Origin of the sequence: Nitrincola alkalisediminis (assembly GCF_009821115.1) — a bacterium.
In the GTDB taxonomy this organism is placed as follows: Bacteria; Pseudomonadota; Gammaproteobacteria; order Pseudomonadales; family Balneatricaceae; genus Nitrincola; species Nitrincola alkalisediminis.
The window spans coordinates 288,358-346,028 of sequence record NZ_VYTY01000001.1; the positions used below are offsets into that span (position 1 = coordinate 288,358).

50 protein-coding genes, 2 pseudogenes and 1 riboswitch (2 of these 53 only partly in view) are annotated in these 57,671 nt (G+C 48.3%); of the genes and pseudogenes, 29 read left to right on the forward strand and 23 right to left on the reverse strand.

Translation table 11 applies throughout. The features are described 5' to 3' along the window. Positions 1 to 2,929 carry the 5' portion of an exodeoxyribonuclease V subunit gamma gene (recC, locus tag F5971_RS01330; protein WP_223116228.1) on the reverse strand. The gene continues 497 nt to the left of window position 1, outside the view, so only the first 2,929 of its 3,426 coding nucleotides appear in the window; it begins with the start codon at positions 2,927 to 2,929; its stop codon lies off the left edge, out of view. Between the two features lie 207 nt (positions 2,930 to 3,136). Between recC and F5971_RS01335 the strand changes: the two genes are divergently transcribed. From F5971_RS01335 to F5971_RS01365, 7 genes are all read left to right on the forward strand, one after another. Next, on the forward strand, positions 3,137 to 3,436 hold the full coding sequence (locus tag F5971_RS01335; RefSeq protein WP_036506665.1) for an Rdx family protein: 300 nt from the start codon (positions 3,137 to 3,139) through the stop codon (positions 3,434 to 3,436). A gap of 138 nt (positions 3,437 to 3,574) precedes the next feature. Then, on the forward strand, positions 3,575 to 4,846 hold the full coding sequence (locus F5971_RS01340) for an ABC transporter substrate-binding protein (RefSeq protein ID WP_051513846.1): 1,272 nt from the start codon (positions 3,575 to 3,577) through the stop codon (positions 4,844 to 4,846). Between the two features lie 93 nt (positions 4,847 to 4,939). Further along, complete coding sequence (locus F5971_RS01345; RefSeq protein ID WP_036507297.1) at positions 4,940 to 5,863, forward strand: carbohydrate ABC transporter permease; 924 nt, start codon at positions 4,940 to 4,942, stop codon at positions 5,861 to 5,863. A 1-nt stretch (position 5,864) separates the two neighbouring features. Continuing rightward, on the forward strand, positions 5,865 to 6,707 hold the full coding sequence (locus tag F5971_RS01350) for a carbohydrate ABC transporter permease (RefSeq protein ID WP_036506667.1): 843 nt from the start codon (positions 5,865 to 5,867) through the stop codon (positions 6,705 to 6,707). 14 nt (positions 6,708 to 6,721) lie between these two features. Beyond that, positions 6,722 to 8,341, forward strand: coding sequence for an alpha-glucosidase (locus F5971_RS01355; RefSeq protein ID WP_193493587.1), 1,620 nt, complete (start codon positions 6,722 to 6,724; stop codon positions 8,339 to 8,341). 44 nt (positions 8,342 to 8,385) lie between these two features. Beyond that, on the forward strand, positions 8,386 to 9,468 hold the full coding sequence (locus F5971_RS01360; protein WP_036506669.1) for an ABC transporter ATP-binding protein: 1,083 nt from the start codon (positions 8,386 to 8,388) through the stop codon (positions 9,466 to 9,468). Positions 9,469 to 9,500: 32 nt separating this feature from the next. After that, positions 9,501 to 10,565, forward strand: coding sequence for a LacI family DNA-binding transcriptional regulator (locus F5971_RS01365; RefSeq protein ID WP_193493589.1), 1,065 nt, complete (start codon positions 9,501 to 9,503; stop codon positions 10,563 to 10,565). Here F5971_RS01365 and F5971_RS01370 read toward each other — a convergent pair whose 3' ends face one another. From F5971_RS01370 to cbiB, 12 genes are all read right to left on the reverse strand, one after another. Then, positions 10,566 to 12,143, reverse strand: coding sequence for a diguanylate cyclase (locus F5971_RS01370; protein ID WP_036506673.1), 1,578 nt, complete (start codon positions 12,141 to 12,143; stop codon positions 10,566 to 10,568). It lies immediately after the preceding gene. A gap of 109 nt (positions 12,144 to 12,252) precedes the next feature. After that, positions 12,253 to 13,719 (reverse strand): cobyric acid synthase, encoded by a 1,467-nt coding sequence (locus F5971_RS01375; RefSeq protein ID WP_193493591.1) that lies wholly within the window; start codon positions 13,717 to 13,719, stop codon positions 12,253 to 12,255. Continuing rightward, on the reverse strand, positions 13,719 to 14,330 hold the full coding sequence (gene cobO / locus F5971_RS01380) for a cob(I)yrinic acid a,c-diamide adenosyltransferase (protein WP_036506679.1): 612 nt from the start codon (positions 14,328 to 14,330) through the stop codon (positions 13,719 to 13,721). The genes F5971_RS01375 and cobO overlap by 1 nt, the downstream gene beginning before the upstream one ends. Positions 14,331 to 14,351: 21 nt before the next feature. After that, positions 14,352 to 15,665 (reverse strand): cobyrinic acid a,c-diamide synthase CobB, encoded by a 1,314-nt coding sequence (locus tag F5971_RS01385; RefSeq protein WP_036506681.1) that lies wholly within the window; start codon positions 15,663 to 15,665, stop codon positions 14,352 to 14,354. A 3-nt stretch (positions 15,666 to 15,668) separates the two neighbouring features. Continuing rightward, positions 15,669 to 16,436, reverse strand: coding sequence for an ABC transporter ATP-binding protein (locus F5971_RS01390; RefSeq protein WP_036506684.1), 768 nt, complete (start codon positions 16,434 to 16,436; stop codon positions 15,669 to 15,671). Continuing rightward, a complete protein-coding gene (locus F5971_RS01395; protein WP_081763663.1) occupies positions 16,436 to 17,452 on the reverse strand; it encodes a FecCD family ABC transporter permease in 1,017 nt (338 codons plus the stop codon). Before F5971_RS01395 ends, F5971_RS01390 begins: the two co-directional genes overlap by 1 nt. Beyond that, entirely contained in the window at positions 17,427 to 18,326 is a 900-nt protein-coding gene (locus F5971_RS01400) for a cobalamin-binding protein (RefSeq protein ID WP_081763664.1), read from the reverse strand. Before F5971_RS01400 ends, F5971_RS01395 begins: the two co-directional genes overlap by 26 nt. An 18-nt stretch (positions 18,327 to 18,344) precedes the next feature. Continuing rightward, positions 18,345 to 20,162: a TonB-dependent receptor domain-containing protein gene (locus F5971_RS01405; RefSeq protein ID WP_193493593.1), complete on the reverse strand. Its 1,818-nt coding sequence runs from the start codon at positions 20,160 to 20,162 to the stop codon at positions 18,345 to 18,347. 116 nt (positions 20,163 to 20,278) lie between these two features. Further along, a riboswitch (cobalamin riboswitch) is annotated at positions 20,279 to 20,514 on the reverse strand. A gap of 120 nt (positions 20,515 to 20,634) precedes the next feature. Then, entirely contained in the window at positions 20,635 to 21,072 is a 438-nt protein-coding gene (locus F5971_RS01410; RefSeq protein WP_246187738.1) for a bifunctional adenosylcobinamide kinase/adenosylcobinamide-phosphate guanylyltransferase, read from the reverse strand. 1 nt (position 21,073) lies between these two features. Next, positions 21,074 to 21,607 carry a bifunctional adenosylcobinamide kinase/adenosylcobinamide-phosphate guanylyltransferase gene (locus F5971_RS01415; RefSeq protein WP_036506687.1) on the reverse strand — a complete coding sequence of 178 codons (534 nt, stop codon included), beginning with the start codon at positions 21,605 to 21,607 and terminating at the stop codon, positions 21,074 to 21,076. Next, positions 21,601 to 22,704, reverse strand: coding sequence for a threonine-phosphate decarboxylase CobD (gene cobD / locus F5971_RS01420; RefSeq protein ID WP_193493595.1), 1,104 nt, complete (start codon positions 22,702 to 22,704; stop codon positions 21,601 to 21,603). The genes F5971_RS01415 and cobD overlap by 7 nt, the downstream gene beginning before the upstream one ends. Then, positions 22,701 to 23,681 carry an adenosylcobinamide-phosphate synthase CbiB gene (cbiB, locus tag F5971_RS01425; RefSeq protein WP_193493597.1) on the reverse strand — a complete coding sequence of 327 codons (981 nt, stop codon included), beginning with the start codon at positions 23,679 to 23,681 and terminating at the stop codon, positions 22,701 to 22,703. Before cbiB ends, cobD begins: the two co-directional genes overlap by 4 nt. A gap of 176 nt (positions 23,682 to 23,857) precedes the next feature. Between cbiB and cobT the strand changes: the two genes are divergently transcribed. From cobT to F5971_RS01440, 3 genes are read left to right on the forward strand one after another with little or no spacing between them, the layout of a single operon-like run. Beyond that, positions 23,858 to 24,904: a nicotinate-nucleotide--dimethylbenzimidazole phosphoribosyltransferase gene (gene cobT / locus F5971_RS01430; protein ID WP_193494037.1), complete on the forward strand. Its 1,047-nt coding sequence runs from the start codon at positions 23,858 to 23,860 to the stop codon at positions 24,902 to 24,904. Then, positions 24,901 to 25,665, forward strand: a complete 765-nt coding sequence (cobS, locus tag F5971_RS01435; protein ID WP_193493599.1) for an adenosylcobinamide-GDP ribazoletransferase — start codon at positions 24,901 to 24,903, stop codon at positions 25,663 to 25,665. The genes cobT and cobS overlap by 4 nt, the downstream gene beginning before the upstream one ends. A gap of 2 nt (positions 25,666 to 25,667) precedes the next feature. After that, on the forward strand, positions 25,668 to 26,171 hold the full coding sequence (locus F5971_RS01440; RefSeq protein ID WP_193493601.1) for a histidine phosphatase family protein: 504 nt from the start codon (positions 25,668 to 25,670) through the stop codon (positions 26,169 to 26,171). Between the two features lie 23 nt (positions 26,172 to 26,194). Here the strand turns inward: F5971_RS01440 and F5971_RS01445 are convergent, their stop codons facing one another. Continuing rightward, entirely contained in the window at positions 26,195 to 26,656 is a 462-nt protein-coding gene (locus tag F5971_RS01445) for an Lrp/AsnC family transcriptional regulator (RefSeq protein WP_193493603.1), read from the reverse strand. Between the two features lie 140 nt (positions 26,657 to 26,796). Here F5971_RS01445 and F5971_RS01450 point away from each other — a divergent pair, with 140 nt between their 5' ends. Together F5971_RS01450 and F5971_RS01455 are read left to right on the forward strand one after the other, a co-directional pair. Continuing rightward, complete coding sequence (locus F5971_RS01450; protein WP_193493609.1) at positions 26,797 to 27,837, forward strand: zinc-dependent alcohol dehydrogenase family protein; 1,041 nt, start codon at positions 26,797 to 26,799, stop codon at positions 27,835 to 27,837. 200 nt (positions 27,838 to 28,037) lie between these two features. Continuing rightward, complete coding sequence (locus F5971_RS01455; protein ID WP_036506721.1) at positions 28,038 to 28,403, forward strand: RidA family protein; 366 nt, start codon at positions 28,038 to 28,040, stop codon at positions 28,401 to 28,403. Between the two features lie 25 nt (positions 28,404 to 28,428). Here the strand turns inward: F5971_RS01455 and F5971_RS01460 are convergent, their stop codons facing one another. The 3 genes from F5971_RS01460 to F5971_RS01470 form a co-directional block, all read right to left on the reverse strand. Continuing rightward, the gene (locus F5971_RS01460) at positions 28,429 to 29,676 is read right to left on the reverse strand and encodes a DEAD/DEAH box helicase (RefSeq protein WP_193493610.1); all 1,248 of its coding nucleotides are present in this window, start codon (positions 29,674 to 29,676) and stop codon (positions 28,429 to 28,431) included. A 115-nt stretch (positions 29,677 to 29,791) separates the two neighbouring features. Next, on the reverse strand, positions 29,792 to 30,997 hold the full coding sequence (locus F5971_RS01465) for a ribose-phosphate diphosphokinase (protein WP_193493611.1): 1,206 nt from the start codon (positions 30,995 to 30,997) through the stop codon (positions 29,792 to 29,794). 65 nt (positions 30,998 to 31,062) lie between these two features. Continuing rightward, positions 31,063 to 31,950, reverse strand: a complete 888-nt coding sequence (locus F5971_RS01470) for a LysR family transcriptional regulator ArgP (protein ID WP_036506723.1) — start codon at positions 31,948 to 31,950, stop codon at positions 31,063 to 31,065. A 97-nt stretch (positions 31,951 to 32,047) separates the two neighbouring features. Here F5971_RS01470 and F5971_RS01475 point away from each other — a divergent pair, with 97 nt between their 5' ends. Further along, positions 32,048 to 32,656, forward strand: a complete 609-nt coding sequence (locus F5971_RS01475) for a LysE/ArgO family amino acid transporter (RefSeq protein ID WP_036506726.1) — start codon at positions 32,048 to 32,050, stop codon at positions 32,654 to 32,656. Positions 32,657 to 32,762: 106 nt separating this feature from the next. Here the strand turns inward: F5971_RS01475 and F5971_RS01480 are convergent, their stop codons facing one another. The 4 genes from F5971_RS01480 to F5971_RS01495 all read right to left on the reverse strand — a co-directional run bounded on the left by F5971_RS01480 (position 32,763) and on the right by F5971_RS01495 (position 37,414). After that, positions 32,763 to 33,533 carry a MetQ/NlpA family ABC transporter substrate-binding protein gene (locus F5971_RS01480; RefSeq protein WP_036506729.1) on the reverse strand — a complete coding sequence of 257 codons (771 nt, stop codon included), beginning with the start codon at positions 33,531 to 33,533 and terminating at the stop codon, positions 32,763 to 32,765. Positions 33,534 to 33,570: 37 nt separating this feature from the next. Beyond that, entirely contained in the window at positions 33,571 to 34,236 is a 666-nt protein-coding gene (locus F5971_RS01485) for a methionine ABC transporter permease (RefSeq protein WP_193493612.1), read from the reverse strand. Further along, a complete protein-coding gene (locus tag F5971_RS01490; RefSeq protein WP_036506732.1) occupies positions 34,233 to 35,243 on the reverse strand; it encodes a methionine ABC transporter ATP-binding protein in 1,011 nt (336 codons plus the stop codon). Before F5971_RS01490 ends, F5971_RS01485 begins: the two co-directional genes overlap by 4 nt. A gap of 83 nt (positions 35,244 to 35,326) precedes the next feature. After that, positions 35,327 to 37,414 carry a sensor domain-containing diguanylate cyclase gene (locus F5971_RS01495; RefSeq protein ID WP_193493620.1) on the reverse strand — a complete coding sequence of 696 codons (2,088 nt, stop codon included), beginning with the start codon at positions 37,412 to 37,414 and terminating at the stop codon, positions 35,327 to 35,329. A 318-nt stretch (positions 37,415 to 37,732) separates the two neighbouring features. Between F5971_RS01495 and F5971_RS01500 the strand changes: the two genes are divergently transcribed. The 5 genes from F5971_RS01500 (at position 37,733) to F5971_RS01520 (ending at position 42,825) form a co-directional block, all read left to right on the forward strand. Further along, a complete protein-coding gene (locus F5971_RS01500; protein WP_193493622.1) occupies positions 37,733 to 38,926 on the forward strand; it encodes a BaiN/RdsA family NAD(P)/FAD-dependent oxidoreductase in 1,194 nt (397 codons plus the stop codon). A 117-nt stretch (positions 38,927 to 39,043) separates the two neighbouring features. Continuing rightward, a complete protein-coding gene (locus F5971_RS01505; RefSeq protein WP_036506737.1) occupies positions 39,044 to 39,811 on the forward strand; it encodes an ABC transporter ATP-binding protein in 768 nt (255 codons plus the stop codon). A 22-nt stretch (positions 39,812 to 39,833) separates the two neighbouring features. Continuing rightward, positions 39,834 to 40,538 carry an ABC transporter ATP-binding protein gene (locus F5971_RS01510; RefSeq protein WP_036506739.1) on the forward strand — a complete coding sequence of 235 codons (705 nt, stop codon included), beginning with the start codon at positions 39,834 to 39,836 and terminating at the stop codon, positions 40,536 to 40,538. Between the two features lie 17 nt (positions 40,539 to 40,555). Next, positions 40,556 to 41,554, forward strand: a complete 999-nt coding sequence (locus tag F5971_RS01515) for a branched-chain amino acid ABC transporter permease (RefSeq protein ID WP_036506742.1) — start codon at positions 40,556 to 40,558, stop codon at positions 41,552 to 41,554. Beyond that, entirely contained in the window at positions 41,554 to 42,825 is a 1,272-nt protein-coding gene (locus F5971_RS01520) for a branched-chain amino acid ABC transporter permease (RefSeq protein WP_246187739.1), read from the forward strand. The genes F5971_RS01515 and F5971_RS01520 overlap by 1 nt, the downstream gene beginning before the upstream one ends. 52 nt (positions 42,826 to 42,877) lie before the next feature. Here the strand turns inward: F5971_RS01520 and F5971_RS01525 are convergent, their stop codons facing one another. After that, positions 42,878 to 44,080 carry an ABC transporter substrate-binding protein gene (locus F5971_RS01525; RefSeq protein WP_193493624.1) on the reverse strand — a complete coding sequence of 401 codons (1,203 nt, stop codon included), beginning with the start codon at positions 44,078 to 44,080 and terminating at the stop codon, positions 42,878 to 42,880. Positions 44,081 to 44,309: 229 nt separating this feature from the next. Here F5971_RS01525 and F5971_RS18745 point away from each other — a divergent pair. The 4 genes and pseudogenes from F5971_RS18745 to F5971_RS01540 form a co-directional block, all read left to right on the forward strand. Then, positions 44,310 to 45,074: pseudogene (locus F5971_RS18745) on the forward strand (PAS domain-containing protein); the annotation flags it as partial. Between the two features lie 177 nt (positions 45,075 to 45,251). Next, positions 45,252 to 45,611 (forward strand): annotated as a pseudogene (locus tag F5971_RS18750) (methyl-accepting chemotaxis protein); the annotation flags it as partial. A gap of 102 nt (positions 45,612 to 45,713) precedes the next feature. Continuing rightward, positions 45,714 to 46,919 (forward strand): CynX/NimT family MFS transporter, encoded by a 1,206-nt coding sequence (locus tag F5971_RS01535; protein ID WP_051513858.1) that lies wholly within the window; start codon positions 45,714 to 45,716, stop codon positions 46,917 to 46,919. Positions 46,920 to 46,936: 17 nt separating this feature from the next. Next, positions 46,937 to 47,542: a MarC family protein gene (locus tag F5971_RS01540; RefSeq protein ID WP_051513864.1), complete on the forward strand. Its 606-nt coding sequence runs from the start codon at positions 46,937 to 46,939 to the stop codon at positions 47,540 to 47,542. On the opposite strand, the gene F5971_RS01545 is transcribed toward F5971_RS01540, so the two are convergent. Beyond that, positions 47,539 to 48,573: an adenosine deaminase gene (locus tag F5971_RS01545; RefSeq protein WP_193493628.1), complete on the reverse strand. Its 1,035-nt coding sequence runs from the start codon at positions 48,571 to 48,573 to the stop codon at positions 47,539 to 47,541. The two genes, F5971_RS01540 and F5971_RS01545, sit on opposite strands and share 4 nt — an antisense overlap. Before the next feature lie 304 nt (positions 48,574 to 48,877). Between F5971_RS01545 and F5971_RS01550 the strand changes: the two genes are divergently transcribed. From F5971_RS01550 to cas7c, 7 genes are all read left to right on the forward strand, one after another. After that, positions 48,878 to 50,290, forward strand: a complete 1,413-nt coding sequence (locus tag F5971_RS01550) for a methyl-accepting chemotaxis protein (RefSeq protein ID WP_193493630.1) — start codon at positions 48,878 to 48,880, stop codon at positions 50,288 to 50,290. A 167-nt stretch (positions 50,291 to 50,457) separates the two neighbouring features. Then, the gene (locus F5971_RS01555) at positions 50,458 to 51,306 is read left to right on the forward strand and encodes a sulfurtransferase (protein ID WP_193493632.1); all 849 of its coding nucleotides are present in this window, start codon (positions 50,458 to 50,460) and stop codon (positions 51,304 to 51,306) included. 128 nt (positions 51,307 to 51,434) lie between these two features. Continuing rightward, positions 51,435 to 52,259 carry a WYL domain-containing protein gene (locus tag F5971_RS01560; protein WP_246187740.1) on the forward strand — a complete coding sequence of 275 codons (825 nt, stop codon included), beginning with the start codon at positions 51,435 to 51,437 and terminating at the stop codon, positions 52,257 to 52,259. 142 nt (positions 52,260 to 52,401) lie between these two features. After that, positions 52,402 to 54,672, forward strand: coding sequence for a CRISPR-associated helicase Cas3' (cas3, locus tag F5971_RS01565; RefSeq protein ID WP_193493636.1), 2,271 nt, complete (start codon positions 52,402 to 52,404; stop codon positions 54,670 to 54,672). 8 nt (positions 54,673 to 54,680) lie between these two features. Further along, complete coding sequence (gene cas5c, locus F5971_RS01570; protein ID WP_193493638.1) at positions 54,681 to 55,343, forward strand: type I-C CRISPR-associated protein Cas5c; 663 nt, start codon at positions 54,681 to 54,683, stop codon at positions 55,341 to 55,343. Then, positions 55,340 to 57,127, forward strand: coding sequence for a type I-C CRISPR-associated protein Cas8c/Csd1 (cas8c, locus tag F5971_RS01575; RefSeq protein ID WP_193493640.1), 1,788 nt, complete (start codon positions 55,340 to 55,342; stop codon positions 57,125 to 57,127). Before cas5c ends, cas8c begins: the two co-directional genes overlap by 4 nt. Beyond that, positions 57,124 to 57,671 carry the 5' portion of a type I-C CRISPR-associated protein Cas7/Csd2 gene (gene cas7c / locus F5971_RS01580; protein WP_193493642.1) on the forward strand. The gene runs 325 nt beyond the window's last position, so the window shows 548 of its 873 coding nt (coding positions 1-548); it begins with the start codon at positions 57,124 to 57,126; its stop codon lies beyond the right edge, outside the window. Before cas8c ends, cas7c begins: the two co-directional genes overlap by 4 nt.

Here is a 57,671-nt window from a genome sequence, read left to right on the forward strand (position 1 = left end):
GAATATCCAGTAGAACGTCGTCTAAAACGATCATGCCCTGCTCAAGTAACACGGCCTCAGAATGCGAGGTAGCGTAGGGAAAGTCTGCCGCACGCTCTTGATACACACCCAGAGGGTTGATTAATGGAGCAATCAGTTCATCAGCATAAAGATGCCCAAAGGGCGCTAATGGCAGCTGACCTCGGCGTTGTTGTTTTAGAACCGCCTGCTGTAATTTCTGGCCTACATTGAGTTCGGGCTCCGTTTGCAACTGATGTAAGATCGACTCAAGCAGTTGTTGCCGTTGTGCCCAAGCGTCAAGCCCCGAAATCGCGAAGGCCTCGTGGTCTTCTCCGGTTGGGTCAGGATCATTGAACACAACCCCTAAACGTTCTGCAAAAAATGCTTGTGCAGGGACTTTCAGTAACTGCCCCAAATGTGCGAGTGAAATTGGCGGCGGTGCATCCGTGCTTAAGGGAGGCAGTTCAAACATGTCAGATGCTGCGATAGAAGGGGCTAGGTGAATCTCTTGCCACTCCTTCGCATAGGTTTTGTGGGGCGAATCTTCCGAAAAATACGCCTGACTAAACGGTTGCAAAGGGTATTCAAAGGTGATCTGTTTCAGCTGTTCGGCGCTTGAAACGTTAAGGATGTGGTCACGGAGTTGCCCAATGAGAACTGAAGGGGGGCGTTCTGTGTTGTCCCTGATATTGCGTCCAACCCAACTGATATAGAGTCCGTCCCGCGCGGAGAGTAGCGCTTCAAGAAATAAATAGCGGTCATCCTCTCGGCGCGAGCGATCACCTGCACGGTAATCCAATGGCATTAAATCAAAGTCAGGTTGCATGACCTGGCGTGGGTAGTCGCTTTCATTCATGCCGAGTAAGCAGATATGACGAAAAGGCACGGCCCTCATTGGCATCAGCGTTGCGAAATTGACAGCACCGGCCATGAAGCGTTGATTCAGTCCTGTTTGATCTATCTGTCCTAAAATCGTGTCTCGGACCATGTGCAAAGGTAAAGGGTCCGAAAAGGCGGCATGTTCACAGTGCTCTTGCCAAGTTTGAAGACCTAACTCGATGCGTGTCAGCAATAGCTCATCACGGCTGTCTTGTGCAATAAAAAAGTCTTGGCACAGTGTGCGCAAGAGCGATACCCATTCTGAGGGGGCTAAGGGCGCTTGCAGTTTAAGCCAATAGTGATCCAGTGTTTCAATAAAACGGACCAGAGCACCTGCCAGCGTGGCGCTTAAGCCGCCAACTTCTGCATACGGTTCGATGCCCTGCCAAGCCTCTTCTTGACCGAGGGTGTACCCGAGCAGCATGCGTTTTAATCCAAAACGCCAGGTGTTTTGCTCTTGATCGGGTGGCAGACCAAAGCTCTCGCGATGGGTTGCATCCAATCCCCAGCGAATCCCTGAGTCCTCAATCCAATGGTGCAGCAAAGGCTTGTCTAAAGCGGTAATGGCAAATTTGGCCTGTAGGGCAGGGACATCTAAAAGATCGAGGATTTCACTGACACTGAAGCGCGAACCCGGAAGGTTCAGCAAACTCTCCAGTGCAATTAATAGGGGCGCTTGGTGTCGTTGTCCTTGATCTGACAGGGTAAAAGGGATGTAACGCGTATCGTCAAAGCCGATGCGTCCAAAAACCGCACGAATATGAGGTGCGTACTGATTGATATCCGGTACCATGACCAAAATATCACGGGGACGAAGGTCCGGATGTTGAGCAAAGAGCCCTAATACATAATCTTGTAAAATCTCAACCTCACGTTGCGCGCTGTGGGCAATGTGGAAGGTTAGGCTTTGGTCCGATGAGTCAATTGGGCGTGTGCGTGCTTTGCTTTCATCAAGGCTGCGCAAGGATAAAATATCGCTTTGCAATTGCTTCAGCAGCGAGTCCTCACCCGGTTCTTCAAATAAGTCGATGGAGAGCTTTTGTTGCTGGAAGTGTTCTTCGTAGCTGTCTTTTTGGTCAAACTCATCTAACAGCCGAATGTAATCGCGTCCTTGTTTGCCCCAAGATCCGAGCAAGGGATTGGCATGAAGATAAAGATGTTCATCGGAGATATCCGTTTGCCATTTAAGAGGATGGCGTTTAAAGCGTTCGGTAAACAAACGACGAGATTGAACCGGATCAATAATATCCCCCCAGAAATACTGACAGGGATTAGAGACACAGAGTAACACTTGAGTCACCTGTGAGACGCGCTCCAGAACTTGCACGGTTTGTTTGGGTAATGACGAGATGCCAAACACCACTACACGTTTAGGAAGGTTTAGTGACATTTCGGGAGTGATTGAGGTTTTCAAAAAACGTTGATGCACTTGTGCACGGCTGGTATGGCGGTCCACCTCTGACATATCCGCAATGATCTGTCGCCAAAGTTCCGCTTGCCAGAGTTGACCCTCAGGCAGTGGGATCTTGTCGCCCTTTTGTGTCATGCAATCAACATGCTTTGACCAGTCCTCTAACCAATCAGCACGATACACCTGATACTGGTCATAAAGATCGGCAAGGCGCTGTGCCAATTGAAAGCGTTTACGTTGCTGATGATCATCCTTTAAAAAGCGTGATAGTGGTTGGAACTCAGGTCGATCCATCAATGAAGGCAGCAATCTTAGCAAGCGCCAGGTTAAGGGGTGTTTATCATAGGCCGAGTTGATGGGGAGATCGCCCAATACCGAACGATAGACTTGCCAGACATAACTCGCGGGCAAGCTAATGTTTAAGGCGGTTGCGATGTCACAGCCTCCACCGACGTCCGCTTCGTCTTCGGCCAGTGCGAGTTTTAACCATTGCGCTATCCCATTGCTCTGCACCAGCAACACTTCATTTTCCAGCGGGGGCAAAGGGTGGCGTTTTAACCATTCAACGGTTAACTCACGTAAAGCTTCCAGGCGGTTGCTTTGCACAATCATAAAACCTGTTTCAATCTCTGCTGCCATTGAGTCTTGCCTGTTTTGCGAGTGACAAAGATCCTAAGTGTAACAGTTGATTATCCGAAAGTGAGGGGATGTGTTGTTGATATTCGTCAAATCAAAAGGAGAATAAAGTGGCGTTCAATCGAGACACGGATGTAGGGTTCAGTTAAGCTTTCATTCGTCCTATACCTTATCGGCCAAGTGATTGGTGTGATTTTAAAGAGAGTCATCATGAGCGATCTTAATTCCAGCGTGACAGAAAAACCGAGCATTACGATTCGTTATTGCACCCAGTGTCAGTGGTTGTTACGAGCGGCTTGGTTAGCACAAGAGCTGCTGTCAACCTTTAGTGATGATTTGGCGTCCGTTACACTGGAGCCTGCGACAGGCGGGGTGTTTGAGATTACCTGTCAAGGACAACGCTTATGGGAGCGCAAAGCGGATGGTGGCTTTCCAGAAGCAAAAGTCCTTAAGCAGCGTGTGCGTGATTTAGTGTGGCCAAGCCGCGATTTAGGCCATAACGATCGCTAAGTTCGTATTGCAGTGCAAAAAAATTAAGTCAAAATTAAGCCGGGTTTACAGTTGAAGTCATCCTGATTTGGATTAATATGCAGTCATAACTTAAACGATTAAGTTAATGTTCCTATAAAAACAATAAAAGGTATAGGTATGCATATTAATAAAGCATCAGGGCTTGGAATCACTGTATTTGCAGCTGGCTTACTCGCCGGCGCCGTTCACGCTGCGACCTTGACGATCTCTTGTGGAGCTGTAGGGTCTGAGTTACAACTCTGTGAAGAAGGCACAAAGCTGTGGAGCGAAAAAACAGGCCATAAAGTTGAGTTGGTTTCAACACCCAACTCGTCCACAGAGCGTTTGTCTTTGTACCAGCAACTCTTGTCGGCTCGATCAAAGGATATCGATGTATTTCAGATCGATGTCGTTTGGCCTGGCTTACTGGCGCCGCATTTGTTGGATTTAAAACCGCATTTTGAAGCGCTTGAATCCCAGCATTTTGAATCCCTCATTACCAATAATACCGTTGACGGTCGTTTGGTGGCCATGCCATGGTTTACCGATGCGGGTGTATTGTATTACCGCTCCGATCTTTTGGAAAAATACCAGTTAGAGGTACCGAGCACTTGGGAAGAACTCACCCAGACAGCCCAGCATGTTCAGGAACAAGAGCGCGCCGCGGGGCAGGCACAATTTTGGGGATTTGTATGGCAGGGACGTGCATATGAAGGGCTCACCTGTGATGCACTTGAGTGGATCTACAGCTATAACGGCGGCACGATTGTTGATGCAGATGGAAAGGTCACCATCAACAATCCAGGCGCTATATCCGCATTGGAAATGGCTGCTAGCTGGGTGAATACCATTTCACCACCGGGCGTTTTAAGCTATGCCGAAGAAGAATCTCGTGGGGTGTTTCAGTCAGGTAATGCATTGTTTATGCGCAACTGGCCCTATGCTTGGTCTTTAGGCCAATCTGACGGAAGTCCTATCCGTGGCAAAATCGGCGTAACGGCGTTACCGAAGGGCGGTGAAGACGGGCGTCCTGCGGGAACGCTAGGGGGATGGCAGTTAGCCGTTTCTCAATACTCTGAAAATGCCGAGCTGGCCGTGGATCTCGTGCGCTTTTTGACCAGTTATGATGAGCAAAAGCGTCGAGCCTTGATCGGCTCCTACAACCCAACACTGCCTGCGCTGTACGAAGATACCGAGGTACTTGATCTCGTTCCATTCTTTGGCGAGTTGTATGAAACCTTCCTCAATGGTGTACCGCGTCCGTCCTCAGTGACTGGAAACAGTTACGGACGTGTGAGTAATGCCACCTTTAATGCTGTTCACAGTGTTTTATCCGGCTCGCAAAGTGCTGAAAAAGCTGTGCAAGAGTTAGAAAGTCAACTCAACCGTATGAGTCGTCGCGGCTGGTAAGCGGGGTCGGTGATCGGGCAGGGTGCTTGATCACCGATAGATCGACAAGAGCGGAGTCAACAGATGTCTACTAAATCCGATATAGCGCAATCAATGCCAGCGTCCAACCGCTTGTCTTTATTGACACAGCGCAAGCGCATGGCCTGGTTGTTTCTGTCACCGATGATGTTAGTTCTACTGGCCGTGGCGGGCTGGCCCCTACTCAGAACCATCGGTTTTAGTTTTACCGATGCCAATCTGGGTAATTTACATGATTACCAGTTTATTGGTTTTGAGAACTACTTGGTGTACGAGGCAGGAGAGTGGTACGGCGTTTTAGCCGATCCCCTTTGGTGGCGAGCAGTGAAAAACACCTTGTTTTTTACCCTGGTGTCCGTCTCTGCCGAAACGTTTTTAGGCATTATTGTTGCGCTCACGCTCAATGCCCAGTTTAAAGGACGTGCCTTGGTACGAGCCGCCATTCTGATTCCTTGGGCGATCCCAACCATAGTATCAGCTCGGATGTGGGGTTGGATGCTGCATGATCAGTTTGGGATTTTAAATGATATTTTCATGACGCTGGGCTTTATTGCGGAGCCAGTGGCTTGGACCGCCGATGCGAATTTGTCGATGTGGGCGGTCATCATGGTGGATGTTTGGAAAACCACGCCTTTTATGGCCTTGCTGACGCTCGCGGCTTTGCAAATGCTGCCGTCAGATTGTTATGAAGCAGCCAAGGTGGATGGCATCCATCCCGTGCGTGTGTTCTTTAAAGTGACTTTGCCATTGATTGCACCTGCCTTGATGGTGGCCGTGATCTTTAGGGTTTTGGATGCATTGCGTGTGTTCGATTTGATTTTCGTGCTCACCTCCAACAGTGCCGATACCATGTCCATGTCGGTCTATGCGCGCCAACAATTGGTTGAGTTTCAGGATGTTGGTTATGGCTCTGCTGCCTCAACACTGCTCTTTTTTGTCATCGCCCTTTGCACGCTTGCGTACCTTTATTTAGGCAAAAAACGCATGGAGAGCTACTAATATGTTGACTAAATCACTCTCTAAACTCCTCTTGCGCGTTGCATTCTGGATGTTGATTCTAGCCATTATCGTGTTTTCAACCTTTCCATTTTACTACGCGATTTTGACGTCCTTGAAAACCAGCGAGCAGTTGTTTTCCATCGATTATATTTTAACGAGTGTTCATTTTGGCAATTATCAAACGGTGCTGAATCAGGCGTCGTTTATTCGAAGCCTAGGGAATTCGTTGTTCGTTTCGACGCTCACCGTCGTCATCTCCTTGTTGTTTGGCTTGACTGCGGCCTACGCCTTAGGACGTGTTGAGTTTAGAGGGCGCGGAGCGGTGTTACTGATGGTGCTAGGGGTGTCCATGTTCCCTCAGGTTGCTGTTTTATCTGGGTTATTTGAGGTAATACGTTGGCTTAATCTATACAACAATCCACTTGCGCTTGTGTTTTCTTACACCATTTTCACCTTGCCCTTTACTGTTTGGGTTTTGACCACCTTTATGCGTCAACTGCCGAAAGAGTTGGAGGAGGCGGCAATAGTGGATGGTGCATCGCCAATCGTGACCCTGTTTCAAGTGTTCATGCCGTTGATGTGGCCTGCCATGGTGACAACCGGTTTATTGGCATTCATTGCGGCTTGGAATGAGTTTCTATTTGCACTGACCTTCACGCTGACCGATGACCAACGCACCGTGCCTGTCGCCATTGCGTTGATCAGTGGTGGGTCTGCGTATGAATTGCCCTGGGGCATTATTATGGCGGCGTCCGTCGTGGTGACGGTGCCATTGGTAATTTTAGTCCTTATTTTTCAACGACGTATTGTATCTGGTTTGACAGCTGGTGCTGTTAAAGGCTAATCCGAGGAGAAACTATGAATGTGTTGACCAATCAAGAGTGGTGGAAGGGTGGAGTCATCTACCAGATTTACCCTCGGAGTTTTATGGATTCAAATGGGGATGGGATTGGTGATTTGCCAGGCATTACTTCCAAGCTGGAGTACGTCGCGTCATTAGGTGTGGATGGGATTTGGCTGTCACCCTTTTTTACATCACCGATGAAAGACTTTGGGTATGATGTTTCAGACTATCGTAATGTTGATCCCATGTTTGGCTCGCTTGACGACTTTAAAGCACTGATTGAGAAGGCGCATGCCTTAGGTCTAAGGGTAACGATAGATCAAGTGATTAGCCACACCTCTGATGTGCACCCTTGGTTTACCGAGAGCCGACAAAATAAGGACAATGCGAAAGCTGATTGGTATGTATGGGCAGATCCTAAGCCCGATGGCACTCCACCCAACAACTGGCTGTCGATTTTTGGCGGCAGTGCTTGGACGTTTGAGAGTCGTCGTCAGCAGTATTATTTGCATAACTTTTTGACAAGTCAGCCGGATTTAAACTTTCATAATCCCGATGTGCAGCAGGCGCAGTTAGACAATATGCGTTTTTGGCTGGAGTTGGGGGTGGATGGTTTCCGATTGGATACAGTGAATTTTTACTTTCATGATCAACAGTTAAGGGATAATCCACCCTTGCCAGCGGGAGCGGCTAAAACCTACGGTGCGCCAGCCACTAACCCGTACACTTGGCAGCAGCATGTCTATGATTTAAGCCAGCCAGAAAATTTGGCTTTTCTTAAAGAGTTAAGAGCCTTATTGGATGAATACCCAGGCACTACAACTGTTGGGGAAATTGGCGATGATCATCCCTTGGAGCGGATGGCAGAGTATTGCTCAGGTGGCGATAAGCTGCACATGGCCTATACCTTTGATTTGCTCAATAAGCCCAATTCGGCAGAGCATATTCGCAGTGTGATTCAGAACTTTAATGCGATGGCACAAGAGGCTTGGCCTTGCTGGGCGTTATCGAACCATGATGTCGTGCGCAGCGCAACGCGTTGGGGGGAGAACGAAGGCTCTGGTTATCCTCGGGTGGCGTTAGCAATGCTGATGTCTCTGCGTGGCAGTGTGTGTTTATATCAAGGTGAGGAGCTTGGCCTTCCCGAAGCCGAGGTTCCTTTTGAGCGAATTCAAGATCCGTATGGGTTACCTTTTTGGCCAGAGTTTAAAGGGCGCGATGGCTGTCGCACGCCGATGGTTTGGACCTCTGGGGAACAAGGCGGCTTTTCCAGCAAGGAGCCTTGGTTGCCAGTCGACCTTGCTCATTTGCCCTATGCTGTTGCAGAACAGGATGCAGACACGTCATCGATGTTAAATGCTGTGCGTCGCTTTATTCATTGGCGTCAACAACAACCTGCCTTGAAACGTGGTGCGCTTGAGTTGTTGGATGCGCCGAGCGGTCTCTTAAGCTGGATTCGGAATGACGAATCTCAAACGCTTTTAGCCGTCTTTAATATGACAGGGCAAACACAGCATTATCCGTTACCCTGTGATGTGACGGCTGTGCTAGAGGGACATGGTTTTGAGGCCTTATTACAAGACCAAGTGCTAGAGCTTCCGCCGTATCAGGCTTTTTTCGCTGAAATTGATTGAGTTGACAGAAATGCCGAAGGGATACCTTCGGTGAGTGAGGTTTCATGGCCAGTGTAACACTAAAAAAAATAAGTAAGACCTACCATTCGGTGAATGTACTCAGAGACATCGATTTAGACATCAAGGAAGGTGAGTTTGTTGTCTTTGTTGGCCCCTCCGGCTGTGGTAAATCGACCTTGCTGAGAATGATTGCCGGGTTAGAGGAAATCAGTGACGGTGATTTACTGATCGGAAGCGAGCGAGTGAATCACCTGTCACCTAAGGAACGCGGTGTCGGCATGGTTTTTCAGTCCTACGCACTCTATCCGCATATGACTGTGGCCGAGAATATTGCCTTTGGTTTGAAGCTCGCTAAGCAAGATAAGGGCACGATAGACGATAAAGTTAAGAAAACCGCCGATATATTACAGTTAGGGCCCTTGTTGCAGCGTAAACCGAAGGAAATGTCCGGTGGTCAGCGTCAACGTGTCGCGATTGGGCGTGCCATGGCGCGTGAGCCTAAAATCATGTTGTTTGATGAACCCTTGTCCAATCTGGATGCGTCCTTGCGCATTCAAATGCGCAGCGAGATTGCCAAGCTTCATGACCGCTTAAAGTCGACAATGATCTACGTGACCCATGATCAAGTCGAAGCAATGACATTGGCCGATAAAATTGTCGTGCTAAATGCTGGAGGCATCGAGCAGGTGGGGTCGCCCTTCGATTTGTATGAAAACCCGGCCACTTTGTTTGTTGCGGGTTTTATTGGCTCCCCCAATATGAATGTGATTAAGTGTCATCTTCACCAACCGGGTGAATCGATAACGGCCTTGGACATTCCAGAGCTGGGTACACTGGACGTTAAGATCAACAGCCAAACCGCCCAGATCGGCGAAAAAGTTGTGCTGGGTGTACGTCCAGAGCATTTGGAAATTCAAGCATCGGAGACGGGTCTTGAGATTGTCAACGTCGAATATCTCGGCAATGAATCGTTTGTATATCTGCAAATTGGCAAGGAAGAGGTGCCGCTAGTGGCGAGAGTCTCTGCCTATACGACGTATAAGGTTGGTGATAAAGTGCAGGTCTCTATCGCCCCAAACGCGGCACATTTGTTTGATGATAAAGGACGGGCATTTAAGCGAACCTAACGGATGTGGGTACAGGCAGTGAAGTGGTTTAGATGATCGAATATAAAAAAAAGCTGACAATCAAAGATATGGCGAAAGCGTTGAATGTGTCCACGGCGACCATTTCCAATGCATTTAATCGGCCTGATCAACTCTCTGAGTCTTTGCGTCTACGTATCATTGAGGACTGTCAGCGTTTAGGGTATGAAGGACCGAATGCGGCCGCACGCAGTTTGCGTACCGGGGTTAGTGGTATCGTGGGTGTGCTGCTTGCAGATAGCCTGAGCTATTGCATCTCAGACCCTGTTGCGAGTCAATTTTTGGCAGGACTTGCGGATGTCCTCGATCAACGCCAATGCAATATGCTGTTGCTACCCGGACAGGATGAGTCGACATCCTACAAATCAAGACAAATGGAGTCCATGGTGGATGGGTATATCGTCTATGGTGGGCTGCATCCGTCTAAACGTTTTCAGAGGCTACTGCAACAATCCAAACCGATTATAGCGGTGGACGTGGATACGACGGATTTTATCACGGTGAATATCGATAATCAGGACGGAGCTTACCGTTCTGCCTGTTTGGCACTTGATCATCGTCCCCAAAAAGTTGCGATTATTTCGTTACGCTTAACACCTGTCTCGACTGTGTCTTGGGCAACCTGTGATGCATGCTATGCCAGTCCAGCCTCGGTGTCTCGATCGCGTTGGCTTGGTTATATGCAGGCATTGCAAGAATATAACTATCCACTGGAACAATTAAGCGTGGTGGATGTGCCTGTGAATACCCATCGGAATGCCTGTCTGGCGGCCTTTATGTTGCTGAATCAAGACGAACGCCCTGATGTCATTATCTGCATGAGTGACCGAATGGCGCTGGGTGCCTTGCAGGTGGCATTGCAGCAACAAATATCGGTTCCCAATGATCTTAAAATTGTTGGATTTGATGGTATTGCCGAGAGCCAATTTACGCATCCTACTTTAACTACCGTCCAGCAATATAATGAACTCAAAGGGCAAATGGCGGGGAATATGTTCTTGGGACTCGCACCCAGGCAGAATGTGATTCTACCCACCGATATGCTGATGGGTGAAACCTGCCCGAGAGTCGTGCCTTAATTAGCCTTTTTCATGGTTAATATACCTAACCCCAATTTGATTTCGGCCCTGCTGCTTAGCGGTGTAAAGTGTTTGATCAGCAAGTGAGTAAAGTCGTGTGAGCCCGGACTCTATTGAAAGTTGGTTGGGGTGTTTGACAATGACAGCGCCGATGCTAATGGTTAATACCTTAAGCGCGTCGGGACGGCTTGTGTGAGGAATGTTTAAGTCCTCAAATCCCTGTCGAAAGGCTTCAAGATGCGGTAAAAAATCATCATGAGATGAGCGAAGAATTACAACAAACTCCTCACCGCCAATGCGCGCATAAAAGTCATCTTCGCGACAAAAATGTTGAGAAAATAAAGCCCCTAGCTGTTTCAGGGCAACATCCCCCGCTTGATGACCTTGACTGTCATTAAACTGTTTAAAATAGTCAATGTCCAAAATGGCGAAGCAGAAGGTTGTATTGTGACGTTTGGCATGTTTCCACGCAGTGGGCGCGAATGTGTCGTAGGCACGGCGGTTCGGAATGGCGGTGAGTGCATCCTTAGTCGAGAGTTCAAGCAGTGCTAATTTTTGCTGCTGAACCAAATCAACGGCGAGATTAAACACAGACCTGAATTTTTCGAACTCATTAATACGAAATCGTTCAGTAAGAGGGGTTAAGTTTTGCTCCGATACCATTTGCTCAATTGCTTGAATGTGCTTCTTCATGGGGCGGTGAACAATCCGTTCCAACAGCGCCATGAGTAGGAGAGCTACCAACCCTGTGATGGCAAAAACGAATGGAAAGCCATCCAGTAAATTGGGGGAGTGTATAGGTGTATGGGTAATGTGAATGGTTACCATCGGCGTGTTGGTATCATCGCGAATAATTCGATCACGTTCAGTTTGAAAGCCTTCCTCAAGTGTAACTGGCGCTAAGTTGGGGATGGTATTCGCAAATGCGAGTTCGTCTTCGGTGGTGGGGGTAGTGAAGTTGAGCTTGAGTCGAGTAATCGATTCGATAAATTCAATTTCACTCTCTGACAAGAGTTGAATAAACATAAGATAGCCAGCGGGATCTTTCTCGCTCAAGGAGTCAGTGACATTGGCTATCGCGTAGATAGCAGGCCCGGATCGAGTGAGCAACCAGCCACCAAGAACGTCACTATCGACTTGATTAAAGCGATGGGTAATTAACGCCCAGTCAATATTTGATATCTGACTGAGATCGACCAATGTTTCGTTGGAAAGATCATAGCCTTGACTGTAATGAACATGGACGTCATTTGTTAAATACACAACGCCCAAGAGTTTGTTGGTGATAAACGAACTTGGCGTAAAATTACTTTGAACAAAACGCTCAAATTGAGTAGGTTCGGTCAGGAACTGGTAGCTATCGTCCCAATGAGCCCAGTCCAGCGTAATGCTGGCAAGTGTTGCTTTTTTCAGGCGTAAGATTTTTGACAGGCTATTTAATTCTTGGAGCTGAAGTTGTTCTGCGATCTCTATTTCTTTTGGATGCTCAATATAAAAACGATACAAGCCCAATACACTGATCAGAAATAATGCGAACACAACTGAGGTGAGAGCAATATAGCCTTTGATGCTTTTCAAATGAATACGAGCCTTTCGTGCATAAATACCTTTAATGAATATAGGTATTTGTGATGTATTTATTAGTTATCACTATAGCACGAGAGGTCAATTTTTCACTAGATTGTCTCTAAAGCAACTTCAAATGGCGCAATAACGCACGTGTGTCGAGGTGGCTCTCGATCATATCGGCGAGTCGATCTAACGAGGCTTCGCGGTGATGGGTGTAATTGGTGGTTGTTTGAGGAGCTGCTAGGCCAAAATAGGTGAGCAATGTGTTTAAGGCTTCTGCCTGTTCAAAGATTCCGTGCATATAGGTGCCGAGTATCAGTCCATCGTCACTTATTGCGCCGTCAGGTCCACCGTCTGAATGAGTCAACGGCCTAGAAAGCGCGTGACCTTCACTCCTGCCCATGTGGATTTCATATCCGCTAAAAGTGGAGGTTTTTCCTGTTCCATTTAGGTCATGCATCTGTCCGCGTTGTTTGCGCAGTACTTTTTGAGCCTCTAAGTGTGTGGTAAAAGGCAATAGATTCAGGCCGTGGCTGCTACCGGGTTGCCCCTCAAGACCCTCTGGATCATGGATGCTAGACCCTAACATTTGAAAGCCACCGCAGATCCCCATGACTTTGCCGCCATAACGCAGATGCTTTTGCAGGTGCTCAGGCCAGTTGTGTTCGATTAGCCAAGCTAAATCCTGGCGAGTATTTTTGGTACCGGGCAGAATAATGACATCGGCAGCAGGGATAGGCTCGTCTTTACCGACAAAGATCAATTCAACTTGGGGGTGTAAGCGCAGAGGATCGAAGTCATTATGATTGCTCATTCTGGGCAAGCGTGGAACCACAATTTTAAGCGCGCCTGCCTGGTGCTCTCCTGCATGAGCGACACTGTCTTCTGCATCAAGAAGCAGGCCTTGCAAGTAAGGTAACACGCCGTAAACAGGCTTTTGGCTATATTGCTGCAGCCAGTCGGTTCCCGATGTTAAGAGTTGAGGGTCTCCGCGAAAGCGATTAATGATAAACCCTTGGGTGCGTGCTTGTTCAGACGGCGAAAGCAAGGCGAGGGTACCCACCAGCTGTGCAAAAACACCGCCTCGATCAATATCGCCGACTAAAATCACCGGACAGTCGATGGCTTCAGCAAACCCCATATTGGCAATATCACCTGCGCGAAGATTAATTTCGGCAGGGCTGCCAGCACCTTCAGCAATCACAATATCGTGCCGTTGAGTTAATGCCTCCCAAGCCGCGAGCACGACGTCTTTGGCCGTACGTTTAAAGGCGTGATAATCCATCGCGTCCATATTGCCATAGACCTGTCCTCGTAAAATAACCTGGGCTCCTCGATCACTCTGTGGCTTTAGCAACACGGGGTTCATATCGCTGTGTGGTACGAGACCGCAGGCCAAGGCTTGCAGTGCAGTGGAGCGTCCGATTTCACCACCATCACAGGTAACGGCACTGTTTAATGCCATGTTCTGCGGCTTAAATGGGGCAACATTGACGCCTTGACGTGCCAACCAGCGACACAACGCGGCCACCACCGTGCTCTTGCCTGCATCAGACGTAGTGCCTTGGATCATCAAAGTGGTCATCAGAGTTCGATGCCTTTTTGTGCTTTGATCCCTTGGTCTTTAAAGGCATGCTTCACTACGGTCATCTCTGTTACGGTATCGGCAAGTTCGATCAAAGCCGTAGGCGCGTTGCGACCTGTGACAATCACATGCTGGTGGCTGGGGCGATTGTGTATATCGTCGAGCACCTGCTCAAGATCCAAATAGTTATAACGCAGGGCAATGTTCAGCTCATCCAGTAGAATAAATTCATAGGTTGGATCACGTAGCATCGACTGAGTGATTGTCCAGGCGGCTTCTGCGGCGGCAATGTCGCGCTCCAGACTTTTCGTTTCCCAAGTATAGCCTTCGCCCATTACGTGATAGTCAACGCCAACCTGTTGACGAAAAAACGCCTCTTCGCCTGTTTGAAAAGCGCCTTTAATAAATTGAACAACACCGGTTTTCATGCCGTGGCCTAGCGCTCTGGCCAGCATGCCAAAACCTGAGCTGCTTTTGCCTTTTCCGGGGCCTGTGAGCACCAACAGCAGACCCTGTTCATTTTGGGCATTGGCAATGCGGGCTCGCATCAATTCTTGTTTTCGCGCCATGCGTTTGGCATGACGTTCGGGATCTCGTAATAAAGTGGTCATGAAGGCATCTCCCAATGTAGACTAAAAACACGTCTGTTGAGTAAAGATATCGGCAACCAGCGCGGGCGCCGATGGAAAGTAGCCGTGAAAGTAACTGGCGATTAATGAGCCCTGTCGATAGACGGGTTCTGCTTCAGTCCCCGCTTGAATACGAGCTCGGCACACGGGCTGTAAGTGTGTGTCAAAGATTGAGTGGTGATAGGTGTGACCCCGCAGCTCGCCTAGTGAAGTTTGCACCGATTGCAAGCCAATGGCTTGTAGTTTGGGTTGCATTAACGCTTGTCCCTTGAGGAGATCCAGCAAGGCATGGTTGTCACCTTCGATGTCTCTCAATTGAGACGCACAATACATAAGCCCTCCGCACTCGGCCAAAATGGGTTTGTTGGCTTGGTGATGAGCCCATATCGCATCACGCATCTGGGTGTTTTCAGCTAAACGGGCAGCGTGTAGTTCAGGGTAGCCACCCGGTAACCAAAGTGCATCGGCGTCTGGCAATTCTGTGTCAGTGAGCGGTGAGAAGAAACTGAGCTCGGCACCCATTTCCTTGAGTGCGTCGAGATTGGCGCGATAAATAAAGGCAAAGGCTGTATCACGAGCAATGGCAATGCGTGTTCCTTCTAAATAGCGGGGCAGAGGCGTTGGACGGTAACCGGATAAGGTCACGCTTTGCGGTAAGCGATCAAGGCCTTGCTCCTTTAAAAGCTGGGCGGCTTTGTCCAGTTGTGCATCTAAATTATTAAGCTCAGAGGCTTGAACGATGCCTAGGTGACGATCAGGAATGGACATAGCCTCATGTCGAGGCACTGCACCCAGTAAACGCAGGTTAGAGGGCAAAGCTGATTTCAAAATGTCCGTATGGCGTTGGCTGCCAACTCGGTTGGCAATCACATCGTAAATGGGGAGCTCTGGGTCAAACTGAGCGAGGCCTTGTGCGACGGCTGCAAAGGTTTGCGCCATGCCCCAGGCATCAATCACTGGCAGGGCAGGGATGCCTGCCAGTTTGGCAAGGTCGGCGCTCGAAGGTGCGCCGTCAAATAATCCCATAGAGCCTTCAACCAGAATAACATCGGCGTCCATGGCCGCTTCAACTAAGCGCCAACGGCACTCTTCTTCTCCTGTCATCCAAGGATGCAACTGGTAAACAGGCTGACCGGATGCCAACTCCTGCAACATGGGATCAAGATAATCCGGCCCGTGTTTAAATACTCTAACTTTACGTCCTGCATTGCGATGCAACCGTGCTAAGGCCGCCGTAATCATGGATTTTCCCTGACCTGAGCCAGGTGCGGTAATTAAGGCAGCGGGACGATTAAGGGTTAAGAATTGATTATGCATGCGTTATCTCGCTGGAATAAAAAAAGGTTTGCCATCAATCCAAGCCGTTTGGAGACGTTGATTAAACAGCGTTTCTAATGCAGTGGGTTGCAGCATGGACTCAGCGTCTCCCCAACAAGCCTGACCATCGGGGTAAAGTAATAGAATATGGGTACACCAGCGTGCCGCTAAATTCAGGTCATGCAAGCACATCACCAGTGTTTTTCCCTGTTTGGCTTGCTGGGCCATCAACTCAAGCGTTGCCACTTGGTGATGAAGGTCTAGGTGATTAGTGGGCTCGTCGGCCAGCCAAATCGCGGGGTTTTGTGTCATCAAGGTGGCAATGGCAACCCGTTGTCTTTCCCCCCCAGATAAGGTGCTCACTAACCTATCTGCAAGGTGATCAATATCCAGTGCCACCAATGCCGCTTGTGTGAGTGCTATGTCGTTAGCTGACTCCATCTGCCAAGCCGATAGAAAGGCATGGCGTCCCATTAACGCGGTTTCCATCACGGTTGCCGGAAAATCATCGTGTCGTTCTTGAAAAACAAGACCCAGCAGTTGGGCAATGGCACGGCGTTTATAGCTGTGGAGTGGGCGTTGATTGAGGTGAATCTGTCCTGAGCGAGGCGCACGCAGCCCAGCAAGTGTCTGTAGAAATGTGGTTTTGCCAGCGCCATTGGGCCCCAGTATGCCCCATATTTGCCCTGGCTCTAGACAAAAAGACAGGGCATCCCCCTGAGCTCTGCCCGGCACGTCGATGGCCATGGCTTTAAGTTCAAGGCTGGCCATCAACGTGTCCTATGCAATAGATAGAGAAACATAGGCACTCCGAGTAAGGCCGTTAACACCCCAACTGGAAGCTGCTCGGGGGCAATTAAGGTGCGAGCGAAGGTGTCAGCAACCGTCAGTAGCGCGCCGCCGGCAAGGGCCGAAGCGGGTAGGATCAGCCGTTGATCATTGCCCAATACCAAACGCAGCATGTGCGGCACTATCAAACCGATAAACCCGATGCTACCTGCAGTGGTGACGGCAATCGCCGTGAGCAGGCTGGCTAGAAAAAAAATGCCAGCTTCTAAGGGTTTGACCGCAACGCCTAAGGCCGCCGCTTGCAAAGGGCCACGTGCTAACACGTTTAAACTGCGTCCAAACGGGGTTAAAACAACACAAATGCTGATCAGTAGGACTAAGGCTGGCCAGGGTGTTTGAGCATAGGACAGATCTCCCATCAACCAATAGAGCATACCGGGTAGGCGCTGCGGTGGACTCAAGGCTAACATCAAGGTGATGATGGCACCCCATCCCGATGCGACCACAACGCCCGTGAGCAATAGACGAGAGGGTGTCCAACTGCCTGAACCATGGGCCAGCCCAAATACGAGAAGGGTTGCGATTAGAGCCCCTAATAATGCTGACCCAGAGACCAATAGAGCACCCAGTCCCAAGAGCATTGCTCCCAAAGCGCCAACAGCCGCCCCACCCGAGAGTCCTAGGATATAGGGGTCGGCCAAGGGATTGCGCAACAGAATTTGCATTAAGGCTCCGGCCACAGCCAGCAAACCACCTGTAGAAAAGGCCGATAGGGTTCTAGGTAGGCGTAAGTCCAAGATCAAGGTGCGTTGCAAGGGATCACCCTGTCCAATCAGCACGTTCATCACGTCGCGAAGGGGCAGTCCGGAGCTGCCCTGTGTGACTGAGAATACGAGGGCCATTGCCGAGAGCAGTGCTAAGCTCAACAAAGGAATCAGATAGCGCGTATGTATGGAGCCTGCGATGGGTCGTTTACTGACGTTTGGCACGGGCTTCATCCAATGCTTGGCAGAAACGTTCTGCCCCTTGTAAAAGGCGCGGGGTTGGCCTTTGAATCAAAGAGGGGGGAATAAAGTATAGATTCTGATCGGCTGTTGCGTGTAAATGGGGGTATTGTTGCCAGTGGTCGAGCCAGGCTTGGTTTTCCTCGCCCATTCCGCCAGCCAATATTGCTTCGGGATTGGCACTTAAGATGGATTCGGTATCTAAACGCGGAATCATACGCGGTAAATCGGCAAACACATTGTCGCCCCCGCAGAGTTCAATGACTTGGTGAATGAGATGTTCATGGTTGACCGACATGATTGGGTCATTCCAAACCTGGTAAAAAACGCGAACGGGTGATGCGTTTTGATAGCGCTGCTGTAAGTTGTTTATGCCCTCTTCAAACGCTTGAGCAACTTGTTGCCCGACGTCATCGCTTCCTGCTAAATGGGCTAAACGGAGTAAAGTGCTAGAAACATCGGCAAAACGGCGTGGTTCTAAGTAAAAAACCTTGAGGCCCAATGCTTCTAGTCGTTCCATTTGTTCAGCGGGATTGCCCGTTACCCAGGCAATCACTAAATCGGGTTGCAATGAAATGAGCTTTTCCATGTCCAAACGGGTGAGGCTACCGAGTGACTCTATCGCTTGTGCCTCGGGGGGGTAGTCACTAAAGGTGACAACTGCCACCACTTGATCACCGCCGCCCGCTGCAAACATCAGCTCAGTGGCACCGGGTGACAAAGTGGCAATGCGTTGAGCCGGGTGATCCAAACAGATTTGGCGACGCTTATCATCAACCACACAGCGTGCTTGAGTGGTCTCATCCGCCAGTAAGCTGGATGTTCCCAACAAACTCACGAACGCGGCTAAGATCCATTTATGTAGCATGATAAGGTCGCCTTCTGATTAGAGTCCGCTATAACTTAGAGTTAAAAATGCACTGCGTCCAGGATTCTTATAGTCCCAACCACCGAAGCCACGTGTCGTGACATAGTCTTTATCAAACAGGTTGTCGACAGTGACGGTTGCAGACCATTCAGGTGCAAAGTTCCAGCGGCTTCTGAGGTTAACAAGGCCGTATCCCGGCATCTTGTCAGACTCACGGCGTGCATTGTAACGGCTACCTTGCGCAATTAAAGTACCGCCGACCGACCAGTCTCCCCAGCTGCGATCCGCATCAAAGCGAACGCTTTTAGTGGTGCGGCGTTGTAGACGAGTATCGTCGGCACGATCGATCGGATCAGTTCCTGTCAAGGCGGCTTTTAGCATCCAGTCGGCGACCTCAGCACCAAGGCTGAACTCAATGCCACGAATACGCGCACGATCAATATTTTGGGGTGCCCATAAACCGGAAGGCAGGGGAGCCCAATTGATCAGGTTTTTATACTGCGCTTCGTAAACGGCGACATCCCAGAAAAACGTTGGGTATTGACCACGAAGCCCTATCTCAGTGGTATGGGAGGTTTCCGGTGCTAGATCAAGATTACCGCTGCCAGGCCAGTAAAGATCATTGAACGTGGGCGCTCTAAAGGCGGTTCCGTAGCTGCCTCTGAGTGTGTGCTCGGGGTTGATGGCGTAACCCAGGGCAAGGCCACCCGTCACCTTATCACCATAGACTTGGTTGTCATCAACGCGTAGATTGGTTTGCAGACTTAAAGGATTGAAGTCAAATAAACCTTGTGCGAAGACCGCATGGTTTTTACGAGATTCTCCAGCATAGCTTGAGGTTTCGACGCTATCCTTAAGTGTGTCTGCACCCAAAATAAACTCATGGGCATCCATCCAAAGCGTGTTTTCCCAACGCAGTTTGTGCGTTTTGGTATCAAAATTAGAACGAGTGCCTTGATAGCTTGTGTTCTCATCCCTTGCTTCACTGAGTTGCACGCGAGACAGCCAATGCTCCGTGACTGGAATGCTGGCCGTTAGCCCTAGTACTTGAAGTCGGTAATCCGTGTTACCACCGACAAACTCGGTATTCCCTTGGGTGTGCATCACCAATAGACTTAGATCTGCACCTGAGTCAAAGCCCTGACCGAGACGGGCAAGGACCGATGTATTGTCATAGCCCCTACGTCCTTCACCTTCTTTAATCTCGATGCCATCGGTTGTAAATTGATTGGCAACCAGCTGGTATCGAGTTGAGTTGTGTTGACCCGAAACCCCTGCATTGACTTGGTAGGAACCAAAGGATCCACCACCGACAGACACATTCATTCTTTGTGCTTGAGAGTTGGCTAAAAAGCCTTGTATAACACCGCCCGCCGCATCAGCACCGTAAAGCCCCCCGCGTGGCCCTCTCACAATTTCAAAGCGTTCAAACAGATTGGGTGTTAAAAACTGCCAAGACGCACCGCCAGAGGTGGCGGACTGAAGACGAATACCGTCCACTAACAAAACGGTCGAATCCGAAGCGGCGCCGCGAGTGTAGACACTGGTCGTTTTACCGAATCCCCCATTCGAACTGAAATCAACACCAGGCTGACCTTTCAGAAGGTCAATGATGTCTTTAGGTTGTTGTAGACGAATTTGCTCTTCATCTATAACCGTGACAGATGCCAGCGTTTCATCCGCTGTTTTTGCGGACAGGGTGGCTGTCACAATAATTGGATTAAAACGTGTGTCTGCAGAATCCAAGGAGGAGATCGGCTGAGCGAAGAGAGGAGCGGAAAGGCTCGATAGGCAAAGCAACGCCAAAGGCTTGATTGCAAAAACCGGTTTGTTCATGTGACAAGGTCTCGTCAAGTGTGCACACCCGCACAACTAATTATCGGGGAACTACTGTCAGTGGGAGGAGATAGGAGGGACAAAACAAGACCCTGCCCAATGATCGCCCACCGCAATCAGGCATAACATCACGGGCAGGTCTCCGGGCTGACAAGCAAAAGACTCGGTTTTTTAAAAACCTATGTTTAAAAAACCTATGTCTTAAGGGGTGGCTCACCTTCCCATACCGACGTACAGTGGTTATTGAGGCACCTTAACTTGATCACCGTTGCGGGGGCAGCGTCAGATTGAAGCACTGACTTCCCTATTAATCCGAGAGCGAATCTACAGAACCTGTGAAGCGCCAAAGACTAGCATTTTGAGTGATTTTTCACAAGTTAAGGGAGCAGTGTGAGCAGTGCTTTAAGGACGAATCCAGCGGAATAAGTGAAGGCAGAGTGAGGTTGCTTAAACCAAGGACCCCTTTCACTGTTTAACCGATCGTCTTGATCGGTCGGACCAATCCATTCCACGCATAAAACACCTCATCGCAGCGCTCAGCTGCATCTTGGCTTAACCAGCCGTTGAGGTCGCGAAGGGCGCGTTGTTTGGCTTCGATCGGCACTATACCTCGTCCAATCTCCAGCAAGATCAAGCAAATGGGCTGTTGCGAAGCCTGCTCATGTGCCAGATAGGTGTCGAGTTGGTTTGCATACTCAGTACGAAGCTGCTTAACATCATAGTTCCCCATTAAGTCTGCCTCAATCCAACGCTCCCAGCCCTCAATGATGAGAGGGGATGGGGCGCTGGATTCGGTTGGCCAATCCTTCAGGTATTTGCCTTCATAGGCTGAAAGCCAATAGCCATTGGGGTAGAGCTGACGAGCAAAACGGCGTTTTCCTGAGCAGTACCCACCGATAATCAGTTTCACATTAACCTCCTTTCCAATCGTACGCACATCCGCCAAGCATTTGGATGACGTGATCCGCCTGAGCCGTCAGGCATTGATGCAGGCACTGTAAAAAACGCACATAGTTGAGCAATTCTGGGGTGTTTGGAGGCAAACACTCATTGATATCATTAGAGACGATAATTAAATGGATCTGTTGGTCTGTAAGGGCCTGGATGAAGGCATCGAGCTCTTCGATAGCCTCTTTAGGGCTAAAGTCGCTGGCAAACATCACTTGGCTGCTCCAAAGGGTCAGGCAATCCAGCAATAGCGTGCTGTTGGCTTGCAAGCGAGGCAGGACTGCGTTTAAATCTATGGGCTCTTCCAGTGTAATCCAAGCCTTCCCTCTATCCTGTTGATGCCAACGAATACGAGCTTGCATCTCAGATTCTTGCGGCGTCGCGGCTGTTGCTAAATAAAAAAGCGCCCCCCCTCGTGTCTCAGCATCCTGCTCGGCAAGTTGCTCTGCCAATCGACTTTTTCCTGAGCGCACCCCTCCTGAAATAAAGGTCAGCATGACAAACGCCCCCATTCCTGCAAAGCCATTAACAGCCGCTGATTGTCAGCGCGCGAACGTATGGCAAATCGTAGCGCTGAGCCATTTAACCCTGCAAAGTTGTGAGTGTGACGAGCGAGTAAACCGCGTTGCAGTAGGAAAGGCAGCAAGGCATTTGAGTCGCGTTCGGCTGATGGGGGCTGCAATAGAAAAAAATTGGCTTGGGTCGGGGGAATCGAATAGTGACACTCGCGCAGTTGCGGTAACAGCCAGGCGTGTTCTTGTGCTAACCAATCGTGGGTCGCGGTTAAAAATTCACGGTCCTGCAGCAGATGCGGCACGATATTGGCGGCAAAGGTATTCACACTCCACGGAATTTGTCGTTTTTTAAGCTGTGCGATGCATTCGGTGTTGGCCAGAATATAGCCGATTCTGAGCCCCGGTAAGGTGAACATCTTGGTTAAGGAGCGTAACAGAATCAAGGGTGTGTTTTTATTCAGACAGCGTGGCAATTGGTTTTGTTCATGAGGGGCAAAGTCGATAAATGCCTCATCAACGATCAGTGTACAGTTGGTTTTTTTTGCCTGATCGACCCATTCTTCCATTTCCTCCATGCCAATAAGGATGCCTGTCGGGTTATTGGGGCGGGCGATAAACACCACATCCTGCGCCGCCATTTCGGCAAAAATAGCCTGCTTAGGCAAGTGGAAGTCAGGTGTAGAAAGTTGTTTGATGCTGGATGTTAGGCCGTAGTGATCGCAGGCTCGACGGTATTCCGCAAAGGTTGGCTCCAAAATCAAACAGCGCTTGCCTGCGAACAGGGAGGTTGCCAAAAAGATGGCCTCACTGCCGCCATTGGTTAAGCAGACCTGCTCAGGTTGCACGCCTTCGGCCTGCGCAATGGCATGGATGGCATCCGTATACTTGGGGTCTGGATAGCGCGTTAGGGTGTCCAATTGCGATTGAATAAACGGACCCAACCAAGCGGGTGGCCCCAAAGGGTTGAGGTTGGTACTAAAATCAATAACCTTATGTTCTTTGGGGAAGCCATAATAGGCCAGAATTGATTCTGACTGACCACCATGCGAAGGCCAGGGTGCTGTGCTTGAATGATTCATTGCAGAACCCATCCCAGCAAGCTGATTAAGGCAAAAAATAGGGTGAAAACGATCCAAGCACCATGCATCAGGCGAATACTTTGGCCTATATGCGCGGTTTGCAGTGGCTGGTTGTTTGAACCCAGAATGGCTCGGTGAGAGGCGATGCCTTGGTAATAATTGGTTCCACCAAGTTGCACACCCAGCAAATTCGCCACCATGGCCTCCGGCCATCCGGCATTGGGGCTTGGATGCAGAGGGGCTTGCTGCCACGTGTGTCGCAGTGCATCCGTTGTACGAACACCTTGCAGCAGGATGGCCGCGATCCAAAAACAAGCGGCTGTCAAACGAGCAGGCAGCCAATTGGCTATATCATCCAGCTTCGCAGAGGCATAGCCAAAGTCGGCATAGCGTTCGTTTTTATAGCCGACCATCGAGTCCAGGGTGTTGATGGCTTTGTAACTCATGGCCAAGGGGGCGCCACCTAAAAAGGCCCAGAACAGGGGAGCGGTGATGCCATCGACGGTATTTTCGGCCAGGGTTTCCACCGTGCCACGAGTGATTTCGGCTTCATCCAATGAGTGGGTGTCGCGCCCAACAACATGGGATAAATAGGTACGTGCCAGCATGAGGTCGCCTTGGCCTAGGGGTCGAGCAACGGCGAGCGCCGCATCCTTTAATCCTTTGATGGCAAAACAAGACGACAGCAACAGGATTTCCAGCAGCAGGCCGAATACCGTATGAAGTGCATAGGCGAGCGCTAAGCAGCCATAGGTGATCGCAAAGGTGCTCATCACAACGCTAGCGGTTAATAAAAAGCCATTGATACGTTGTGTGCGGTGGTCGCCACGGTTCCAACGTGCATCAAGTCTGCTGATGAATGCGCCTATCAGTTGCACTGGGTGTGGAAGACGTTTGGGGTCTCCCACGACTAGATCCAAAAGAATAGCCATCAAAATAACGCAGAGTAAACCTAAACTTAAGCTTGAAAGCAGCATGAAAGCGCCATGACCATCGGTTGTGAACAAGGGGTAATGAAGTTGGCTATCATAGCAAAAACACGATGTGTTGGTGCAGCTTTCATCAAGGCATGTTCACCGTTTGCTATTGAGCTGTGGTAACCTTCGCGTTTTGAATGATTCGAGTCGATGTTCAAGGAGCCAAGGTGAGTCAGATGGTTGAGAAGGGGGTGTTCAACATCCCACTGCTTTCAAATGAGTTGGATGCCGAGATTCAACACAAAATCGACATGAAAACCAAACCCCAAGGATCACTGGGTCGTTTAGAAAGTTTAGCGGCTCAGATTGCGCGCCTACAACACACGTTATCACCTTGTACCGACACGGCCATGCACTTGGTGTTTGCCGCTGATCATGGTGTGTGTGAAGAAGGGGTAAGCCCTTTTCCTCAAGAAGTGACGGCGCAAATGGTACTGAATTTCCTGCAAGGTGGTGCGGCCATTAATGTCTTTTGTCGCCACAATAACGTCGGTCTTAAGGTCATTGATGCGGGCGTTAAAACGTCTTTGCCTGAGCATCCTGATTTGGTGTCCTGTCCGGTTGCATCGGGCACTCGTAACTTTGCGCAAGAGGCAGCCATGTCGGCTGGCGAACTGGCGCAGTGTCTGCAAACAGGAGCAGAGATGGTCGATTGCTGGGCTGCAGATGCGCAGGTGTTAAGCTTGGGTGAAATGGGAATTGGCAATACCACTACTGCTGCCGCTGTCTTGGCTGCGTTACTCAATATACCCGCACGGGATATTGTCGGGGCCGGAACGGGGGCAAGCCCCGAGATGCAAGTGCATAAAGCACAGGTCATTCAAGCAGCACTTGAACACCACCAGACGCATCAACTATCGCCTCTAGAGATTTTGCAATCCGTGGGTGGACTGGAAATTGCCATGATGACTGGAGCTTTTTTGCGCGGAGCTGCCCTTAAAAAATTGCTCGTGGTCGATGGTTTTATTGCCACCAGCGCGTGGATGGTGGCGTACCAGCTCTGCCCGCACATTCGTGACTACACGGTCTTTGCGCATCAAAGTCATGAGCAAGGTCATCAGCCTATTCTGTCTCAGCTGGGAATCGTGCCCCTGTTGACACTCGATTTGCGTTTAGGGGAAGGGACGGGTGCCATTGCGGCGATTCCGCTGATTCGTTTAGCGACTGCTTTTTTGAATGAAATGGCCTCCTTTGATGATGCAGGGGTGAGCCAGTCCGCATGAGTACGCCCAAGACAAGTCTGGTCCGCCAAGAGTGGCAAGCGTTTTGGTTGGCGATGAGCTTCCTGACGCGTATTCCAGTTTGGGTCAAGATTGATTACTCCCAGCGCCTAATGAACCTATCCAGTCTTTATTTTCCGCTGGTGGGCTTGTTACTGGGGGTGTTGAATCTGCTTGCGTACAGTCTGCTGATCAGTCTGTTGCCACTTACGGTCACTTTGCTGCTATTGCTGGTATTGCACTTATGGATAACGGGTGCCTTTCATGAAGATGGTTTGGCCGACAGCCTTGATGCGTTTGGCGGCGGCTACACCCGCGAGAAGCGCTTAGAGATTATGAAGGACAGCCGTATAGGCACCTATGGCTCCGTTGCCCTGTTTTGTGTGCTGGCATTAAAGTGGGCCATTTGGGTTGAGCTAGACAACTTAGCAATCGCGCTGTTAATGGCGCCTGCGATTGCCCGCTTAACGCCGCTGTTTTTAATGCATTTTATGCCCTATGTCACCGCATCCGAGCAAAGCAAAACCAAGCCTGTTGCTGACTCTATGAGTTTAGGACGCTTGGCTTTCGCCATCCTTGGTGTGCTGCTGGTGGCGCTTATTGCCCAGGTGTTTTGGATAACCCTTCTTGCCATTGCGATCACGCTGTTGTACTGGGGATACAGTCTGCATCGGAACTTAGGGGGATACACAGGGGATACACTGGGGGCCAGTGTGATTATCTCTGAGCTGGTCTTTTTGCTCTTGCTGCTGATTGGACGCTGAGTATGCGTTACTGGATCAGGCATGATCGACCCTTGTTATCAAGCCATCTGTGTTACGGTTGGCTTGATGTACCTTTGGCGGTGCCTGTGCAAGAGACCCTTACCCAGCTGCCCAGCTTGCCAATCCATCTGCCCATTTACACCAGTCCTTTGCAGCGATGCCGTTTATTGGCTGAAGCCTTGGCCGAAGGTAAGCAATCTTTACATTGCCTTGATGCACTGCGAGAAATTCATTTTGGTCAGTGGGAGGGGGTCGAGTGGGATAAAATCAGCCGAGCTGAACTCGATGCTTGGGCCGAACAGCCTTATGCCTACTCCTTTCCAGAAGGGGAGTCGATCCCTGAATTTTTAGCCAGAGTTCAAGTCTTACTCGATGACCTTCCAAGTGAGGCCATCGTCATCACCCATGCTGGCGTTATTCGCGCGGCCCTGCATTTTGTGAAACACCTCCCCCTTGAAGACGCCTTTGCGACTCCGGTGGGGTATGGTCTGTGTCTAGAATTTTGATGGTGAAAAAAGCATGGATAGATTCATATTGGCAAGCGTGTCGATGCTTTGAGTTCTCGCAAGGAAATGTTAGATGCAATCGCCGATACTCCAGGCAGTTTTCTGAGTACCTGATCCACGAAGCGGCTGTAATCGTCCAAATCCTTAGCGACCACTTGCAGTAGAAAATCGGCGGCTCCGGTTGTGTTATGGCACGACAAAACATTGTCACAACGCTGAATCACCTGTTCAAAGCGCTGTGTAGTCTCTTCATCGTGTTGGTTGCAGGTGAGCTGTACAAAAGCGAGCACACCAAAGCCCAGTTTACGGCGATCAAGATTGGCTTGGTAGTCGGTAATGATGTTCTCTTCTTCTAGGCGTTTCAGGCGGCGCCAGCAGGGTGTTTCGCTCAATGACAATTCAGTCGCCAACTTCGCATTCGACAAACGGCCGTCTTGCTGCATACGTCGAAGAATATCAGTATCTACCTTGTCTAAGCTGATCATTGAAAGACTCCTCTAAAATAAATCCATTTTAAGAAATAATATTCCAAAGTCTGATGGATTTATACGATAAAAAGCAAGGTAATTTCTGGTGAATTCAGTAGTCTGTTAGCTCAACCAATTGATCACCTGAGGGGGGAAGCATGAAAGCCGTTGTGTATGAGCAGTTTGCGAAGGCACCAAAGATAATGAGTGTACAGGACCCAACACCTGAGGCCCATGGTGTGGTGATCAAGGTTGAGGCGACAGGTGTGTGTCGAAGTGACTGGCACGGTTGGATGGGGCACGATCCGGACATAGAACTCCCTCATGTTCCTGGGCACGAGTTTGCTGGAGTCATTGAAGCCGTCGGGAAAGATGTTAAGTCTTTTAAAGTGGGTGATCGAGTCACGGTGCCATTTGTCAGCGCATGCGGCGCTTGTCCTGAGTGCCACGGTGGAAATCATCAAGTCTGCGGCAACCAAACTCAGCCTGGATTCACGCATTGGGGATCGTTTGCAGAATATGTCACTATCCACCATGCCGATGTTAATCTGGTGACACTACCGGAAGCCATGGACTTCGCCACTGCTGCTAGCCTTGGATGCCGTTTTGTTACATCCTTCAGAGCCGTGGTTGACCAAGGCAAAGTGAGTGCAGGGCAGTGGGTGGCTGTGTATGGTTGCGGGGGGGTTGGGCTTTCAGCCATTATGATTGCGAACAGCATTGGTGCCAATGTTATTGCGGTTGATGTAACAGAGGACAAGCTAGCGCTCGCTAAATCCCTGGGGGCTTATGCAACGATTAACGCCTTGCAGGTTCCTGATGTTGCCGAGGCGATTAAAGAGATCACGCGTGGTGGCGTGCATGTTTCACTTGATGCCCTAGGTCACCCGACAACCTGTATTAATTCGATCAAAAGTTTGAAAAAACTGGGTAAACATGTTCAGGTCGGTTTGTTATTGGCGGATCACGCGACACCGCCAATTCCGATGAATCTTGTGATAGCGCATGAGCTGGAAATTATTGGCAGTCATGGCATGCAGGCATTTCGGTATGATGCCATGCTCGCCATGATTAAATCGGGCAAGCTGCGTCCTGATAAGCTGCTGGGACGCACCATCAGCTTAGAAGAGTCCATCGCAGCGCTCACCACGATGGATACACATAACCCGCCGGGTGTGACCGTGGTGACGCATTTTTAGAATGCCTGTACCGTAAGGGTAAACACAAGAATAATGCTAGCCCCATTGTGTTTACCCTCAGATTAAGTCCGTTATGTTGCGGACTTGGTCTGGCGCCTAAACCAACTAAACCGGCGAAGGCTGATCAGAGCCTGCCTGCCCGCGCAAGGATAAATCTGCTACTATGGCCACTCGTTTTTTATTTGATTTGAGGTGTGTTCATGACGATTCATCGTATCAATCCTTGCAAGCGCTGGTCAGATGTAACGGTTTTTAATGGCATCGCTTACTTTGTGGAGGTGCCGGAATCGGATCTAAGTGCCGATATCCAAGGCCAGTTGGCTCAGATATTGGAACAGGCGCAAGCTTCGCTGGCAAAGATTGATAGTGACAAAAGCCGGATTTTATCTGCCACCATCTACATTACAGATTTTGCCAATCTGCCAGCGCTGAACGAGGTTTGGGATGAATGGTTTCCAGAAGGTACCGCGCCAAGTCGTGCCTGTGTGAAAGCAGAATTGGCGGATCCAGATTACTTGGTCGAAATTGCATTTACCGCTGCTGCGGGTGCCAAGTTTCAGTCATAAGCAACGGGAATAGATGCTGCCGGAGCTATTGTTCTCGGGCAGCCGCTTCGCGCAATTTATCCTTTTTGCTTTTTCGTTTGCCTTTAACGGGCGCTTTACCTTGAGTGTTTTGCGGTGATGCCTGCGTTGGTGTTGGGCTAGGCTCAAACCCTTGAATCTGTTCGAGTGTCACGTCAAGCTGGTTGCGTTTTACAATCAGTTTGAAGTGAGCATCACTGTCAGGGTCGATAAAGGAGAAAGCGGTGCCTGCTTCACCGGCCCTTGCGGTACGGCCAATGCGGTGGATGTAATCGGCCGGTGCACGCGGCAAGTCGTAATTCACCACATACGGCAGTAAGGGAATATCAAGGCCGCGTGCCGCCAGATCGGTTGCAATCAACACCCGAATTTTGCCAGTTTTGAATGCAGCCAAGGTGGAGCTGCGCTCTGTTTGCGACTTGTCTCCGTGCAGTGTTTCGACGTTAAAATCGTATTTGTAGAGCTTGTCAGCTACATTCTCAGCCGTGCGCTTGCTCGCGACAAACACCAAAAACTGTGCACCGGGGTACTCGGTGAGCAGGTGGCGCAGGAGCGTGGTGCGCTGTGCTTTGTCCACTTCAATCGGACGTTGAGTGAGGCTGTCCGGCAACTTGTTTTGTCGTTCAATCTCGATGCAAACTGGATGAAATAAGAGTTGATCGATTAAGGCATCGACCTCTTGCGGGAAGGTGGCCGAAAACAGCAGGTTTTGTCGCTGTGCTGGCAACAGGTTGATGATCTGCTGCAATTCATCAGCAAAACCCAAATCCAGCAGGCGGTCCGCTTCATCCAACACCAGATGCAGCACTTGATTTAGATTGATGGCATTTTTTTCGATCAAATCCAGCAGACGGCCTGGGGTTGCGACCATAAAATCACAACCGCCGCGCATGGCCTGCATTTGGGTGTTAATCGAGACACCGCCGTAGACTGCAAGGCTTTTAATACGTCTTGGGTAATACGCGCTGAATGCTTGAATTGCCTGTTCAACTTGTACGGCCAGTTCACGGGTGGGAACGAGCACTAAGGCGGCCACCTGATTGCTTCTGAGCCCAGGGTGGTTGAGTAGCTTTTCTAGCAGTGGCAATACAAACGCCGCCGTTTTTCCTGAGCCTGTTTCCGCCGCCGCCAAAACGTCACGTCCTTCCAGAACCGCAGGTATCGCTTGGCTCTGAACAGCTGTAGGGGTTTCGTAACCCAATGTATCAAGTGAGCGTTGGAAAAAATCAGACAGACCCAAGGAAATAAACGACATAAGAGGATGTATACCGAGTGAAGATTAAAAAACCATTTTAGCAGGTTTGGAGCGCTAAGTCCGACAGGCTTTTTGCGTCGGAGATGGGCCCAACGCACTGCGTTGGGCCTAAGATTTACTTTAATTCAGAGAGTTCTTCACTAAACCAAATTTTGCGTCTAAAACGAGGGTTTTTAGAGGACATATCGATTTTATAGGGATTGGCTTCTTGAGTCTGTGGCAGATTAAGCAGATTACACAGCTCCTGCGCTAGCCATTTTTCAACTTTCAAAACCACCATCTTCTTACGCAAACGACCTTGTTCATCACGGTTTAAGATTGTGGGCAGTGTGTTCAATGTGAGTATTTCGCCAATCGCTGGGTGCGCCATACGTTCACGCCCTTCATCACTGGCATAAAAATGTGAGACAGCAAACACCATGCGTTGAGGGTTGATCTGCTGTAAAAATTGGCAGGACTTGACCACGGTCGACCCTGTACGCACCATGTCATCGAACAGAACGATGCTGGATCCTTCTAATCCATCAAAAGTATGCTCACTTTCTTTATGCAATGTGATCTCAACTTTTCGCTCAGCCGTTCGTTCCTTGTCGAGCATAATGAATTTGGCTTTGCTTAGACCAAGAGTTGTAAACATTTGTTTAACGAAGTCGCGCGCTCCTTTATCTGGAGCGCACAGAACCAAACCATCGCCGTCCTCGCCATAACTCAAAATGTTTGAATTGAGTAAGTAATGGGCATAAATCCCGTAGGGAATAAGGTTATGGAAGTCACCATCAAACACATCCGAAAAAATCTTCTGAACGGATTCAGAGTGATTGTGAATGGTCATCACAGTGTCCACGCCCGAAAACTTTAAGAGTTGAGCGTAGAGTTTAGCGGTGAAGGGTTGTCCATCAAACTTTTTGATGTCATTGATGTCACGTTCAAAATGCGTTTGCCCTAAATCTTTATGGGGGCCACGATCTTGTGCACTATAGAAAAGATCCGGTTCGACCAGAATGACGCGTTCGGCACCGTTTTCCTTGGCTGCACGTGCAATAATTAAATTATTCATCGCCAACTCTTGTCGGCTCTTAGTATGACTTGTTGTACTGACGATGATGACTGGGCGGCCTTTGAGTGTGCGTCCAATATTATCAAAGTCGGTTTCGTCCGATATAAACCTAGGACAAAACTCGGAGTTCATGAATTGCTTCATGCTAATTAGGTCAGCAATATCTTCTCGTTGCCCCATGGCATAAGCAACATCAATGGCAAAGGGGTTGTCTGAAGTGTTGCTCACGACAACAGGAGTGGACGGGCTGGCCGATAAAGTCATGGACGATCCTTAAAAAGGGTGAAATTACCGCTAATTTTAATACGTGTTGGATTATTTCAATAGAGTTACTTTGCAACTTCTTGCGGATTGTACAGGTGTTGTTTTGCCGCCTTAATCACAGATTGACGAACTTGCGCCATGACAGGGCTTTCGGCTTGCCAAAAGTGCCAGTACAAGGGAATGTCTTGCACATATCCAGGAACAACGTCTACGAGTTGCTGACTCTCAATCAAACCTTTCACTTGCAGCTCTGGCATCATTCCAAACCCTAGCCCTGCCAATGCCGCTTTGACAAATCCTTCAGAGGATGGGATCAGATGTATGGTTTTAGGCTCGGCTCCTGCCATGGCTGTCATAAACTGGTGTTGTAATGCATCGTCACGACTGTAGACGAGGCAAGGAGCGTAGAGCAGTCGGTGAGCGTCAAATGTCTCTAGATGTAGGCGCTTAATGAAGTGGGGGCTAGCGAGAGCTCGGTAACGCATTGTGCCTAAAGCGATACAGGCTCCCCCATTCACGGGTACAGCACTGTCACATAAGCAAGCCATGACTTCGCCTTGTTTCATGCGCCTTAGTCCAACGGCTTGATCTTCGACCGATATATCAAAACGCAACTGAGGGTATTGATCAATTACTAAGGCCTCTGGCAGCCAAGTGGCTAAAGAGTCTGCATTGACTGTAATTCGAATAATCAAATCCTCTGGGTCAATGGCTAAACCTAAGCTTGCCTCCATCTGCTTAACCTGTTGCAGGTGATTAAGTAAACGCTCCCCCATTAAGGTGGGCTTAGGTGGGGTGCTTCTAAATAAAAGTGGCTGCCCTAATTGGCTTTCAAGTTGCTTGATCCGTTGACTCACCGCCGATTGGGTGAGATGCAACGCTTGCGCGGCTTTTTCAAAACCACCTTGTTCAAACACAGCAGCGAGTGCTTGTAGGAGTCGATAATCAATCATTAGAAATACTTATGATGCATAAAAATTATTTGTTAGATTAATGATAACGCATGGATTAGTCTCTGCCAATCATTCAATGAAGCCAGTGGAGGCTGTGATGTGGGTATTTGCGACAGGTTTTGTAGTGTCTTTAGGGTTGATTGTGGCCATAGGTGCTCAAAATGCTTGGGTGTTAAGCAATGCGATGCGCGGTTACCATCGGAGTGTGATTGCCAGTGTTTGCATTCTCTGTGATTCGATTTTAATCATCATCGGTGTCTATGCAATTCAACACATTCAGTCATTGATTCCACCTTTAGTGCCGATTTTAACGGTACTGGGTGTGGCGCTATTGTTGAGTTTAGCCTTTAAATCCTTAATGCGTGCGGCCAAAGGAGGAGAGGGATTGCAGGTGTCCGATGTGATTAACCAGCCGAGTGCAGTGAAAGTGGCCATCACGGCGTTGGCCATAACCCTTTTGAATCCACACGTATACTTGGATACGTTGGTTTTGATTGGCAGTGTGGGTGCGCAACAGACGGACAAGCTATGGTTTGTGGTGGGGGCTTGCTTTGCTTCGTTTGTTTGGTTTTCAATTTTGACGAGTTGTGCGCCTTTGCTGAAAAAACACCTCAGTTCACCTACCCATTGGCGGGTGTTTGATGCGGGTATGGGGATGATTTTACTCGCTGTGGCCGTGAGTTTGGTTGTTTCGTATAGTCAGTGAGCGGGAAGGTTGACGTGTGTTTAAATGTTGAATACTGAGGTCAGAGGTTCCCAGATGAGGTGAGCCTCTCAGACAGTGAAAACCTAAGAGGACTCTTTATACCTATTTAGAACGCAGGTACGACCGCACCTTCGTATTTTTCGAGAATGAAGGCTTTCACTTCATCGGTTTTAAGCACGTCTACCAAGGTTTTCAAGGATTCAGCGTCTTGGTTATCCGCATGTGTGACCAAAATATTGACGTACGGTGATTCGCTGCCTTCAATAAACAACGCATCATCGGCTGGGTTTAAACCGGCTTCTAAAGCGTAGTTGGTGTTAATGAGTGCAAGATCAACTTGATTCAGAACACGTGGAAGGGTCGCCGCTTCAATTTCACGGATACGCAGCTGCTTAGGGTTGTCTTGAATGTCACGGACACCTGCTGTGATGCCTGCTTCTGGGTTTAGCGTGATTAAGCCAGCCGTTTGTAACAATAATAATGCACGACCACCATTGGTAGCATCATTGGGAATGGCCACTTGAGCGCGTTCAGGCAATTGTTCAAGATCGGTGTGCTTAACCGAGTAAGCGCCAAAGGGCTCAACGTGAATACCGGCTAGGGTAACCAAATCAGTCCCACGCGTGCTGTTAAAGTTATCTAGGTACGGCTGGTGTTGGAAAAAGTTGGCATCAAGGCGCTTTTCCGACACCTGCACATTGGGTTGGACGTAATCGGTAAATACACGCACGTTCAGTTCAATGCCTTTTTCAGCCAGGGTCGGCTTCACAAACTCTAAAATTTCAGCATGTGGAACGGCGGTGGCGGCGACTTGTAAACTTGCTGCATGTGCTGAAAAAGCGGTTAAAGCAGCTAAGGTCACGAGTAATTTTTTCATTCAATATCTCCAAGGGGCTAACAAAATAAGACAGGTTTCATTTACGTGAAAAGTGAATGACTAAGCGGTCTCCTAGACTCTGTAATAGTTGTACCAAAATCAGTAACAGAACGACGGTCACAACCATGACGTCGGTTTGAAAGCGTTGATAACCAAAGCGTATGGCCAAGTCACCTAGGCCTCCGGCGCCCACGACCCCCGCCATGGCGGTATAGGAAACGAGTGTAATGGCGGTGACGGTAGAGGCCGCGATAATCCCGGGTCTTGCTTCTGGGAGCAAGGCTTGGGTAATAATCTGCCAAGTGCTCGCTCCCATGGCTTGTGTGGCTTCAATGATGCCTTTATCCACTTCACGCAGGGCTGTTTCGACCAGACGTGCAAAGAAGGGGGTTGCGCCCGCAACTAAGGGGGGAATTGCACCCGCGACACCAAGTGACGTACCCGTAATCAACAAGGTTAAAGGAATCATCACAATCAACAGAATGATAAAGGGCAAAGAGCGCAACACGTTGACAAAAAATGAAAGAATCCCATAGAGCGCTTTTTGTTCAAACATTTGCTTCGGAGCCGTTAAAAACAAAATGACGCCTAGAGGTAAGCCAAAAAGCACGGTGAATAGCATGGAGCCACCGAGCATCATCAAGGTGTCGAGCGTGGCGAGCCAGATATCATACCAATCGACGTTGTTAAAAAATGAACTCATGGGCGAAGGATCTCCACCATCACATCGGCTGCACGGAAGGCATCCAACGCAGCTGCCGTGTTGCCTCCAATTAAAGAAAGGGTTAATTGACCATAAGGCGTGTCACGAATGTAATCGATACGGCCATTTAGAATGCTGTAGTCAACACCGCTGTGGCGTGCCACCTCACCCAACAGAGGCGAATAGGTGGACTCGCCTTGAAAGGTTAGTTTGATGATGCAGCCTGTGATTTGAGCAAAGCGTTTGAGTTGCTCTTGTTCATCAAGGTGTTCGTCTTCGTAGACAAAGCGGCGCGTAGTAGGATGTTGAGGATGCAAAAAGACCTCCGACACACTGCCTTGTTCAACAATTCGGCCCGCATCCATCACGGCAACCTGATCACAGATGCGACGAATCACATCCATCTCGTGCGTAATAAGCACGATGGTTAGGTTTAGCTCTCGGTTTATTTCATTCAACAATTGCAATACTTGACCCGTTGTTTGCGGATCAAGAGCGCTGGTTGCCTCATCGCACAGAAGAATACTGGGATTGGTCGACAATGCGCGAGCGATGCCCACGCGTTGCTTCTGTCCACCGGATAATTGCGCAGGGTATTTTTGGGCATGGTCGGTCAAACCGACACGTTCGAGTAATTGGTGAACGCGTGCTCTAATTTGTGACTTGGACAGCTCGTTTGCAAGCTTCAAGGGCATAGCGACATTGTCAGCCACTGTTTTTGACGACAGTAGATTAAAATGTTGAAAAATCATCCCGACGCCTTGTCGAAAACGACGTAAAGCCGCTGCATCTAGTGCCGTAATATCTTGATCCTTAACAAGAATGCTTCCAGACGTCGGTTCTTCTAGACGGTTAATAAGGCGTAAGAGAGTACTTTTACCGGCTCCAGAGTGACCGATAAGACCGAAGATTTGGCCCTCTGGGATCTGTAGATCGCAAGGCTCCAGCGCGGTAATCTCACGCCCACCGACCTTATAGGCTTTGTGTACGTGTTTAAACTGAATCACAAAAAAATTAACCTTGTGGCTGAAAAATAGCAGGCAATATTACCACAAAGTCGTAGAAGTGAATGTGAAATATAATACTAACCTTATAGACAAATTTCATGTTCCACACGGTTACGCCCTTTTTGCTTGGCTTGATAAAGCGCGGTATCGGCGTGTTTTAGAAGCAGTGAGGGTGAATCCACAGTTTCTGGCCAAGTGGCAATGCCGATGGAGAGCGTAATCGTACCGATTGACTGCCCTAAGTATTCAATCGGTGTTTTTTCGACGTCAAGGATGAGCTGCTGCGCTCGTCTGACGGCATGTTCATTGGAGGCGGCAGGCATCACCACCACAAACTCCTCGCCACCGTAACGGCAGGAAATATCGGTTTCTCGAAAGTGCGTTAACAAACATTCAGCGAGGGTTTTTAATGCCATGTCGCCGGCTTCATGGCCAAATCGGTCGTTAAACTGTTTAAAGTGGTCAATATCACAGATGAGCAGGGATAAAGGCGTGCCTTGGCGTAACGCAACCATGGATTCTCGTTTTAAAAGCTCGTCAAAGAACCGACGGTTTTTTAAGCCTGTGAGTGCATCTTCATAGGATAATTGTTGCAGCTCCTCTTGCAGCTTAATACTCGAAAGTGTGATGCCAATCCGATCGGCCGCCCTTGAAATAAAGAGTGAAATGGCATTGATCGTATCATCATGGATCAAAGGGCTTTCGTCGATTTCAATGACAGCACACACATAGCTTTTATCGGTTGCATCATCCACCTTGATTGAAAAGCTGAGAATGGATTGAGGCGTTAGGGTCGACGGCAGCATACGGTCTCGAACAGAGTTAAAGCGAACCGTTGCCGGTAAAGGCTTAAGCAACGCGGGTAGGCGTTTGAACAGGAGTTGCAAGGCTTCTTGTAACTCTGTGCATTTGTGCAATTGTTCGACTAACTGCTCAAGTGCTCGCATTTTTTTGTTTTCGAGAGCGAGTAGACGGGCGCGCTCTTTTTCTCTGAGGGCATAGCGTTGAATTTTTTCGGTGCGCTCAATGACTTTTTGCTCTAGCGAGAGGGTCAAGTCGACCAGTGCTTTTTGGGTTTGGTTGAAGTGCACTATAGAGATAACAACCAAGGTCATGGAGAAAAGTAAGGCTCCCACGGATACAGGAAAACGCCACCAAGCGATCAATCCATGCGCAACAGCCATGTCGATCAGGAGAAAAACCGAGTATACGGCATACGCACAGACGATTAGTTTTTGCGTGGTATCGAGTTTGGTGTGTTGCGGCACAATAAGCACCAGCATGCTGATGAGCGTTAAAACAAATAAGGCATCAAACACAGGGTAAAAATGTGCCAGTCGAATGATTTCAGTTAAGGATAAACCTAAAGCGACGACCAAAAAAACAATATGGATATTCCGTATCCATCTCAGCATACGGAACAGCGGAGAGGTGTTCGCAAGCCAGTAATAGAGAAGACCCGAGATCGCAATAGGCAGTGTAAAGTAAGACGTGGCTGCCAAGTATCGCCAGAGCATCGGTGCATTGTAGATGAGTTGCGAGGCTTGGCTTTCACCGATAATCATTCCTGCCGAAGCAAACGAGAAGAGTGTGAGGTACAAGTAGGTTTGCTTGTGTGATTGAAAAAGAGAAAAAATAAACGCCAAAATACCGATTAACACGCAAAAAGCAAAAATGATGCGTTCTTTTAATGAACTCGACAAGATAAATAGAATTAAGTCGGGCTTCTCCATCACCTTAACTTCACCCCATAAGCCAATATCACTGTAATCCGAAAAGATTCGGAAGTAGATAGGCTTACCTTGAAAACCTTCGGGCAGTTTGATGCTGTGCCAAGGCCAGCCTGCAAACGCACCGCGACCCGCTTCATCAAATTGTCCGAATTCGTATATTTTGTTTCCATCAAAGTAGACCTGAACAAGCAAGTCCACACTGTAGATATATAAAACGGGATCGGTCCATTGTCCTTGCGGCAGTAAGGTTTTGTACCAAACATTGGTTTGGCCCTTGCGCTCGGGTGGGTTGGAAGGGAAGTCAATGGATTGCCATTCAGGTGAATCGAACGGCTCTTGAGACCAGAGGGGCGTTCCATGCTCATTAAAGGGAGAATCACCCCAACGGTAACTCCAATCCCGATCCAGTGAGACCGTGGCGGAGGTTGCAGTCGGCACCCAGCAACACATCGCGATCAAAAATATGAAACAACATGAGGTCACTAGGCGTCCAATACGTGAGTTTAATGTTAGTGCCATACTTCAAAATACCGTGCGATGGGTTATGTCTGAGTGTTTCCTCATCCTTGTAAGTTTGAATTGTAGCGGAAAACATATAATTTTGAATTGATTGAGTGTAAAAATGTTTTTTAAAACGTGAGCTTATATGACATTTATAAGTGTTTGATGTTGGGTTAAATACTACGACCTCGTTTGAGATCTATTTTTTAGGCTTGATTGAGCGTGGTATACTGATGCTTTTGGGTGGCAAGTCCAGTGCGTTACTTTGATTCTATCGTTATAGGCGCCGGTGCGGCAGGTTTGATGTGTGCGGCAACCGCTGGACAGCGAGGCCGTCAGGTCGCGGTTTTAGATCATTCGAATAAAGTCGGTAAAAAGATCCTGATGTCGGGTGGAGGACGTTGTAACTTTACCAATTACAATGTGGAGCCACGCCATTACTTGTCCGAAAATGCCCATTTTTGTATCTCTGCTTTACGTCGCTACACACAACAGGATTTTTTAGAGTTGGTAAACAAATACCAGCTTGAATACCATGAAAAAACGCTTGGCCAGTTGTTTTGCAATAATCGAGCTAAGGATATTTTGAATATTCTATTGGCTGAATGTGAGCAAGCGGGCGTGACCATCGAAACACGCTGTCAAATTCATACAATTGAAAAAACTGAAGGTGGCTTTGAACTCACAACGAGCTTAGGCCCGATGGCCTGCGAGTCTTTAGTGATTGCCACAGGTGGCCCGTCCATTCCAACCTTGGGGGCGACTGGGTTTGGATACGACGTAGCCCAACAGTTTGGTTTACGAGTGACTGAGCGCCAAGCCTCCTTGGTGCCCTTTACGTTAAAAAACGATGCCTTATCCTTAGCTCAAGCGCTGGCTGGCGTTGCCTTGCCAGTGAGTATTAGCTGTCGTGGGCAAACCTTCAAAGAAGCTATGCTGTTTACCCACAAGGGGCTGAGCGGTCCTGCCGTTTTGCAAATCACCAATTATTGGTACTTTGGCGATGAAGTTGAAATCGATTTATTGCCCGATCAAGATCTAGCCACTCTCGTGACTCAATGGCAACGAGAGGGCGCAAAATCTGAGCTGAAAACTCTATTAAGCCGCATCTTGCCAAAGCGGTTGGTGAGCCATTGGTTGGACTTTCCCGAGTTGGCGAACTCGATTGCCAATAAAGCCATTGCACAGCTCAGCAAAAGTGATATTGAGGTTTTGGTTCGTTATTTTCACCACTGGCGTATTACGCCCTCGGGAACGGAAGGCTACAAAACGGCTGAAGTCACACGCGGTGGTGTGTCAACGGACGAGCTTTCGTCTAAAACCTTTGAAGCGAAGCAGGTGCCGGGGCTGTATTTTATCGGTGAGGTCATCGATGTGACCGGATGGCTAGGTGGCTATAATTTTCAATGGGCTTGGTCGAGTGGTTATTGTGCAGGGCAGTATGTTTAGCGGCGTTTAGCTGACGTATTTTGCTATTGCAGAGCGTATGATCTATTCATCATAATGACTCGAAATCCTTTTTAACACGGGGTATTGCTGTGAGACTTGTCCTGATTGGGAGTGTGCATGTCAGCCATTATTGAAGTTCGTCAGGTGTCAAAGGCCTTCGGCAGTCTAAATGTCATTAATGATTGTTCGATACAGGTTGAGCAAGGATCAATAACGGGGTTGATTGGCCCAAATGGCGCGGGAAAGTCGACGTTGTTTAATTTGATCGCTGGAACCTTTGCCCCAGACAGCGGGAGTATTTGGTATCAAGGCCAAGACATAACGTCTATTCCTGCCAATCAGCTTTTTCATCGCGGCTTGTTAAGAACCTTTCAGATTGCACAAGAGTTCTCTCACATGAGCGCTTTAGAAAATCTGATGATGGTGCCGCCACAAAAAGGGGAAAGCCTTTTTAATACTTGGTTTCGTCCATCCGACGTGCGTGCTCAAGAAGCCGAAGTGCGCGAAAAAGCGCTAGAGGTGATTGAGTTTGTCGGTTTGGCGCATGTTAAAAATGAGTTGGCGGGTAATTTATCCGGCGGTCAAAAGAAACTGCTCGAGCTGGGCCGCACCATGATGGTGGATGCCAAGGTCGTGTTGTTAGATGAAATCGCAGCCGGCGTTAACCGCACGCTGTTGCAGGATTTGATTCGCAATATTCAGCGTTTGAATACCGAAAGAGGCTATACCTTTCTCGTGATTGAGCATGATATGGACATGATCGCACAGCTGTGTGATCCGGTGATCGTGTTGGCGCAAGGCAGCGTGATGATGGAAGGGACAATACAAGAAATACAAGAAGATAAGTCTGTCATCGAAGCCTATTTTGGTAATGATGCACACTGATCCGAAGTTTAGAGGTTTGTGAATGCATTTACTTGAAGCAAAGAATGTTCATGGCGGCTATGGCGGGATGAACATTCTCAATGGTGTGGATTTGGCCATTAACGCGGACGAAATCGGCGTCATTGTTGGCCCCAATGGGGCAGGGAAGTCGACCTTATTAAAAGCCATTTTTGGCTTGTTGCGCGTCACCGAAGGCAGTATTGAGCTTCGTGGTGAGCCTATTACAAATGCCGACCCTGGTGAGTTGGTTTTGAAAAAAATGGCCTTTGTGCCCCAAGAGAAAAACATATTTCCATCCTTGACCGTTCAAGAAAACCTTGAAATGGGTGCTTACAGTCGACGAGACAATTATCAGCACATCCTTGAGCAGGTCTACCATTTCTTTCCCCCTTTAGCCGACAAGCGTGCTCAACCCGCCGGTGAGTTATCGGGTGGCCAGCGGCAAATGGTGGCGATGGGACGGGCGTTGATGATTGAGCCGAGTCTTATTTTATTGGATGAGCCGACGGCGGGTTTATCCCCCTTGTACATGGCGGATATTTTTGAGCGCATCGTGACCATCAATGCGGCAGGTGTGGGCGTGTTAATGGTGGAACAACATGCAAAGCAAGCCTTAAAAATCGCCCATAAAGGCTTTGTCCTTGTCGCTGGACAAAATCGATTTACTGACACTGGCATGAACTTGATTAATAATCCTGAAGTGGCTAAAGCTTTTTTAGGTGGCTGAAAGGCTGAGGTGAACCTTTGAACGAACTTGTTTTCTTTATTAATAATGTCCTTATTTCAGGTGCGGTGATCGGATCGATCTATGCCTTGGGGGCCGTGGGAATTACGCTGATTTTTAGTATTCTGCGTTTTGCTCACTTTGCACACGCTGACTTAATGACATTGGGTGCATTCTTTGCATTTTTCTTAACGGCGTTATTTCCCGCGATTGGCCCTGCTTTAGGCTTGCCTACAGCCTTCGTCATGCTGCCGTTGGCCATGGGATTAACAGCCCTGACCGCCGTGTATTTGGACAAAGCCTTTTATAAGCCTTTGCGTGCGCAAGGGGTGAAGCCAATCGTATTGGTTATGGCGTCTCTGGGCGTTACCTTGATGCTCCAGGGACTTATTCGCATGTTTATGGGGACGAGTAGCCGTTCTCTTTACATCGATGATCGCAAAGGCATCCATCGTATTGATGTGCCATTTGAGCTGGCCAATCGTCCGATTGTGATTACCGATCCTCAGATCCTCCTGATACTGTTTTTGGTCGTGGCGGTGATCGCCCTGCATCTGTTTTTAACGCGCTCAAAACTGGGCAAAGCCATGAGAGCCATGTCGGACAACCCAGATTTGGCGAGAGTATCAGGTATTAATACTCAAAAGGTCGTGACCGTTACTTGGATTATCGCAGGCTCGCTTGCGGCGGCTGCAGGGACTTTACTGTCGTTGGATGTGTCGCTTAAGCCGGATTTAAGCTTTATGTTACTGCTGCCCATCTTTGCGGCAGCGATTGTGGGGGGAGTCGGGCATCCATACGGCGCACTGGCGGGTGGGTTTGTTATAGGGTTTGCAGAAACCTTATCCGTCTTTAACTGGGCGGTGTTACTACGGCCTTTTAGAGATCAGTTATGGTTTGAGTTGCCCGCGAATCTTGCCTTTGTGCCAACCGAATACAAAATCACCGTACCTTTCTTTATTTTGTTGGCCATTTTGGTATGGCGTCCGACCGGTCTGTTTAAAGGGAAGGTCTTATAATGAATATGCAATGGCGGACAAAAGAGTTTGGATTGTGTATGGCCTTGGCCGTTTCAATTCTATTGCTGATGGTGTTTATGGGCAGCGCTTACGGAATACGCGTGTTGGTCGAAGCGAGTTGTTATGCAATCATCGCCCTGGGGTTGACCATTCAGTGGGGATACGCTGGATTATTTAATGCGGGCATCATGGGATTTGTGGCCATTGGTGGCTTTTCAGCGATGCTGCTGACGTTCCCTGTTAATCAGGGCTTTTGGTCTTCAGATCAGGCCTCAGATTTGGGGCAGGCATTCTTGAAATTACTGGGTGCGGTGGTCATTGTCTGGGCCGTGGTTCAGTTGCGCCGATTGTCGGTGCCAAGGAGCATTCGCTTACCTTTGTTATTGATAACGCTCGCCGTGGCCTATTTGTGGGTTGTGAATGGGTTTGCACCTGTGACTCAGGCGATCGTCTCTCAACATGGCTTTATCGGCGGCTTCGGAATGCCGGTGTGGGTCGGTTGGTTAGTTGGCGGTATTCTGGCTGGCACGGTGGCCTATTTTATTGGGCATATCTGCTTAGGCTTGCGCAGTGATTATTTGGCGATCGCCACACTGGGTGTTGCTGAGATTATTAAAGCCTTCTTGAAAAACTCAGAATGGCTCACGCGCGGAACATTAACTGTGTCGCCACTGCCTTGGCCGGTTCCTGGGGCTGGAGAGATTGGTTTTATTACCGCACGTGCATTGTACCTTTCTGTGACGGCGGTTCTGATTGTGATTATTTTTTATCTGTTGCATGCCGCGTACAGAGGCCCTTGGGGGCGGATGATGCGAGCGATACGCGATAATGAGTTGTCATCAGCGGCCATGGGGAAGGATGTGAATCAGCGCCGTCTTGAGGTTTTCGTTTTGGGCTGTGTTTTGATGGGGGTAGGTGGGGCAGGTCTGGCTACCTTTAATGGTATTTTTGATCCAAACGGCTATTTGCCTTTGAACCACACGTTTCTAATTTGGGTGATGGTCATTTTAGGTGGCCCAGGTAACAATTTAGGCACCGTGTTTGGTGCGGTGTTTGTCTATGTTATTTGGGTTATGTCAGAACCCGTGGCGCTGTTTATTTTAAATACAGTGAGCTATTTGGGAAATCTCTGGTTTGCGTGGGAGGCGCCTTCGGATTTTGCCAGTCGAGCCTTGCAAGCTCGTGTGTTTACCATAGGGTTGATTATCACCCTAGTGTTGCGTTTTGCCCCTAAAGGCTTGTTCCCTGAAAAAGTGCAGCAGTATTCATAGCGTCATTTAAATATAACGCCCGCTGCTTTCAATAGCGCGGGCGTTATAGGTGTTACTCGATCAGACCAACGGTTGTGAAGGCTCCGTCACGCACGACCATTTCTTCAATAATGCCCGGCACGTTACCGCGCTCATCAAAGTCTTGTGACCCTGCGGCACCTTCATAGTTGATATCTTGGCCCGCTTTGAGCAATTCAACGGCTTTTTCCCATTCGCCGGGTAAAATCACTTCGCCTGGTGGTAACGCAACTGAGCGTAGCGCAGCGCTTAAACCTTCACGATCTGCGCTGCCATTTTTTTCGATGGCCAATGCAAGAAGGAAAGCCGCATCATAGGCTTGGCTGGCAAACACTGAGTTAGGGTCAAAGCCCGCGGCAGCTGCGGCTTCAGAGAAAAGCTCACTGCCTGGAATGTCCGGCTTACCTGGACGTGTAGCAATCATGCCTTCGAGGACATCTGCGCCAACAGCGCCGACCAAGCGATCACCCACCATGCCATCGGCACCAATGTACTGTGTAAAATTACCGCTTTCATAGGCCTGACGTAGAATCGTCTCGCCAGAGGTATCGGCATAGGCTAAGACTAACAACGTGTCGACGCCACTGGAGGCAAGCGACCCCAGTTCTGAACGATAATCGGCTTTGCCGTCCTCGTGTGCGAGGTTAGCAGCAATGCTACCGCCGCCAGCTTCAAAGACACTGGAAAAGGCATTTGATAGGCCTTGGCCGTAATCGTTATTCACGAAGGTCACGACTATTTCGTTAATGCCTTTTGAGAGGAGAAGGTTGGCGAGCACCTCGCCTTGGTATGAATCTGATGGGGTTGTCCGGAAAACGAGATCATTATCGTTGATTTCAGCAATGGCGGGTGATGTCGATGCCGGGGAGACCATTACAACCCCAGCCGGTACTGCAACATTGTTGGCCGCTGCAATCGTGGCACCAGAACACAGTGCACCCACAATCGCGGTGACTTTTTCAGTGTTGATCATTCTGTCGGCCGCGTTAATGGCGGCAGAGGCATCTGTGCAGGTGGTGTCTGCAGACAAAAGGGTGAGTGTCTGGCCATTAAGGATGCCGCCTTGCTGATTAATTTGCTGAACCGCCAGCTGTGCCCCAGAAAAGATAGGAGGCGCTAAACTTTCAATAGGGCCTGTAAATCCTCCAATAAAGCCTAGTTTGACTTCAGCATGAGCGAAGCTTCCTAAGCCCAATGCAGTGACGAGTGCAGAACATAGAAGGGTAGGTTTTAACATAGTGTGTTCCTTGAGCAGGGTTAGAGTACAAAGGCGTGCGTTAATGCTTAAACCAAATTACCCAGTTATAGGATAAAAAGCGTCTAAGATCAAATGACTAAAAAAACAGTTGTAACAGATAGATCTAAAGTCGAATACTTTTCGTAAAAAAAAATGATTTATGGCAATTGTATAGAAAATAAAACCCTATACTATGGGTGGACTTAACCCGTCTCAAAGGTGTACTTCAATGTTTTTTCGTAAGCAAAATGTAGATTTGAATAAACTCACTCAAGATAAAAAAACATTGGAGCAACGCGCAATTGCAATCAACAAAAATATCGCACTTATAGAGTTTACGCCGGAGGGGGTCGTTAAAACAGCCAATGATTTATTTTTAAGAACTGTTGGTTACAGTCTTTCTGAAGTGCAAGGTAAGCATCACAGGATGTTCTGTGAAGAGGAGTATGTCCGTTCAGCTGCCTATCAGAACTTTTGGAAAACCTTGTCTGAAGGTAAGCCACAAGCAGGCACCTTCCGACGTGTGAAAAAGGATGGAAGTCTTTTAATGCTCGAAGCGACGTATTTTCCTATTTACGATGACACGCATAGCTTGACGGGCTACTTCAAAATTGCATCAGATGTCACTTCAACTCATGCAGAAATATCGAGACAAAAAGCATTGGAGACTGCCCTAGACAGATCCATGGCGATCATTGAGTTTGAGCCGGACGGCACCATCCTTGCAGCCAATAAGAATTTTTTAAGCACGGTGAAATATCAATTAAATGAAATTGTTGGGCGGCATCATCGTATCTTTTGCTATGACCGTTTTTACCAAGATAACCCGCGCTTTTGGCAAGACTTGCAGAAAGGGCGTTACTTTAGTGGTCAGTTTGAACGTAAAACCTCCACAGGTGAGTCCATTTGGATTGAGGCAACCTATAACCCGGTACTTGACGAAACAGGGCGCGTGGTAAAAGTCATCAAATTGGCGACAGATATAACTGTACGTGTCAAAGAAAACCACGCTGTAATGGAAGTTGCACAACTGTCTTCAGCGACCGCTGAAGAAACATCGCAAATTGCAGATCATGGGGCCAAGCTTCTATCGAGATCTGTTGCCATGTCTGAGCAAATTTTAGAGATGGTTGAGCAGGCGGCATCCAGCATTAATGACTTAAATGAACAATCTGTGAATATTGAAAAAATTGTCTCAACCATCAGTGGGATCGCGGATCAAACCAACCTGCTGGCGCTCAATGCTGCAATTGAGGCTGCTAGAGCAGGAGAGCAAGGTCGAGGCTTTGCAGTGGTTGCCGATGAAGTTCGTCAGCTTGCCTCTCGGACCAGTCAATCCACGTCTGAAATACAGAACGTTGTTATTCAAAACAGAAAGTTAGCGCAAGCGGCCACCGAGCAAATGTCAAATGTGAAAGAAAGCGCAATTGCCAGTAACGGTCAAATCATTGAAGTCTCTTCGGTGATGCGAGAAATCAAAGAGGGTGCCGAAAACGTGTCGAAATCCGTGTCAACGTTAATGTCCAATTAGGGGCTGTCATTTCTCTGGGCCGCCTTCTGGTCTGAGCTGCTATCAGGCTCTTAGTTTACAAGGTACAATCTAGCTTCCCAATAAAGATGATTTGGAAGCTAGATGAATCTGCAAAACTCTCCCCCTTCGTCTGATCTCTCGCGCTTTTTTCAGGTTATTGCCATCTGTGCTTTGATGATGGCTGCCTTGAATTTAAGAGGTGGAATCGTTGTTGTGGCCCCTCTAGTCATGGAGGTGCGGGCAGCGCTTAATATCAGTGCGAGCGAGTTCAGCATGCTGACTACCTTGCCTCTGATTTGTTTTGGTGTGGTGTCTATCTTGGTGCCTTGGTTAAGCCGATCCTTCTCCACTCAGCAACTTGCGGTCGTTGGACTGTTACTTATTAGTCTGGGTGTGTGTTTAAGACTGGTGATCTCCTATCCGGTTGTACTGCTGGGTACTGTGATTTTGGGTTCGGCAATCGCCTTATTGAATGTTTTAATCCCAGGTATGGTTAAAACCTTCTTTCCCAAACGTATTGGATTAATGACAGGTCTTTACTCCATTATGCTGAGTTTAGGGGCGGGACTTGGGGTATATCTCGCGGTTCCCATCATGACCTATTATGATAGCTGGCGTTTTCCGGTGATGATCTGGGCGATTTTGCCCTTGATCGGTGTGTTATTTTGGTTGCCGATGCTTAAGTTGAAAAAAGCAGGCAAAGCCTCCGCCTCCGCACGCGCTACCCTATGGAAAGACCCCATTGCTTGGTCAATCACGCTGTACATGGGGCTGCAGTCATTTTACTTTTATGCGATTGCGACTTGGCTTCCAAAAATTTTTATGGAAAGTGGCTTAGACCCTGAAAGCGCGGGTACAGCTGCGTCATTAATTAACATGGTGAGTATTCCTTTTAATTTGATGATCCCGATCTTAGCGGCGCGTATGCGCAGTCAGGTTCCCTTGGCGCTCCTTGTTTTTATCGCCTCCTTTAGTGGAATTGCGGGTTTATATTGGAGTGCCGCGTCAGCGCCGTATCTCTGGGCATCCTTAATGGGAGTGGGTGCTGGATGCTCTTTGAGTTTGGCGTTAACGTTGTTTATTTTACGGACACAAAATGCCTTACAAGCCACCGCATTATCGGCTATGGCTCAAAGTGTGGGGTATATGATTGCGGCGAGTGGCCCTGTGATGCTGGGAGCCATTCGAGATTTCTCTGTAGACTGGCAATATGCTTTATTACTGATGATGATATTGCAGGTTTTCCAACTGGGTTTTGGTTTGTATGCCTCTCGTCCAGGGTATGTTAAAGCGTTAGAGCGTCATTAATTGATTAAGAGAGATGTATGGATATTACGGCTTATTTAAATGCATTTACGGGTTTTTTTGTTATTGTCGATCCCATTGGTACGGCATTGATCTTTAATGCACTGATGCCAGATGCCGATAATCGCAGCCGAGCGATAACGGCGATTAAAGCTACCCTGATTAGCATTGCGCTGATTCTGTTGTTTGGTAACTATGGTGAAGCCTTTATTCATATGTTGGGCATCAATATTAATGCCTTGAGAATTTCGGGTGGCTTATTGCTCTTCTTCACAGCATTCAATTTGGTAACACGAGAAGTCAGCATGCCTTCGGCGTCAAAAGAAAAATCGGATGTGTCAGTTTTTCCACTGTCCATTCCATTGTTAGCGGGGCCAGGTGCTTTAACCCTATCTATTCTAGTTTTTTCAGGCAGTAGTGATCAAAAGGCCAGTGTTTCGATCTTTTTAGCGGTGATCAGTATTTATGTGCTAACACTGGTGATGATGTTGCTTTCAAAATACGTGAAAAAAGTTATCGGAAAAACCGGAGATGAGATTCTCCGGCGTTTCTTAGGCGTTATTTTGGCTGCCTTGGCAATACAGTTTATTTACGACGGCATTACCAATATCTCATCGGCCGTTTAATCAAAGCGCGTATGGCGCCATTCATCAACTTTTTTCTCTAGGCGCTGCAATGCAGCGTCTTTCTCTTCATCTGTCATCCAGCTTCCGGTGAAACTGTTTTTGACCAAGGTTAGAATATGGGCGTGGGTCAGGGGGAGTGCGTTGATCACAGCTGTAAAGTTGTCATTCACGTATCCACCAAAATAGGCCGGATCATCCGAATTTAACGTGGCCTGTAAGTCCTGATCCAGCATCCTGATAATCGGGTGTTCGTCCATCGATCCAATGACACATAGCTTCAAGTTTGATAATGGGCATACGGTGAGCGTATAGCGATGTTCAGCTAAATGTTGGATCAGCTTAGGATCTTCCAACGAGCGATTACCATGATCCACCCGGTCTGTTTTAACCGTGTTGAGCGCTTGCCAAACGTACTCAGGAGGCCCCTCTTCGCCCGCGTGAACCGTTACCTTTAAACCCAAGGCTTTCGCACGGGCAAATACGCGCGCAAATTTCTCAGGCGGGTGTCCTTTCTCAGATGAATCGAGTCCGACACCGGAGATTTTATCTAAATAGGGTAGGGCTAACTCAAGCGTTTCGAATGCGCTTTCTTCGCTCAGATGGCGTAGAAAGGACATGATGAGTTTAAAGCTAATCCCATAGTGCCTTTGTCCATCTTCCAACGCTCGATAAATGCCGTTGATTTGTGTGGCAAAGTCGATGCCTCGCTCTAAGTGACCCTGCGGATCAAAAAAGACTTCCGTGTGAATCACATTGTCCTGATGAATACGCGTTAAGTAATCATAGGTTAAGTCATAAAAATCTTGCTCGGTGATGAGCACCGACATACCTTGATAATATAAATCTAGAAAGGCTTGCAGGTTGCCAAAGGAGTAGGCGGCTTTGAGTTCATCGGTGCTTGAGTACGGAAGTGTGACCTGATTACGTTGAGCCAACATAAACATGCGTTCAGGCTCTAGGCTGCCCTCAAGGTGCAAATGCAATTCAGCTTTAGGAAGACTGTGCGCAAAGTCGATCAGTAAACGCTTCATATGTGAGCCTCCAGCCAGGTGGGATAAGACGTTGTTATCCTTATACTACTGAACTTGTCGAGTAAAGTTGAGTAAAACTCTAAAAAACATCTGAATTGGTTTTCACAAGATCCGTTATCAAAAAATGAATCAATAATAAGGTATCTTTGTTTGATTTTAGTGCGAGTTTAAGAGAAAGTGCTCAAATAAGTTGCAGTGGTTGCACATAGATAGGGCATATAAGGCTTTGATACCCATGGCCTTTGTTTTGCATGTTAAACATTTTGAATGTATGTGAATGGCTATATTAGATTGAGACCAGCGTATGAAACTACACATTACTCCAGCTTCACGGGCGCGTCATCAATTCACGTTGCATCTAAAGTCGACAGTTGAAACAGGGGATTTGAGTGCACGCAGTGGTGTTGATTACCCTCTGGCACACGCCTTTGATCAGCTGTCACTTCGTCTTCATGACTCTTTTACTGAAGGCTTGCGTCATGCCGTGGCGATTGCGGGTCAAGCGCCACTATTGGCCGAGTCGGCTAATTTGGCTGAAAAAGAAGGGGCAACATTAAGTGAAGCCTCGGCACAGTTGGCCAGCGCAAGTGAGGAAATCAGTGTCACGATTAGCAAAGAGTTGGGGCCTGCAGCTGAGACAATGCACCAGTTGGCGGCTGATGCCTCACGGCAAGTGGCTGAATGTGATGTTCAAGGACGGTCGGTGGGGGAACTCATGGAAACGATGCGAACTGAAATGTCGGCGTTGCAGACCCGCATTCAACGGGTGGATCAACAAGCTGAAGAAATGCTGCGTTTGGTCGAGATGATTGCCGATATTTCACGTCAAACCAATCTTTTAGCTTTGAATGCAGCGATTGAAGCCGCTCGGGCGGGGGATGCTGGCCGGGGCTTTTCGGTGGTTGCAGACGAGGTACGTGCCCTTGCTGATCGAACGATGAATGCAACCGGCGAAGTCGAAAATCGCATAGGGCTGATCCGAGGCGAGGTGACAGAGTTAACCCAAGGAGGGGAGTTGGTCAGCGCTCGAGTCGAGACGGGTTACACTGCTATTGGAAATATGCGAGATTTTCTTAAAAAAAGTCGATCCGATATGCAAATGCTGGAAGATTGCAGCCGTCAGGTAGCATCAGGCACCACTCAGATAGGTTCAGCCATTAGCAGTGTAACACGTGATATTCAAGGTATTGCCGATGCCTCGAAGCACTTATTAGAAACGTCAGCTCAGCTGGGTTCTGGGAGCACAAGTATTCGCCAGCATGGTGATCAGTTGCTGGAAGCACTGGGTGTGTATCAGTTGGATCTGCATGGTACAGCACGAGATGACGTCGAGAAATTGGCTTCAGATGTTGGTTTGAACGAACCGCATCAAGAGCAACGCGTTGAGCAAACCTTGCGAGCGGCATTAGGTCGCAGTGGTCGACGCTTTGAGCTTTTGTATTTGGTTGATCCGAATGGGCGACAAATCAGCGCCAATATTCACCCTGAGTGGGTCGTGGTGAACTATGAGGGAACGGGCAAGGGCCGGAACTGGTCGGATCGTAAATGGTTTAAAGAGGCGATACGAAACGAGCGGCCTTACGTGAGCCCTGTGTATCGCTCTGTGGCTACCGATGACTACTGTTTTACGGTCAGCGTGCCTGTTCGGCATCCTGAAAAAGGCATCGTAGCTATCCTTGGCGCGGATGTGCGTTTGGCCGCTTTTTTGGATAGCTAAGCCCATTCACTCTGTTGCCAAGATGGATAGTGTGTATCCGTCTTGGCTGTCTACAGGCTACAGATTGCAGCCTTTTTGTCTGTGTTGATGGAGTCCATTACCGCTGCCTGCTATGATCGAAGGAGACGCTCGAATTCACAGTGTTGCCAAAATACGAAGGTCATTTTATGCACGCATCCCCTTTAGTAACGTCCGAATGGTTACAAACGCACCTGCAAGACCCTGATCTTGTTGTCATCGAAGCCAGTATTGGTAAAGTCATAGGTAAAGAGCCGATTGAGTATGACTCACCTGTGTGCATTCCCAATGCCATTAAACTGGATATCGAAACTGATTTGTCGGATTTAACCTCTAGCTCAGTTCATGCCTTTCCCACTCTTGAGCAAATGCGCTCGTTACTTAAGCGTGTGGGAATTAACCAGCGTCATACATTGGTGATTTACGATAACCAAGGCATCTATGCAGCCCCCAGAGTTTGGTGGATTTTCAAAACCTTTGGCTTTGATAAAGTGTATATTCTGGATGGTGGATTACCCCATTGGTTGCAAGAAGGGAGAGCCGTTGCAAGCGTTTATACAACGTCAACGGGTTGTTTGGTCGATGACGCCTTGCAGTTACATTCGGCTAATCTTAAATCCAGTGCTGAGATTTTATCGAACATTGAATCATCCTCATTTAAGGTTGTGGATGCCCGTTCGGAAGATCGCTTTATGGGACGCGTTTCAGAGCCTCGCCCGGGAGTGCGAAGTGGGCACATACCCCAATCCCTCAATCTGCCTTTCCTAAAGGTTTTAGATGGACATCTGTACAAGTCCCCTCAAGACTTAGATCAGATTTTTGCAGCATTGGCCTTGGAACCCAGTCGTCCGATTGCGTTTTCCTGTGGCTCGGGAATTACCGCGTGTATTCTGTTGGTAGCGGCTATTGTGTCGGGTAGAGAACAGGTGAGTCTGTACGATGGCTCCTGGGCCGAGTGGGGGGCTGGGGAGGGGTTTCCGGTTGAGGGGGAAGCCTAGTTAATCACTAATACGTGTAACAGTTGTTTTACTGACGGAGGTGTAATGAGTACCCAAAGGTATGGTCGTATTTATTAGAAAGTTGCATTACACTCAAGCTCTTAGCACATGGACATATGGACGTTTTTGTGAATACTTCGGAGCAACAACGACTCTGGTTGATTGAGCTGCTAGCTTGGTGGGAAGGGCGGGTAAATACCTCGGATCTAGTGCGAGAATTTCAAGTCACCCGCCAGTCGGCCAGTAAATGCATTAATCAGTATTTGGCTTTTCAGCCTGGTAGCCTTGCTTACAACACTCATCAAAAAGTCTATCAGCCGACAGACGCTTTCAAGCCTTTATACCTCAATGGCGATGTAGCGGAGTACCTAGAATGGGCAACTCGCCATACCAATACTCTGGGCCTGAATATGCACCTTCCTTACGACGCAGTCCCTCTGCCTCCACGTCATATACAGCCTGAAATAATGAGACAGTTGGTGCAGGCAATTCGTGAACACCGAGCCTTGGAAGTGGATTATGTCTCTCTTACCAATCCCGACCGAGAAGGTCGAATCATTGTCCCCCATAGCTTTGTAAAAACAGGCCTGCGCTGGCACTTGAGAGCCTGGTGTGAAAAAAGCCAAGAATACCGTGACTTTGTTTTGAGCCGCTTTCGCGGTGTACCTGAATTAGAGCAGGTATCGGATAAAACGGGTGAAGATGACTACGCCTGGCACCTCCTAGTTGAGGTGATCTTCACCCCTGATTCAAGGCTAACCCCCGCCCAAAAAGACGTGATCGAAACGGATTACCAGATGGACAACGGCGAACTGCGCATCACTACCCGAGCCTGTTTGATTCAGTATTTGATCCAGGAAATGCAAGTCAATACCAAAATGCTGGATCCAGATCCTAAAGCGCAGCAGCTAGTCCTAGTCAATAAACATGACATATCCGAGTGGCTTTTTTAGCGTTTGAGTTGCTGTTGGAGACGTTTGGGCTGTGAATGTGTAAAAGAAATTTACTGGTTATTTGAACAGGGGTTGTGAGGAGTAGGAGATCCTATTAGTTTTATTTAAAAGGATTCGCTCATTTGCGAAGAGGAAGTGACTAATGACGTATATAGCGCATGCCAGAATATTGCCTAATGGTGACTGGGATGAACCTCATTTACTTGAAGATCATTTAACTAAAGTGGCAGCACTGGCATCATCATTTAGCCAGCCTTTTGAGTCGGCTGAGTGGGGGAGAGCTTCTGGGCAGTGGCACGATTTAGGGAAATATGGAAGTAGTTTTCAAGCCTATATTCGTGATCGCTCGGGTTTTGATAAGGAAAATGCGCACATTGAGCAGGCTCCGGGCAGAGTGACTCACTCAACAGCTGGAGCGGTGCATGCGATTAATCAATGGCCTTCTGTGCCCGGTTATGTGTTGGCCTACCTCATCAGTGGTCACCACGCTGGTCTTCCTGATTGGTTTGGTGCTCGTGGATCATTGCAATTTCGTCTCGCTGAAGCGGAACAGGAGTATATTGAATCATTTGGTGCTCCCATACCTGAGCGACTTTTGGCTGTAGATCAACCTTCAATACCCTTGGTTGCACGTAATTCAGATTCGATTGCTTTATGGATGCGTGTTCTTTTTTCCTGTCTAGTTGATGCTGACTTTCTGGATACTGAAAGTTATATGTCGCCTGAAAAGGTGGTTAATCGTGGCTGCTATCCATATCTGAACGATTTACATCAGGTATTTTTTGAAAAAATGCAGCAGCTTCAAAATAATGCTGATGTCACTGAATTAAATACAACCCGCAAAGCGATTTTTCAGGCCTGTCAGCAGATGGCAAATGAGCCGTCCGGGATTTTTAGCTTGACAGTGCCAACCGGGGGCGGCAAAACCCTAGCGAGTCTAGGCTTTGCTCTAGAGCATGCCAAGCACCACAATAAATCCAGAATTATTTACGCGATCCCTTTTACCAGCATCATCGAACAAAATGCGGATGTTTTCAGGGCTTTTTTGGGTGATGATGTTGTTCTGGAGCATCACAGCAGTTTGGATCTTGATCTCAGTGCTGAAAGTGCGGCTTCACGTCTCGCCACTGAAAACTGGGATGCGCCTCTAATAGTGACGACTAATGTGCAGTTATTTGAGTCTCTGTTCGCCAGTCGTACCAGTCGTTGTCGAAAGCTGCATAATCTGGTGAACAGCATCATCATTCTAGATGAAGCTCAGCAGGTTCCTCGGGATTTTCATGCTCCCATTACTCAGGCTATGCAGCAGATGAGCGATTATTTTGGTGTTACTTGGGTGCTCTGCACAGCCACTCAACCTGAGCTAGGCGAGCAGAAAGATGCTTTCAAACGAATATTGCATGCCGGTCTGAAAAATGTTCAGGAAATAATGCCTGATCCAAAAGGGCTCGCACAAACGCTCAAGCGAGTCACGGTTGAGTTGCCTGATAACCCTGATCAGCCATCAACTTGGGAAGCGTTGGCTTTAGAAATAGCAGCTGAGCCTTGTTGTCTGATCATCGTGAATAAGCGTCAGGATGCTAGAACTGTCTATGAACTGTTGCCGAATGATGGTCATGCTTTTCACCTGTCGGCCAATATGTGCGCTGAACATCGATCAAGCGTGCTTAATAAAATTCGACAGCAATTGGCTGCAAGACGTGAGGGTGACTCAACGCCTTTAAGAGTCGTCAGCACCCAATTAATTGAGGCTGGTGTGGATGTGGATTTCCCTGTTGTATTTCGGGCTATGGCGGGTCTTGACTCTATTGCACAGGCAGCCGGACGCTGTAACCGTGAAGGCAAAATGACTGAACTTGGTCGAGTCGTTGTCTTCCAGCCTGAAACCCTGCCTCCACCGGGTTTTTTGCGTCAGGCGGCTCAGACGACATTGGTATTATTGAAAAGTGGTCAGCTAAAAGATCCTTTAAGTCCAGAAGCAATCAAGGTGTTCTTTACTAAACTCAACGGGCAGGGAAGTCGTGATAAGCACAATATTTGTGATTTATTAAAAGCAAAAAGCTCACCTGATGCTCCATTAGAAATTCAGTTCAGAGAGGCAGCAGAAAAGTTCCGTCTGATTGATGACCAAGGAATCGCTGTGGTAGTGCCCTTTTGCTCTAAAGAGCATGAAGAAAGCCCTGTTTATGCTTGGCTGGGGGTATTGGAAAAGGATGCCTCTCAAAAGTGGGTTTATAGAAAATTGCAACGCTACAGTGTCACTTTACCGGAAAATTTGGCTAAAGCGTTATTGAGTGTAGGTGCAGTCTATCAGCAGGCTGGACAATTTGTTGTTGAAACCAGTCACTATCATTCTATTTGGGGCGTGCAGGCACCTGACAGTCTGCTCTCTGCTGAGTCCAGTGTTATTTAGGAGGATTTATGGGTTTTTGCCTTGAAGTTAGCGGAGAATTTGCCTGCTTCACTCGACCTGAAATGAAGGTGGAGCGAGTCAGTTACGATGTCATCACGCCTTCCGCTGCTAGATCTATTTTTGAAGCGATCCTTTGGAAACCAGCTATTCAGTGGCAGGTGACTCAGATTGATGTGCTCAACCCTATCAAGTGGATGAACCTTAGACGCAATGAGGTGGAGTCGATTGTTTCTGCAAGAACGGCTCAGACTGCCATGAAAGAAGGTGTGGGTGATTTAGGTATTTATGTTGATGAACAGCGACAGCAAAGAGCCAGCTTGTTACTCAAAGATGTTCGTTATCGTATTTATGCCCAGTTTAGTATGACTGACCAAGCAGGACCGCAAGACTCAGCTGCTAAATTTGCAGACATGTTTCGTCGCAGAGCTGAAAAGGGGCAGTGCTTTAATCAACCCTACTTAGGTTGTCGTGAGTTTAGCTGTGATTTTGAATTGGTAAGTGATAAGTCTGATGCTGTTGAACCCATTGAAGAAACACGTGATCTGGGTTTCATGCTCTATGATTTGGATTACACAGACTCTGCCTCACCTAGCCCTCTGTTTTTTCGAGCCCAGATGAAAAATGGTTGCGTCATGGTTCCGTCCAGAGACAGCCAGGAGGTGCGTGGATGATCTTACAAGCCTTATGTGAATACTATGATCGCAAAGAAGCTGCTGGTGACCCATTGCCGCCTTTGGGTTTTGAAGAGAAGGACATCCCATTTGTGATAGTGCTATCGCCTGAGGGTCGATTCGTACAGCTTCGGGATACGCGCGAAATACAGGATAAAGGCAAGCCAGAGGCCCGAAGATTTATCGTTCCCAAAGGTGCTGGACGAAGTGGAGCAAAGTCCTACGAAACTGCATACTGCCTATGGGATCATTACGGTTATCTGCTCAATCAGCCCAAGGTGAGTAAACCCGGCAGTCAGCCTAGTGAAAAAGATATAACGATGGCTATCAATCAACATCAGGCCTTTACTGAGCTGGTAGATCGACTTAGTCATGAAATTTCAGATGATATAGGGGTCCAGGCGGTTCGCGCGTTTTTGCACAATGAAGCCGAAAAAGAAAAAGTCAGACAAGCACCCGAGTTTCAAGAATGTTTGAAAATATCAGGTTGTAATATGACCTTCCAGCTTAGTAGTGAAAACGATTTAGTCTGCCAGTCTGAGTTTGTGCAGCATTGGATCAGTGAACAACCCTTAGATAGTGAAAATCAGTCGGGAGTTTGTCTGGTTACCGGCGAGCCAACCAAAATTGCCCGTTTGCACCCTTCCATTAAGGGTGTCTGGGGTGCACAAATGGCAGGTGCAAATATTGTCTCCTTCAACATTGACTCTTTTAACTCATGGGGCAAGGACAAAGGAAATAATGCTCCGGTGGGTGAAGACGTTGCTTTCAAATACACCACAGCACTAAATCAGTTGCTGCGTACCCATAGCCCCTTACGAATGCAGATGAATGAAACCTCGGTAATCTGGTGGTCAACAGGTGAAAATTTGTTGGAAGAGAGCCTGCCATTCTTTTTCAATGACACATCGAAAGATGACCCAGAGCAAGGTTCACGTGCCGTTCGTCAGCTCTTTGAGAGTTTGCATACTGGCGCCTTTCATGAAACCCAAGGCAAAGAAAGGTTCTATCTGTTGGGTCTTTCACCTAATGCGGCACGTATTGCAGTACGTTTTTGGCAGGTAGGCACGGTCGCAGAGTTCAGTGAGCGCTTAGTGCAGTGGTTCAATGATATTGAAATTACTGCTTGGGATTTTCACTATCCACCTTTGAAACCTTTGCTACGTTCTACAGCGCTTCTTCACAAAGATGAAAATCTTCCACCCCATCTGGTCGGGGAAACTATCCGCAGTATTCTGATGGGGTTACCGCTTCCAGCTAGTCTTATGCAAGCTGTGATTAAACGCATCAAGGCAGAGCAGGGCAAAATCACCTTCTATCGTGCCAGTTTGATCAAAGGCTACCTCAACCGTTTGTACCGCTATCAGCAATACAGCAACAAGGAAATTACCATGGCTTACAACCCCGAAGAAAAGCGGATTGGCTATCGGCTGGGCTGTTTGTTTGCAGTTCTGGAAAAACTGCAAACAGATGCTAATCCAGGTCTTAATGCCACCATCCGTGATCGATATTACAGCAGTGCCAGTTGTACTCCAAAATCCGTTTTTGGCACATTGATGCGCCTCCATTCCCATCACCTCAAAAAACTGCCACACCAGGGTCAGCGGGTGAATGCCGAAAAACGTATTGCCGAAATCATGGCCGATATTAATGACTTTCCTGCTCACCTGAACCTTGAGAATCAGGGGCTGTTTGCCATCGGCTATTACCATCAACGCCAGGCACTTTTTACTAAAAAAGAAATAGACTTATCCAAGGAACAACCTGAAGGAGCTGATGCATGAGCCTGAATAATCGTTATGAATTCATTTTTTTGTTTGATGTTAAAGACGGCAACCCCAATGGTGATCCTGATGCGGGCAATTTACCCCGTGTGGATGCCGAAACTGGTCAGGGGTTAGTAACTGACGTTTGTCTCAAACGCAAGGTACGTAATTATGTAGGGTTGGTTAAAGAGGAAACCCCTCCCTATGAAATATATATTAAAGAAAAGGCAGTCCTGAACAGGAACAATTTGCGGGCTTATGAAGCTCTAGAGTTAAAGCATGAGTCAAAAAAGCTTCCCAAAAAAGAAGAAGATGCCAAAAAAGTCACTCAGTGGATGTGCCGGAACTTTTTTGATATCCGCACCTTTGGTGCAGTGATGTCCACCGAAATCAATACCGGGCAGGTACGTGGACCTATCCAGATAAATTTTGCACGCAGCATTGATCCAATTGTGAGCGCTGAGCATAGCATTACCCGTATGGCTGTCACCACGGAGAAAGAAGCTGAGCAGCAAAGTGGTGACAACCGAACCATGGGCCGAAAATTTACTGTTCCCTACGG

Bases quoted from the DNA above. Each gene is read 5' to 3' on its own strand.
- cas3 (WP_193493636.1), top strand. From the start codon at position 52,402: ATGACGTATATAGCGCATGCCAGAATATTGCCTAATGGTGACTGGGAT.
- cbiB (WP_193493597.1), bottom strand. From the start codon at position 23,681: ATGCTGCTTTCAAGCTTAAGTTTAGGTTTACTCTGCGTTATTTTGATG.
- F5971_RS01470 (WP_036506723.1), bottom strand. From the start codon at position 31,950: ATGATTGATTATCGACTCCTACAAGCACTCGCTGCTGTGTTTGAACAA.
- F5971_RS01485 (WP_193493612.1), bottom strand. From the start codon at position 34,236: ATGAGTTCATTTTTTAACAACGTCGATTGGTATGATATCTGGCTCGCC.
- F5971_RS01545 (WP_193493628.1), bottom strand. From the start codon at position 48,573: ATGAAGCGTTTACTGATCGACTTTGCGCACAGTCTTCCTAAAGCTGAA.
- F5971_RS01415 (WP_036506687.1), bottom strand. From the start codon at position 21,607: ATGCTGACCTTTATTTCAGGAGGGGTGCGCTCAGGAAAAAGTCGATTG.
- cobS (WP_193493599.1), top strand. From the start codon at position 24,901: ATGAGTACGCCCAAGACAAGTCTGGTCCGCCAAGAGTGGCAAGCGTTT.
- cobD (WP_193493595.1), bottom strand. From the start codon at position 22,704: ATGAATCATTCAAGCACAGCACCCTGGCCTTCGCATGGTGGTCAGTCA.
- F5971_RS01360 (WP_036506669.1), top strand. From the start codon at position 8,386: ATGGCCAGTGTAACACTAAAAAAAATAAGTAAGACCTACCATTCGGTG.
- F5971_RS01400 (WP_081763664.1), bottom strand. From the start codon at position 18,326: ATGCTACATAAATGGATCTTAGCCGCGTTCGTGAGTTTGTTGGGAACA.
- F5971_RS01440 (WP_193493601.1), top strand. From the start codon at position 25,668: ATGCGTTACTGGATCAGGCATGATCGACCCTTGTTATCAAGCCATCTG.
- F5971_RS01365 (WP_193493589.1), top strand. From the start codon at position 9,501: ATGATCGAATATAAAAAAAAGCTGACAATCAAAGATATGGCGAAAGCG.
- F5971_RS01540 (WP_051513864.1), top strand. From the start codon at position 46,937: ATGGATATTACGGCTTATTTAAATGCATTTACGGGTTTTTTTGTTATT.
- F5971_RS01405 (WP_193493593.1), bottom strand. From the start codon at position 20,162: ATGAACAAACCGGTTTTTGCAATCAAGCCTTTGGCGTTGCTTTGCCTA.
- cobT (WP_193494037.1), top strand. From the start codon at position 23,858: ATGGTTGAGAAGGGGGTGTTCAACATCCCACTGCTTTCAAATGAGTTG.
- F5971_RS01395 (WP_081763663.1), bottom strand. From the start codon at position 17,452: ATGAAGCCCGTGCCAAACGTCAGTAAACGACCCATCGCAGGCTCCATA.
- F5971_RS01555 (WP_193493632.1), top strand. From the start codon at position 50,458: ATGCACGCATCCCCTTTAGTAACGTCCGAATGGTTACAAACGCACCTG.
- cas5c (WP_193493638.1), top strand. From the start codon at position 54,681: ATGGGTTTTTGCCTTGAAGTTAGCGGAGAATTTGCCTGCTTCACTCGA.
- F5971_RS01385 (WP_036506681.1), bottom strand. From the start codon at position 15,665: ATGCATAATCAATTCTTAACCCTTAATCGTCCCGCTGCCTTAATTACC.
- F5971_RS01475 (WP_036506726.1), top strand. From the start codon at position 32,048: ATGTGGGTATTTGCGACAGGTTTTGTAGTGTCTTTAGGGTTGATTGTG.
- F5971_RS01480 (WP_036506729.1), bottom strand. From the start codon at position 33,533: ATGAAAAAATTACTCGTGACCTTAGCTGCTTTAACCGCTTTTTCAGCA.
- F5971_RS01445 (WP_193493603.1), bottom strand. From the start codon at position 26,656: ATGATCAGCTTAGACAAGGTAGATACTGATATTCTTCGACGTATGCAG.
- F5971_RS01375 (WP_193493591.1), bottom strand. From the start codon at position 13,719: ATGACCACTTTGATGATCCAAGGCACTACGTCTGATGCAGGCAAGAGC.
- F5971_RS01450 (WP_193493609.1), top strand. From the start codon at position 26,797: ATGAAAGCCGTTGTGTATGAGCAGTTTGCGAAGGCACCAAAGATAATG.
- F5971_RS01355 (WP_193493587.1), top strand. From the start codon at position 6,722: ATGAATGTGTTGACCAATCAAGAGTGGTGGAAGGGTGGAGTCATCTAC.
- F5971_RS01350 (WP_036506667.1), top strand. From the start codon at position 5,865: ATGTTGACTAAATCACTCTCTAAACTCCTCTTGCGCGTTGCATTCTGG.
- cobO (WP_036506679.1), bottom strand. From the start codon at position 14,330: ATGACCACTTTATTACGAGATCCCGAACGTCATGCCAAACGCATGGCG.
- F5971_RS01505 (WP_036506737.1), top strand. From the start codon at position 39,044: ATGTCAGCCATTATTGAAGTTCGTCAGGTGTCAAAGGCCTTCGGCAGT.
- F5971_RS01460 (WP_193493610.1), bottom strand. From the start codon at position 29,676: ATGTCGTTTATTTCCTTGGGTCTGTCTGATTTTTTCCAACGCTCACTT.
- F5971_RS01535 (WP_051513858.1), top strand. From the start codon at position 45,714: ATGAATCTGCAAAACTCTCCCCCTTCGTCTGATCTCTCGCGCTTTTTT.
- F5971_RS01340 (WP_051513846.1), top strand. From the start codon at position 3,575: ATGCATATTAATAAAGCATCAGGGCTTGGAATCACTGTATTTGCAGCT.
- F5971_RS01390 (WP_036506684.1), bottom strand. From the start codon at position 16,436: ATGGCCAGCCTTGAACTTAAAGCCATGGCCATCGACGTGCCGGGCAGA.
- F5971_RS01525 (WP_193493624.1), bottom strand. From the start codon at position 44,080: ATGTTAAAACCTACCCTTCTATGTTCTGCACTCGTCACTGCATTGGGC.
- F5971_RS01520 (WP_246187739.1), top strand. From the start codon at position 41,554: ATGAATATGCAATGGCGGACAAAAGAGTTTGGATTGTGTATGGCCTTG.
- F5971_RS01465 (WP_193493611.1), bottom strand. From the start codon at position 30,997: ATGACTTTATCGGCCAGCCCGTCCACTCCTGTTGTCGTGAGCAACACT.
- F5971_RS01335 (WP_036506665.1), top strand. From the start codon at position 3,137: ATGAGCGATCTTAATTCCAGCGTGACAGAAAAACCGAGCATTACGATT.
- F5971_RS01345 (WP_036507297.1), top strand. From the start codon at position 4,940: ATGCCAGCGTCCAACCGCTTGTCTTTATTGACACAGCGCAAGCGCATG.
- F5971_RS01455 (WP_036506721.1), top strand. From the start codon at position 28,038: ATGACGATTCATCGTATCAATCCTTGCAAGCGCTGGTCAGATGTAACG.
- F5971_RS01550 (WP_193493630.1), top strand. From the start codon at position 48,878: ATGAAACTACACATTACTCCAGCTTCACGGGCGCGTCATCAATTCACG.
- F5971_RS01510 (WP_036506739.1), top strand. From the start codon at position 39,834: ATGCATTTACTTGAAGCAAAGAATGTTCATGGCGGCTATGGCGGGATG.
- cas8c (WP_193493640.1), top strand. From the start codon at position 55,340: ATGATCTTACAAGCCTTATGTGAATACTATGATCGCAAAGAAGCTGCT.